Source organism: Stenotrophomonas sp. YJH_SMC_57, from assembly GCF_059369755.1.
Genome location: NZ_JCAFSZ010000004.1, coordinates 173,015 through 226,920, shown reverse-complemented (window position 1 = coordinate 226,920; position 53,906 = coordinate 173,015). Strand labels below are relative to the sequence as shown.

Here is a 53,906-nt window from a genome sequence, read left to right as displayed (position 1 = left end):
ATCCAGGGCCGGTAGAACTCGCGGATGGCGGCCATGTCGGCGGCGTCATCACCGCTGGGCGTGAACAGCGGCCCGATGCCGATGGTCTTTTCCGGGTAGTGGAAGTACGCGGCCAGGATCGGCACGTCGGCCATCCGCGCGATCTTCAGGAAGCCAGCCTTCCAGTCCTTCACCGCCTTGCGGGTGCCTTCGGGGGTGATCGCGAACCACATCTTCTCGTTGTTGCGCAGCAGGTCCACCGCCTGGCCAACGGTACCCTGCGGCGAGCTGCGGTCGAGCGGGATCACCCCCAGCTTGTGCAGCAGCGGGCCCAGCGGCCACCAGAACAGCGAGGCCTTGCCCAGCACCTTCACCTTCATGCCCAGCGCGATCTTGGCCGCCATGCCCCACAGCCCGTCCCAGTTGGACGAATGCGGCGCGATGATGAACACCAGCCGGGGAATGTCAGGCAGGGTGCCGGTCACCTTCCAGCCGCCCATGCGCAGGGTGCAGCGCGCCAGCCAGCGCAGGAAGGCATTGGGTTTGACCTGCGGCATCTGCGGCGGCACGGCCGGCAGCAACGGAGTCGGGTTGTTCAAGCAATCACTCCCAGTCACGTGATGAGCGCCCGCGCTTGATCTGCGCGCGCCCGCGTTTGGCGTCCAGACGACGCAGTTTCGACCCGAGGGTCGGCTTGGTGGCCTTGCGCGGCTTGGGCACGCTCAGCCCGGCCTGGATGAAGGCCGCCAGCCGATCGCGCGCATCCTCGCGATTGCGATCCTGGGTCCGGAACCGTTGCGCATCGATGACCAGCACGCCTTCGCCGGTCATGCGCCGGTCACGCCGCGCCAGCAGGCGCGTGCGCAACGGCTCGGGCAACGAGGGCGAGTTGGCCACGTCGAAACGCAGTTCCACCGCGGTGGAGACCTTGTTGACGTTCTGCCCGCCGGCGCCACTGGCGCGCACGAACCGCTCGACGATCTCGCCGTCGGGGATTTCAAGTTGCGCGCTGATGGTGACCGGTCCACTGCCCATCCGCGCATTGTAGCGGCAGCCACGCCCTGCAGTGCGGCATCGCGCACCCTATGCCGCCGATCAGGTACCGAACACGCCGCCTTCGCCTTGGCTGCGGGTATGCTGGCCGTCCCATGTACCGCAGGAAGCCCGCATGACCCGCACCGCACCCGCCCTGCCGTCCCTGCTGCGCCGCGCCGCCCTGCTGCTGGCGCTGGCCGCGGCCAGTGTGCCGGCCCTGGCCGCGCCGCCGACCGATGGCGACATCAACCGCCTGCTCTCGGCCTCGCGCGCGCAGAGCATGATCGACACCATGCTGCCGCAGATCGAGGCGATGCAGCAGCAGCAGTTCCAGCAGGTGGCCGCGCAGCGCCAGCTCAACGCCCAGCAGCAGGAGCAGCTGAAGCGGATCCAGGCGCGGACCAGCCAGACCCTGCGCCAGGCCCTGTCATGGCAGCAGCTGCGGCCGATGTACGTGGACCTGTACAAGAAGACCTTCAGCAAGGAAGACGTGCTGGCGATGGCCGAGTTCTACGAGAGCGCGGCCGGCCAGAGCCTGCTGGACAAGACCCCGGCGCTGATGCAGAACGTGATGGTGGCCATCCAGGCGCGCATGCAGCCGCTGTTCGCGGACCTGCAGAAGGACCTGGAAGCAATCGTCAACGAACCGGAAAAGAAGTGAGGTAGGGCCGGCCGCTGGCCGGCTCCCCGGTACATCTGGAATCGCGTAGCTGCCGGCCAGTGGCCGGCACGACCGTCAAGCGCTATCCACCTGCCAGCCGAACAGGTCCAGCGCCTTCTGGAACCCAGCGTCCAGCGGCGCGCGTACATCCACCGTGCCACCGTCGGGATGCGGGAACCGCAGGCGCTCGGCGTGCAGCAGCATGCGATGCACGCCCTGCATACGGAAGATGCGGTTGTGGCGGCCATCGCCATGGCTGGTGTCGCCGATCATGTGGTGCGACAGGTGCTTGAGGTGGCGACGGATCTGCCGGAAGCGCCCGGTCTGCGGCCGGCAGCGCAGCAACGCATAACGCGAACTGCTGAACTCGCCGATCGGCACCGACAGCTCGCCGGTGGCCAGGCGCTGGAAATCAGTGATCGCCGGCTTCTTCACCGCCTTGCCCGGGCCGCCGTCCAGTTCATGGTCGACCTGCCAGGCGAGCTCGGCCGGCCAGCCCCGGCACACGGTCAGGTAGTCCTTCAGCACTTCGCCGCCCATCAGCGCCTTGCCCAGCGCGCTGGCGGTATCGCGGTCGAAGGCCAGCAGCAGGCAGCCGCTGGTCGCCCGGTCCAGGCGATGGACCAGGAAGATCGGGCGGCCCAGCTGCTCGCGCAGGCGGTCGGCCAGGAAATCGTCTTCGCCGCGGGCCAGCTTGCTGTCGTGGACCATCAGCCCGGCCGGCTTGTTGACCACGGCCAGGCGCTCATCCAGGTGCAGCAGCTGCAGGGGTGCGGTGTCGGTCTCGACCGCAGCGAGGGTGTCGGGTTCGGTGCTCACCGCGGGATTATAAGGGCCTGCTTCCTGCAGAGCCGAGCCCATGCTCGGCTGCTCTGCGCGACCGGCAACAGCGTGCCAACCAAGGTTGGCACCTACCTGTAGGGCAGTCAGGCGTTGCGCACCGCCAGCAACTCGCCGTTGCCCACCGGCACCAGGCTGCTGCTGAAGCCGGCGTCGGCTGCAAGCAGCGCGCGCAGCGGCTCCATCTGCGCGGCATGCGAGATCGCGTTGTCCACCACCAGCAGGCCACCGGGCCGCAGCACCCGGCGCAGCTGCGGCCACCAGCCGGCGTACTGTTCGCGGTCCGAATCGAGGAACAACAGATCGAGACTGGCATCGGCGGCCTGCGCAAGCCACTGGCCGGCATCGGCATGGACCAGCGTGATGCGCTCAGCCAGGCCACTGCGCACGAACGTCGCTCGCGCCATCGCCACCTTGTCTTCGGCGTACTCCAGCGTGGTCACGTGGCCGCCGATGGCGGCGGCGGCTTCGGCCAGCCAGAGCGTGGAGTAGCCGTTGGAGGTGCCGATCTCCAGTACGCGCCGTGCTGCACCGAAACGCACCAGTACCGACAGGAACTCACCGGTCTGCGGCGTGATGTTGAGCATGCGCCGGGCACGTTCGGTCTCGCGTGCGTCGTTATCGGCACCGAAACGCGCCAGTTCGTCCCTCAATACCGAAAGCTGCATCGCTGTCGCCTCTTTCATTTGCCGCGTCAGGGCGGCCATTGTGGCCGATCAAGTCACATTTTCAGATTGATCCTAATCTTTCGCGTTGCTCGAGTTGCGATAGTTCCGCCTCTTTCGCGCGGGACGTTCCACCTGCCCGCCGCTCCCTCGGTTTTCGCAAGGACACGGCCATGGCCTTCGACATTCTGGCAATCGGCGCCCACCCCGACGACATCGAACTCGGCTGCGGTGGCAGCCTGGCCAAGCTGGCACGCACGGGTGCGCGCATCCATGCGCTGGTGCTCAGCCGCGGCGGCCGCGGCTGCCACACCGGTATCGACCGCAGCGATGAATCCCACCGCGCCCTGCACCGACTCGGAGTCGGCCACGTGATCCAGCAGGATTTTCCGGACACGCGTTTCCCGGGCTGCCGCAACGACATCATCGCGGCCATCGAGCAGGCCTGCGCCACGCTCGTGCCGCATCGCGTCTACACGATGTGCGGCGAGGACCATCACCAGGATCACCGCACCGTCCACGAGGCATCGATCATCGCCTGCCGCAGTGTCCCGCAGATCCTCTGCTACGAGAGTCCCAGCACCCTGCCGCAGTTTGCACCCCAGGTATTCGAAGACATCAGCGCGCAGCTGGACCTGAAGATCCACGCCCTGCGCGAGCATGCCAGCCAGAGCGATCGCCAGTACATGCAGGAGGACCATCTGCGCTGCCACGCACAGTTCCGCGGGCAACAGATCGGTATCGGCCCCAGCGAGGGCTTTCTGCCCCATCGGCTGGTGCTCTGATGAAGACGCTGCTGTTCCTGGCCATGTGCGTCTTCATCCTGGTGCGTATCTGCATGCTGCTGTCGCGCCGGCCGAGTACGCACCTGTACAGCATCGACGCGATCGTTCCGGCCTACAACGAAGCCCCGTGCCTGGAGCGCTCGTTGACCAGCCTGCTGCAGAACCCTTACCTGGCCCGGGTGATCTGCGTGAATGATGGCTCCACCGATGACACCGCTGCGGTGCTCGATGCGCTGCAGGCACGCTGGCCGGGGCGTCTGGTGGCGGTACACCAGGCCAACACCGGCAAAGGCGGGGCATTGATGCACGGCCTGCAGCACGCCACCGCCGAACAGGTGTTCCTGACCGACGCCGACACCCATATCGATCCGCGCGGGCATGGCCTGGGATACCTGCTGGACGAAATCGAGCGTGGGGCCGATGCGGTCGGCGGCGTGCCCTCGTCCAGCCTGGAAGGCGCCGGTTTCCTGCCGCATGTGCGTGCCAGCCTGAAACTGCCGATGATCGTGATCAAGCGCAGCTTCCAGCAGTGGCTGGGCGGCGCGCCGTTCATCGTCTCCGGCTCGTGCGGCCTGTTCCGCACCTCGGTGCTGCGCAAGGTCGGCTTCTCCGACCGCACCCGCGTGGAAGACCTGGACATGTCCTGGTCGCTGGTCGCGCAGGGTTACCGCGTGCGCCAGAGCGTTCGCTGCGTGGTCTACCCGCAGGAGTGCAACACGCTGGTGGAGGAATGGCGGCGCTGGCGGCGCTGGATTGTCGGCTATGCGGTCTGCATGCGCCTGCATCGCGGCCTGCTTCTGACCCGCTTCGGCCTGTTCAGCATCCTGCCGATGATGCTGCTGGCGCTGGCCGGCATCGTGCTGACCCTGCAGGTCTGGTTCGGCGCGGCGATGCTGCATGGACCCGCCGGCCTGGCATTGGCGGTGATGCCGCTGTTCTGGATAGGCGTGGTCATGCTGCTGGCGCTGATCAGCGCCATCCATCATCGCCGCGCCTGGCTGGTGCCTGCCGCCGCCTTCTCGATGCTGTATGTACTGCTTGCCTATGCGATCTGGGTGATGCACGGCCTTGCCGGGCTGTTCACCGGCCGCGAGCCGGTACGCGACAAGCCGACGAGGTATCCGCATGTGGTGGAATGATCTCACCGCCCTGGCCGATGCGCTCCCGGCACTGGCATCCCACATCGATTCCAGCGCCCAGGTGTCGCCACGTGCAACCGTGCAGGGGACCGTGTGCATCGGTGCCGGCAGCCGCATCTGCGACGGAGCCCATCTGCAGGGCCCGATATCGATCGGCCGTGATTGCCTGATCGGCAACAACGCGCTCCTGCGTGGCCCGCTGCGCATCGGCGATGGCGCCCGCATCGGCTTTGCCAGCGAACTGAAGAACGCGTTGATCGGCGAGAGCGTCAGCATCGGTCCGCAGTGCTTCATCGGCGACAGCCGTATCGATGCCCGCGCCTATCTTGGCGCGCTGGTGCGCACCAGCAACCATCGCCTGGATGGCGCGACGGTCGCCGTGCACATCGAAGGCGCCGTCATCGACAGCCAGCGCGACAAGCTTGGCGCGTGGATCGGTGAAGGCGCCTCGCTGGGCGTCGGCGTGATCATCCTGCCCGGTCGCATCATCGCACCGGGCAGCCAGTTCGGACCGCGCATCACCGTGGAACGAAACCTGCCGCCGGGCCGTTACCGGCTGCTGCAGTCGCTGCATTCCCAACCCCTGGAGTAACCCCATGCGATTGATCTTCCGTGGCGCGCTGCCATGCGCCCTGTTGCTGGCTGTGTCCAGCGCCCATGCCGGCGTCGACCGTGTTTCGATGCAGCTGGACCATGCCGACTACACCGACAGCTTCGGCAAGCGCGACGTGCAGACCCTGGATGTGGCCGGCCGCAACGGCCACACTCGTTGGCACCTCGGCCTGGCCCATGGTGAACGCGACTTTGGCAGCAGGCGCTTCAGCGGCAACCGCGTGCAGGCCTCGCTGCACCAGCGCTGGAGCCCGCGGTTGTCCACCCGCACCGCCGTCACTGCGTCCAACGATGATCCGGTGTTCGTGAACCGCCAGGTCAACCAGGACCTGCAGTGGAAGGTGGCGCCGCAGACCGTGCTCAGCGTGGGCGGCAAGTACGCGCAGTACCACGCCGGCGCGTACGTGAGCGGCTGGTCGGTGGGCGCCTCGCATTACTTCCCGCGCGTGACCGCCTCGCTGCGCCACGAGCGGCACCGTCAGTCCAATGGGCCCGACGGCCATGGCACCACGCTGTCGCTGCGCCTGAAGGACGCCCAGGGCCGCGGTTCAACCCAGCTGTGGCTGGGCACCGGCACGTCCGGCTACGCGGCAGAGTCCGATCCGCTGCTGCTGCGCGAACACGATGCGCGGCGCGCCTTCCTGCGCCGCAGCCAGCCGCTGGGCGAACATCTGGTGCTGGACATGGGCATCGGCAAGACCTGGCACAAGACCCGCCTGGACACCTTCCAGAGCGTGCAGTCGCACGTGGGCCTGGGCTACCACTGGTAAAAACCCGGGGTGGGTCGGCGGCATGCATCGCCGCCGGCCCTCAGCCTGACCGGCTCAGCGCCACCACGCGCGCAGCAGCGCCACTGCGCCAACCGCGCCGGACAGCCAGCTCCACATCGGCAGGTCACCCCAGTACCAGCCCGGCGGTTGCAGCACGTACATCAGGGCCGCGATGGCCAGCAGGCCAACGCCGGTGATCGCCCCTACCGCGCGCTTCTGCAGGCGCTGCAGGCTGGCATCGAGCGCGACCAGATCGCGCGAGCGCATCGCCAGTTCGTGGCGGCCTTCCACCTGCTGGGTCAGCCAGGCGTGTACCAGCCGCGGCATGTCCGGCGCATGGGTCATGATCTCCGGCAGGCGCTTGCCGATCTCGCGCACCACCCGGCGCGGGCTGTAGCGCTCGCGCAGGATCTTCGCCAGTACCGGCTTGGCCACTGCCCAGATGTCGATCTGCGGATCGAGCTGGCGGCCGACACCTTCGATGTTCAGCAGGGTCTTCTGCAGCAGGATCAGCTGCGGCTGCAGGGTCAGCTGGTAGCGCTGCGCCACGCGGAACAGCTTCATCAGCACTTCGGCCAGCGAGATCTGCGACAGCGGGCGGGTGAAGTACGGCTCACACACCGAACGCACCGCCGCTTCCAGATCATCGATGCGCACGTGGTCCGGCATCCAGCGTGCCTGCACGTGCAGTTCGGCGATGCGGCGGTAATCGCGGTTGAAGATGGCCATGAAGTTCTCGGCCAGGTAGTACTGATCTTCCTGCGAGAGCTGGCCCATGATGCCGAAGTCCAGCGCGATGAAACGCGGGTTGGCACGGCGCGCCGGATCGGTGTCGACCCAGATGTTGCCGGCGTGCGCGTCGGCATGGAAGAAGTTGTCGCGGAACACCTGGGTGTAGAACACCCGCACGCCCTTGGCGGCCAGCGCCTTGCGGTCGATGCCGGCCTTGTCCAGCGCGGCGATGTCATCGGACGGGATGCCCCATACGCGTTCCAGGGTCAGCGCACGCTCGGCGGTGTGGCTCCAGATCACTTCCGGCACGTACAGGTCGTCGCTGTTTTCCCAGAAGCGGCGCAGCACGCTGGCATTGGCGCCTTCGCGCTGCAGGTCCAGTTCGGCAGCCAGGGTGTTCTCGACTTCGGCCACTACCTCACGCGGCCGGATCTTGTCGGCACGCGGGTGGGTGCGCTCGACCAGCGCGGCCAGCGAGTTGAGCAGGGCGATGTCGGCGTCGATCTGCTTCTCGATGCCTGGGCGCAGCACCTTGACCACCACCTGGCGGCCGTCGGCAAGCGTCGCTGCGTGCACCTGCGCGATCGAGGCCGAAGCCAGCGGTTCGGTGTCGAAGCTGGCAAACGCCTCGCTCACCGGCAGGCCAAGCGCTTCTTCGACGATGCGACGCGCGGTATCACCATCGAACGGCTTGACCCGGTCCTGCAGCAGGGTCAGCTCGTTGGCCACGTCCGGCGGTACCAGGTCGCGGCGGGTCGACAGGATCTGGCCGAACTTGACGAAGATCGGGCCCAGGTCCTGCAACGCCAGGCGCAGGCGAGCGCCGCGCGATTGTGCGGCAATATCGGCCGAAGCGCGCGGCACGAACGGCTTGGCCAGGCGCAGCCAGCGCTCGGCCGGCGTGCCCTGCAGCAGATCGTCGAGGCGGTAACGCAGGATCACCCGGCCGATGCGGCTGGCCCGCAGCACCGCCTTCATGCGGCACCCCGCAGGCGCTGCACGCGCGCGCCCAGGCGCTCGACGTCATCGCGCAGCACGTCCACGTCGTCATGGAAGGCATCCAGCTCGGCGCGCGGCACCACATCACGCGATTCCTCGGTGATGAATTCGGCTGCGCTGTGGGCCAGGTCGATCGCGCCCTGGCGTGCGTGCTGCAGCGCGCTGCGCAGGGTGTTGGCCACCTGCACGCCCAGCACCTCGCCGAATACGCTGACGAACGGCTGCTGCCAGTCCGGATCGAAGCCCTTGGCCAGCTGCTGCAGGCGGCGCGCCAGTTCGGCGTCGCCGGCCACGCGCACGCGGCCCTTGCCGGTGCTGTCGGCGCGGCGCGCGTTGGCCAGCAGTGGCAACTGCGCCAGCACGCCGGCCAGGCTGCTGCGCACGGCCAGATCGGCTTCCTGCGTGTCGACCGGGCCAACCCGCAGCTGATCGCCCTCGACGCTGATGCGCATCGCCAGCGAAGGCGCTTCCAGGGTCAGGTCGATATGCCGGCCGTCGAGGCTGGCCAGCGCATGGCGGGTATCCGGATCCAGCGCGAGGGCACGGTTCAGGGCGATCTGCAGGGCGCGGCCGGCGACCGGCTTGAGGGACTTGAGCAGGGAGAGAGCCATGTGCGCATTCTACCTGCGTGGGTGGGGGGCTTGGGCCGGGCTGCCGCCCGGCACCCGCAGATGCAACTGCCAGAGCAACATCAAAGGCTGGCTTCCTGTGGGAGGCGGGGTGGGTCCGGTTGCGGGGGACGCTGCAAGTACGTCCCTGTAAGCTCGGTCGCCGCATCCATGCGGCTCACGCCCCCGCAACCGGACCCACCCCGCCTTCGACAGGTTCCTGCTGCTGTGGGTGGGTGTCGACCTTGGTCGACACGGTAGATCCACGCCATGCGTGGATGGATATCCGGTTCATCTGTGCCTCACCTGGGTGGCAGCGGAAGGTTCATGCTGTACGGCCACGCAACGCACAGGACATCGCAACACCATGGCAAGGACCCGGGTCGGCATCATCTTCGGGGGCAAGTCCTCCGAGCACGAAGTTTCGCTGCAGTCGGCGAAGAACATCCTCGATGCCCTCGACCGCGAGCGCTTCGAGCCGGTGCTGGTCGGCATCGACAAGCAGGGCCAGTGGCATCTGAGCCAGCCGGACACCTTCCTGCTCAATGCCGATGATCCGTCGCGCATCGCGCTGCATCGCTCCGGGCAGTCGCTGGCGGTCCTTCCCGGCACGGAGCAGGCGCAGCTGCAGCCCTCCGATGCGGCCAGCGTGCTGGGCCAGATCGATGTGGTGCTGCCGATCGTGCACGGGCCGCTGGGCGAGGACGGTGCGCTGCAGGGCCTGCTGCGCATGGCCAACCTGCCCTTCGTGGGTTCGCCGGTGCTGGGCTCGGCGGTGGCGATGGACAAGGATGTGACCAAGCGCCTGCTGCGTGATGCCGGGCTGCAGGTAGCGCCGTGGCTGTGCATCCGTCGCCATCAGGCGGCGGCCGTCGATGTCGAGGCGGTGATCGCGCAGCTCGGCCTGCCACTGTTCGTCAAGCCGGCCAACCAGGGTTCATCGGTGGGTGTAAGCAAGGTCAAGGACGCGGCCGGCTTTGCCGAGGCACTGGCGCTGGCGTTGCGCTACGACCACAAGGTGCTGGTGGAGTCGGCGGTGGTCGGCCGCGAGATCGAGTGCGCGGTGCTGGGCAACGGACAGCCACAGGCCAGCGTGTGCGGCGAGGTGGTGGTGCACGACGAGTTCTATGCGTACGACACCAAGTACATCAACGAAGGCGGTGCCGACGTGGTGGTACCGGCGGACATCGACGCTGCCACCCAGGCGCGCATCCAGAAGATCGCGCTGCAGGCCTATCAGGCGCTGGAGTGTGCCGGCATGGCGCGCGTGGATGTGTTCCTCACCGCAGACGGCGAGATCGTCATCAACGAGGTCAACACGCTGCCGGGCTTCACCCGCATCAGCATGTACCCGAAGTTGTGGGGTGCGAGCGGCGTGGACTACACCAGCCTGATCACGCGGCTGATTGAACTGGCGCTGGAGCGCCATGAGGGAGACAGGCGGCTTCTGTAGCGTCGAGCCATGCTCGACTCATGAAAAGCGGTCGAGCATGGCTCGACCCTACAAGAGGGCGTGCCGGCCAGCGGCCGGCACTACCCTGCGGTCTTCTACCCGCGCTTGCGGAACATCGAGATCACCGCCAGTACCAGGAACACAACAAACAGGATCCAGGCGATGTTGCTGGCAGCACCGGCAATGCCGGAGAAACCGAGCACGGCGGCGATGATGGCGATGACAAAGAAAATGACGGCGTAATGCAGCATGGCGCTCCTCGCAGATGTCCGGGCCGTTGGATGGCGTGGGTCCATCCTCCCGATCTGGCGGTGTGCAACCGGTGATGGCGATCTATGCGGCAGATGAAGCCTTCAGCCTGCGCAGGCCTTCCTCGATGCTGACCTGCGGCACGTAGCCGAAATCGCGCCGTGCCGGCTCCATGCTGTACCAGTGCGGCGTACACAGCTGCTCGGCCAGGAAACGGGTCAACGGCGGTTCGCCACGCAGGCGCAGCAACGGCCACAGCCGCTCGCAGACCGCGCCGATGCGATAGGCGGTCCTGAAGCTGATCGCCTTGTCCACCGTCGGCGCACCCACGGCGGCCAGCAGCTTGTTGACCAGCTCGCGCATCGGCAGTGGTTCGCCGTTGGAGATGAAGTACGCCCTGCCGGCGCAGGCCGCGCCCGGTGCCAGGGCTTCGAAGGCGAGGAAGTGTGCCAGCGCGGCGTTGTCGATGTAGGTGGTATCGACCTTGTTGTTGCCGTCGCCGACCAGGCGCAGGCGACCCTGCCGCGCGCGCTCGGCCAGGCGCGGCACCAGCTGCTGGTCGCCGGGCCCCCAGATCAGGCGCGGGCGCAGCGCTACCGTCGCCAGCGTCGCATCATTGGCCGCCAGCACGCGTTGTTCGGCAATCGCCTTGGTCGCCGCATACGGGGCCTGGAAATCTTCGCCGTACGGCACCTCGTCGGCGCCCAGGCCTTCCACCGGGTGGGTCGCGCGATGAGTCACGCTGGGCGTGGAGGTGTAGACCAGCCGGCTGATGCCATGGGCGCGGCACGCGGCAATGACGTTGTCGGTGCCGACCACGTTGGCCTGGTGGTAGCTGTCATAGCTGCCCCAGGCGCCGGCCTTGGCGCCGTTGTGGAACACCGCATCGACGCCGGCCACCGCATGCAGCACCGCCTGCGCATCAGCCAGGTCGCCACGGATCTGGCCCACGCCCATCGCCTGCAGTTCCGGGTAGTGGCTGCGGTTGAACGCCAGCACCTGGTGGCCACGTTCGACCAGCCCACGGCACAGCGCCTGGCCAAGGAAACCACCCCCACCGGTGACCAGGATCTTCATGCGCGCTTCTCCAGTTCGGCGCTGGCCCAGACGGCGAGCTTCTCGCGGCCGATCTTGGCGTTGTGACGGATATCGACGGGGAACGCCGGATGCACCAGGAAATGCTGCAGGCCGGCCTCAGGCACGCGGGCTGCTGCGTGAGCGCGCAACGCTTCCTGCAGTGCCGGGCTGTCGGACTGGCCACGCTGCAGTTCCACGCACAGCACCGGTACCTGCACACCGGCCGCGCCAACGCCGACCAGCGCACTGCGCGCCACGCCGGCGACGGTGTTGAACACCGGCTCGACCTGCTCGGTGTACAGCGGCCCGCGTGCGGTTTCCACGCGCTGCGTCTTGCGCCCGCAGAACCACAGGCGGCCCTGCGCATCGAAGTACCCCACGTCGCCCATGCGGTGCACGATGCGGATGCTGCCGTCGGCCAGGGTTTCGCTGATCTTCGCCGACGCGGTGGCCTGCGGGCGGTTGAAATAGCTGTCGGTGGTGGTCGGCCCGGCCACGGTGATCTCGCCCACCTCGCCGGTGGCCAGCACGCGTGCCTGACCCCAGTCCGGCAGCGGGGCATCATCGATGGCGATGATGCGCACCTCGTTCGGCTCCACCACGCTGCCCACGCAGGTGCCGGCGCCCGCTTCGGTGGCGGCACGGGTGCGCTCCAGCTCGCGGCCTTCAACCACGGCCACCGGCAGGCACTCGGTGGCGCCATACGGCGTCCAGAACTGCGCATCGGCCGGCAGCAGGCGGCGGATGGTGGCCACTACGTCCGGCGGCACCGGCGCACCGGCCGAGGTCACCCGGGTCACGGTCGGCAGCGGGCGGCCATGCCTGGCCAGCACGCGCATGAGGGCCGGCGAGCCGAACAGCTGGGTCACGCCGAAGCGCTGGATGGCGTCGTGCAATCGTGCCGGATCGGCCTGTGCCGGCCGCGTCGGGTCCATGTCCGGGATCACCGAGGTCAGGCCCAGCGCCGGATCGAACAGCGCAAAGGGCGGGAAGGTCGGCAGGTCCACCCCACCGGCTTCCATGCCGAACGCGCTGCCCAGCAGCTGGATCTGGCCGACGAAGTGGCGGTGACGATAGACCACGCCCTTGGGCACGCCGGTGGAACCGCTGGTGAACAGGATCGCCGCCATCTCCTCGCCATCGGTGCCGGCCAGCATCGGCCCACCATTGGCGCCTGCGCGCTCGAGTGCGGCCAGGGTGGTTCCACCCCAGCCGAGGCGGCGGCCGACAGTGACCAGGCGGGTGGCCGACGGCGCCCAGCGCAGCGCCAGCCGCGCCACATGCGCCAGCGGGATGCCGATGAAGGCCTCCGGCTGCGCCTCGTCCAGGCATTGCTTCAGCGCACGCCTGTCGATGCCGGGGTCGACCAGCACCGGCACCGCGCCCAGCTTGAACAGGGCGAACATCAACAGGAAGAACTCCGGCGACGGCCGCACCATCACCACCGTGCGCACGCCGCGGCCAATGCCGTAGCCGGCCAGGCCGGCCGCCATGGCATCGCTGCGCGCGTCCAGCTGGCGGTAGTCCAGGGTCACGTCATAGGCCGCCATGCCATTGCCGGCACCGCGGCGGCCGGGGCAGCGGATGGCGATCTGGTCAGGGCGTTCGCGAGCCAGTTCAGGCAGGCGGGCCGCAATGTTGCAGGGTCCGTTCATCCGTTCATTGTCGCCGCTTACGGAATTTCTTGCGCGGCGGCCCACTTCGTGGAAAATCCGCACCCTCGTTCCTGATTCCGACTGCCGCCCGAGGCGGCTTGCCCATGCAACATCCCTGCATGACCTGCGGCGCCTGCTGCACCCAGTACCGCGTGGCCTTCCACTGGATGGAATCGGACGAGGTCACTCCCGGCGGCGTGCCGCACCAGCTCACCGAGGTGCTCGACCCGCACCGCCTGTGCATGCGCGGCACCCACTCCAAGCCGGTGCGCTGCGTGGCGCTGGACGCGCAGATCGGCGTGTATTCACGCTGCACCATCCACCCCAACCGGCCCAGCGTGTGCCGCGAGGTGGATGCGTCGTGGGAGTACGGCAAGGCCAGCCCGCAGTGCGACAAGGCGCGCATCGCCTATGGCCTGGATCCGCTGACGCTGGCCGACTGGCGCTGGCGCGATGAGGCCGGCAACGATGACGGCCATCCGGACGACAACGGCAACAGCCCGTCCTCGCCACCGCAGGCACCGGTCGCGGCGTAGGGGTAGTGGCAGTGCCGGCCACTGGCCGGCAACCTCATGAACCCGGCACGCATTGCGCGCTTGCCGGCCAGCGGCCGGTACTACCGGGATCCGACCCGGGAACCGATCAGATCGGGTTTTTGTCGAGGAACGCGCGAATCTCCGGCACCAGCACCTCGTGCTTGTCTTCCAGCACGTAATGGCCGGCGTCCTCGAAGGCATGCACCTGGGCCTGCGGCAGCGCCGCCTGGAAGCCCTTCAGGAAATGATGGTCGAACACGAAGTCGCGCAGGCCCCAGCCGAGGAAGGCCGGGCGGTCGGCGAAGGACGGCAGCGCCTTGCCAGCGCGCTCCAGCAGCGACCAGGCCTTGTCGGCCGGTGACAGCGGGATGTCCTGCATGAAGCGGATGGTGCTGATGCGGTTGGCGTAGCTGTTGTACGGCGACACATAGGCACGGCGCACGTCGGCCGGCATCTTCCGTTCCACGCCCAGCCACGAGGCGCCGGACGAGAAGGCATTGAAGGTGCGGATGATCCACTCACCGATCTTCCAGTGGCGGCCCAGCGCGATCTGCCACGGCATCTTCTTCGCCGCCGGCATCGGAAACGCGGCGGTGTTGAGCACGACCAGGCGCTTCACCTGGTCGTGGTGCGACAGCGCCCAGCCGAAACCGATCATGCCGCCCCAGTCGTGCACGGCGAGGGTCACCGGGCCGGTGATGCCCAGGTGCTTCAGCAGCGCATCGAGGTCGTCCACGCGCGACTGCAGGGTGTATTCGTAGCGGCTGTCGTCCGGCTTGTCCGACAGGCCCATGCCGATGTGGTCCGGCACGATGCAGCGGTATTTGTCCGACAGGCCGGCCACCAGCGTGCGCCAGTAATAGCTCCACGACGGATTGCCGTGCACCATCACCACCACCTCGCCGTCGCGCGGGCCTTCGTCGAGATAGTTCATCGACAGGCCGGGGCGCACGTCGAAACGCTGCGGGTGGGCGGGGTAACCGGGAAGATCGCGCATGCGGAGCACCTAGGGAGAATCGCGGCGCGGTATAGAGCCGAGCCGATGTTCGGCTGCTCTCCGGTCCGCTGCGGAAGAGCCGCGCTGCGCGCGTGAGCCGAGCATGGCTCGGCTCTACAGGAGGTCGGGCAGCGGGCTGCTTACCAGACCACTTCAGCCATCGAGCAGTTCAGCCCCGAGCCGATGCCCAGAAGCGCGATGCGATCGCCCTTCTTCAGCTTGCCCAGCTGCTTGAGCTTGCTCAGCACGATCGGCACCGAGGCCGGACCGATGTTGCCGTGCTCGCCGAAGATGGTCATGACCTTCTTCGGGTCGATGCCGAAGTTCTTGATGAACGCCGCGGTGTGCGGCTGGCTGACCTGGTGGATCACGAACTGGTCCAGCTCTTCCACGGCCCAGCCCAAGGCGATCTTGGCGGCGGTGAAGGTCTTCTGTGCCAGCTTGATGCCTTCGATCAGCAGCAGGCGGGTATCGGTGACCATGCGGTCCAGGTTGCCCAGGCACAGCTGGTTCCACTCGGTGGCCGAGCGGGTCACGCCGCCCTTGTAGCGCGGGGCGTCCGGCACCAGCTCCGAGCGCGCCATCACCATCGCGGCGGCGCCGGAACCGGTGGTCAGCGCGGCCAGTTCGTTGCGGAAGTCGTCGGCGGTGACGTCCGGGGCGGTCATGCGCTCCAGGGTCTTCTCGTACACCAGGTTGGCGGTCTCGCCGTCCACCACCAGCGCGTAGTCGATGTCACCGCGCTCGATCATGCGCGCGGCGATATCCATGCCGTTGATGAAGGCCAGGCAGGCATTGGCGACGTCGAAGGTCATGCACTCGTCGCTGACGCCCAGGTTGCCCGAGACGATCGACGCCGTGGACGGCTCCAGGTAATCGCGGCTGACCGAGGTGTTGACCAGCAGGCCGACCTGGGTCGCGGTGATGCCCGCGTCTTCCAGCGCCTTGCGGCCGGCCATGGTGGCCGCATCGGAGGCCAGCACGCCGTTGTCCCACAGGCGGCGCGCGTGGATGCCGGCGATGTCGCCGAGCACATCGGTGCGGATACCCAGGCGATCCAGCGTCGGCTGCAGCCGCTCGTTGATTTCCTTGGTCGTCAGCGTATGCGGCGCGTCGACGTGTGCCAGGCCGGCGATCGAGACATTCTTGAAGAGCATCGAGGTTAGCGCCAAGGCTCAGGCAAAAGGGGGCGCTATTCTATAACTCCCGGGCTTTCACCGCATCTTTACGAATTCAGCCTTGCCCGTATGGTGAAGCGTTCAGCGCGGCGGGCACTGGAATGCGGCGAAGCGCTGGCTGCCATCAGCCGGAGCGGCGGCGGCCTGCACGGCGTTGGCGCCGGCACTCGGGGCCTCGTTGCGGGCCAGGGTTTCCAGCTCTTCCTGCACGCGCAGCGGGTTACGGTTGTAGAAGCCGACCTTGCTCTTCACAGTGACCACCACCTCGCCCTTGGCGATGCAGCCGGCCGGAACCGGGCCTGCCGGCAGCACGCGGGTCGCCTTGCCGGCCGGTTCGATCGGCACCCAGGTGCAGGCGGTGACGGTGAGCAGCAGGGAGGAAAGCAGCAGAACGCGCATGGGCAGATCCTGGAAGGGTATGGGGGGATTCTGCCTGAACAGCCTGAATCGGGGGTAGCCCGGCGAGCGGGGCCCTCGGGTCATGGGCCACGGGGGTGCCGGCCAGCGGCCGGCACTACCGGGGCAGGCCTGCCCGCCGTGGCGGGCAGGCGCATCCCTTACTTCTTGACCGGGTTGCCTTCGGCGTCGATCACCGTCACCTCGCCCAGGTTCAGCGCGCGCACGGCCGCTTCGGTCTGCTTGAGGTCACCCACCACCACCCAGGTCAGCGCCTGCGGCTTGATCTCGGCGGCGGCCTGCTGCACCTGCGCCGGGGTCATCGCCTCGATTTCGGCCTTGCGACGCAGCACATAGTCGTCCGGGCGCTTGAACTGCACGATCGAACCGATCGTCGACGCCACCGCGCTGGCGGTCTCGTAGGCACCGGGCAGGCTCAGGGTCTGGATGTTGCGGATGCGGTTGACCTCGGCGGCGGTGGCCGGCTTGCTGCCATCGGCGAACGCGGCGATTTCCTTGCGCATCTCCGCCATCGCCGGGCCGGTCTTGTCGATCTGCACCGGCGCACTGGCCATCCACGGACGCTGGCCCACCGAATTGACCGCGCTGCTGCGCGCACCGTATGACCAGTGCTTGTCCTCGCGCAGGTTCATGTTCAGGCGCGAGGTGAAGTCACCACCGATCACGCCGTTGGCGATGTCGAAGCGGGTCGAGCTGGTGGCGCTGGACGGCGCCACCACCTGGCCGGCGAACAGGTTGGCCTGCACCGCACCCGGCTGGTCGATCAGGAACACGCGCGGGCCCTTCGGCAGCGCGACGTCGGTGGCGGCCTTCACCTGCGGGGCATCGCCACTGGCCTTCCAGTCGCCCAGCTGCTTGTCCAGCAGCGGCACGATCTCGGCCAGCGTGGTGTCACCGACCACGATCAGGGTGCCGTTCTGCGGGCGCAGCCAGTCGTGGTGGAAGTCGACCAGGTCTTCGCGGGTCAGGCCGTTGATGGCCGCTTCATCACCGCTGCCGGTGAACGGAATGGCGTACGGGTGGCCCTTGCCGTACAGCAACGGCGGCAGCACGCGCATCGCCACCGCACCCGGGTTGACCTTCTCCTGCTGGATGCCGGCGATCCAGGTGGCGCGCACCCGGTCGATCTCGCCCTGCTCGAAGCGCGGCTCGCGCAGCAGGTCGCGGTACAGCGCCAGCGACGGTGCCAGGTTCTCCTTCAGCGCGGACAGGTCCACGCTCATCGAATCCAGGCCGGCCGAGGCATCCAGGCTGGCGCCCAGTGCGTCGGCAGCATCGGCGAAGGCCAGCGACCCCAGCTTGCCGGCGCCTTCGGTCATCAGGCTCATGGTGAAGTTGGCGGTGCCCGGCTTGCGGCCCTGGTCGGCGCTGAAGCCGCCCGGGAACTGGTAGCTGAACTGCACCACCGGAATCTCGTGGCGTTCGGCCAGGATCACCTGGGTGCCGTTCTTCAGCGTGGCGCGCTGCAGCGCCGGGAACTTCAGCTGCGGGAACTCTCGGGTCTGCGGCACGCCGGCCTTGCGGTCCACCTGCTCGGGCAGGGTGCTGTACTTCGGGTCCACCGCCGGCACGGTGAACGGCTTCGGCGTCTGGCTCGGTTCTTCCTTCAACGCCACGCGCTCACCCGGCTCGATCACCAGGGTGTGGCTGCCCTTGTCCAGCCACTGCGCGCCCAGACGGCTCAGATCGGCGGCCGTGGCCTTGTCGATGTTGGCCAGCGAAGTGCGGAAGCAGCCCGGGTCGCCGGTGAACACGGCGCACTCGGCCAGCGCGTCGGCCTTGCCGCCAAAACCACCGATGCGCTCGATGCCGCGGATGAAGCCGGCGCGGGCGCCGGTCTTGGCGCGTTCAAGTTCGGCCGCGGTCGGACCCTGCTTGATCAGCCGGTCCAGTTCCTCATCGATGATCCTCTCGACCTTGGCCGGGTCCTGGCCCTGCTTCACGGTTGCCACGATCACGAAGTTGGAGCCCAGCTGCGAGGTCGACAGGCCCGAACCGATGCTGTCCACCAGCTTGTCCTGGTGCTGCAGGCGCTGGCTCAGGCGCGAGGACTTGGCACCCCCCAACACCTGCGCGAACAGCTGCAGCTGATCGATATCGGTGGTGCCGACCTGCGGCACGTTCCAGGCGCGGTAGATGCGTGCCTGCGGCACCTTGTCGGTCATCGTCTCGCGGCTGTCGGCACTGCGCTTGGCCACGTTCACCGCCGGCTGCGCCATGCTCGGGCCGGCCGGGATGCTGCCGAAGTACTTGGCGACCTTCTCCTTGGCGGTGGCCAGGTCGATGTCACCGGCCAGCACCAGCACCGCGTTGTTCGGGCCGTACCAGGTGCGGAACCAGGTCTTCACGTCGTCCAGCGAAGCCGCGTTGAGATCGTTCATCGAACCGATCACGCCGTGGTGGTACGGGTGGCCGACCGGGTACAGCGCCTTGTTGATCTGGTCCCAGGCCTGGCCGTACGGCTGGTTCTCACCCTGTCGCTTCTCGTTCTGCACCACGCCACGCTGCTCGTCCAGCGCCGCCTGGTCGATCGCACCGACCAGGTGGCCCATGCGGTCCGATTCCATCCACAGCGCCATGTCCAGCGCGGTGGTCGGCACGTTCTCGAAGTAGTTGGTGCGGTCGGTGTTGGTGGTGCCGTTCTGGTTGGTGGCACCGACCTGCTTGAACGGCTCGAAGAATTCGCCGTCATGGTTCTCGCTGCCCTGGAACATCAGATGCTCGAACAGGTGCGCGAAGCCGGTGCGGCCGGCTGGCTCGTCCTTGCTGCCCACGTGGTACCAGACGTTGACCGCGACGATCGGCGCCTTGCGATCGGTATGCACGATCACGCGCAGGCCGTTGGGCAGGGTGAACTGCTCATACGGGATATCGACCTTGGCCGGGGCAGCCGGCTTGGCGGCCAGCACAGGGGTGGGCGCAAGCGTGCCCAGGGCGGTGCTGAGGGCGACAGCCAGCAGTGCAGCGCGCGGGCGAAGGGCGAGAGACATATCCGGATCCTTGGTCACGTAGGTGAACCCCGATCCTAGCGTGCGCACGCAGCGGCAGGAATCGGTCGCCAGTCACTGGGGGTGTTTGCCCTGATGCGCCATTTCGGCCCCTCACTGCGGCCTTCTGACAGGTCACATGCGGCGGCAGCCCGCGTCCGGACAGTGTCCGTCGCCCATCGAATGGACAGGTGTCCGCCCAGCGGACACATTTCAGATTGGAAAAAGCCTTTCAAATCAATAACTAAAAGTTGGCACGCGGATTGCTTGGTACTTCCTGCGCCAGGAAGGGCTTCAGACGCAAGATGACTGAAGACTGAACAAATGCAGGAAATCGAAAATTTTCCTTGCAAGCCCAGAATTGGTGTACTACCTTACTACCACACCACTGATCACCAACACTAAACAGGCCCCGTCATGAACGCCAAGACCATTGCCATCGCCATCGCCCTGATTGCCGGCACCGCGGTTGTTTCGTCGGTGCAGGCCTCCGAATCCATCAAGACCCTGTCCACCGTGCAGGTCCGCCCGGCCGCCGACCAGCTGGCCCAGCAGGCTTGGGAACAGGCCAGCGGCATCCCGACCCTGGCCACCGTGGAGGTGCGCCCGAGCGCCGACCAGCTGGCCGAGCGCAACGGCTACGCCGCCACTCCGGTCGCCGCCACGATGCCGATCACCACGCTGGCCTCGGTGGAAGTGCGCCCCAGCCTGGAGCAGCGCGTCGCCCTGGCAGCCGAACTGGAAGCCCAGCGCTACGCCGCCACGCTGGCCGCCGCCGCTACCAGCGTCGCCCACTCGGTCATCGTCAACCTGCCGGCCCTGCAGGTGCGCCCGAGCGCGGCCGACCTGCAGGCCCTGGCCACCGAAACCGCCCAGGTCCTGCTGCGCCCGTAACCGGTGCCGCCCTGCCCCGTGCAGGGCGTGCGCCGTAAAGGCGGCGGCCGTCGCAGGTACACTGCGCCGATGAATGCCGCGCCCCAGTTCCACGTGATCCTGTTCCAACCGGAAATCCCGCCCAACACGGGCAATGTGATCCGGCTCTGCGCCAACACCGGCGCGCAGCTGCACCTGGTCGAGCCGCTCGGCTTCGCACTGGAAGACAAGCAGCTCAAGCGCGCCGGGCTGGACTACCACGAGTACTCGCGCCTGCAGGTGCACCCGGACCTGGACACCGCGCTGGCGCGGATCGCGCCCAAGCGGCTGTTCGCCCTGAGTACCCGGGCCAGCGTGCGTTATGACAGCGTGGCCTTTGAAGATGGCGATGCGTTCCTGTTCGGGCCGGAAAGCCGCGGCCTGCCGCAGGACGTGCTCGATGCCCTGCCCGATGGCGCCCGCCTGCGCCTGCCGATGCGGCCGGACAACCGCAGCCTCAATCTTTCCAACACCGTCGCCGTGGTGATGTACGAAGCGTGGCGGCAGCACGGGTTTGCTGGCGGGGCGTAAGCGCCTTGGGTGGGTTTGAACTGCTCCTGGTGGGTGCAGACCGCTCCTGGTGGGTGTGAACCGCACTTGGTGGGTGCGGACCTTGGTCCGCACAAATGCCTGGCCGGGCGCTGAAGGAATGTGCCAACCAGGGTTGGCACCCACCACAACCCGATTTCAGAACGCGTTGATGCCGGTCAGTTCGCGGCCGATCACCAGCTGGTGCACGGTCTCGGTGCCTTCATAGGTGATCACCGATTCCAGGTTCAGCGCGTGGCGGATCGCCACGTGCTCGGTGGTGATACCCGCGCCGCCGAGCAGATCGCGACACTCGCGGGCGATATCAATCGCCATGCGGCAGTTGTTCCACTTGGCCAGGCTGACCTGCTGCGGCTGCAGCTGGCCCGCTTCCTTCAACCGCCCCAGCTGCAATGCCAGCAGCTGCGCGGTGGTGATGCGGCGGGCCATCTCGGCCAGCTTGATCTGTGCGCTCTGCGTGGCCGCCAACGGGCGCCCGAACAGCACGCGTTCCTTGGCATAGCCCAGCGCTTCATCCAGGCAGGCGATGGCCGCGCCGATCGGGCCCCAGCTGATGCCGAAGCGGGCCTGGGTCAGGCAGCCCAGCGGCCCCTTCAAGCCCTTCACGTTCGGCAGGCGATGGCTGTCGGGCACGCGCACGTCGTCGAAGAACAGCGCACCGGTCAGCGACGCGCGCAGGCTCATCTTGTGCTTGATTTCCTGGGTGGTGAAGCCGGCCATGCCCTTCTCCAGCACGAAGCCCTGGATGCCGTCCTCGGTCTGCGCCCAGACGATGGCCAGGTCGGCCACCGGGCCGCTGGTGATCCACATCTTGCTGCCGCTGATCCGCCAGTCACTGCCGTCGCGCACTGCGCGGGTCTTCATGCTGCCCGGATCGGAACCGCCGTGCGCCTCGGTCAGGCCGAAGCAGCCGATCAGCTCGCCGCGCGCCATCGCCGGCAGCCACTGCTGGCGCTGTTCCTCGCTGCCATAGGCGTAGATCGGGTACATGCACAGCGAGCTCTGCACCGAAACGAAGCTGCGCAGGCCGGAGTCGCCGCGCTCCAGCTCCTGGCAGATCAGGCCGTAGCTGACCGCACCGAGGTCGCCACCGCCGTACTCGGCCGGCAGGGTGGCGCCGAGCAGGCCCAGCGCGGCGATCTCCGGCACCAGTTCGGCGGGGAAGCGTGCCTGGTCGAAGGCATCGCCGATGATCGGCAGCACCCGCTCGTTGGTGAAGCGGGCGACGCTTTCCTGCACCGCGCGCTCTTCCTCGTTGAGCAGGGAACGGACATCGAACAGATCGTACGGATGCAAAGCCATGGCACTCACGCGCAGTCAGGACCGGGCCATTGTCGATCATCCGGGCAAAGCGTGCCGGCCAAGGTTGGCACCCACCAGAGCGGCGGCCCTACGCTGCAATGCAGCAATCGGGATGTGAACATCGGCGATCTAGCTCGATCACGCGCGTCCCGGTACCCTGACACATTCAAACAACCGTTTCGCTCGTGGCTGCACGCGCGATTTCCAGGCACCGCCGGTGGCCCCGATGCCGGCCCTACCCACGAGTCATGCAATCGATGAGCGCTGAAGCCAACGCCCTGCCCCCGCGTGAAGTAATGGAGTTCGACGTGGTGATCGTCGGCGCCGGCCCCGCCGGCCTGGCCACCGCGATCCGCCTGCGCCAGCGCGCGATCGAAGCCGGTCGCGACCTGTCGGTCTGCGTGCTGGAGAAGGGCTCCGAGCCGGGCGCGCATGTGCTGTCCGGCGCGGTGATGGACCCGCGTGCACTGACCGAGCTGTTCCCGGACTGGGCCGAGCGCGGCGCGCCGCTGAAGCAGAAGGTCACCCGCGACGAATTCCTGTTCCTCAGCGAAACCGGCGCGCGCAGCACGCCCAACGCGCTGCTGCCGGAGTGCTTCCACAACGAAGGCAACTACATCATCAGCCTCGGCGAAGTGACCCGTTGGCTGGCGCAGCAGGCCGAGGCGCTGGAAGTGGCGATCTTCCCGGGCTTCGCCGCCGCTGAGGTGCTGTATGGCGACAACGGTGAAGTGATCGGCGTGGCCACCGGCGACATGGGCATCGAAAAGGACGGCAGCATCGGCCCGGCTTTCGAGCGCGGCATGGCCCTGCAGGCGAAGTACACGATCTTCGCCGAAGGTGCGCGTGGCCACCTCGGCCGCCAGCTGATCGCCCGTTACAAGCTGGACGAAGGCAAGGACCCGCAGGCCTACGGCATCGGCATCAAGGAGCTGTGGCAGATCGACCCGGCCAGGCATGAGCCGGGCCTGGTGGTGCACGCCGCCGGCTGGCCGCTGGACAACGACACCTATGGCGGCGCATTCCTGTACCACGCCGACGGCGGCAAGGTCGCCATCGGCTACGTGGTCGGCCTGGACTACAAGAACCCGTGGCTGAGCCCGTTCGAGGAATTCCAGCGCTTCAAGACCCACCCGTCCATCCGCAAGCACCTGGAAGGTGGCACCCGCATCGGTTACGGCGCGCGCGCCATCACCGCCGGTGGCCTGATGTCGCTGCCGAAGACGGTGTTCCCCGGTGGCGCACTGGTCGGCTGCGAGGCCGGCTACCTCAACGTCAGCCGCATCAAGGGCAGCCACGCCGCGATCAAGACCGGCATGTTGTGCGCCGATGCGGCCTTCGACGCGCTGGCTGCCGACCGCCAGCACGATGAACTGGACGCCTACCCGAAGGCGTTCGAAGCCAGCTGGCTGTTCACCGAACTGCAGCAGGCCAAGAACTTCAAGCAGTGGTTCAAGAAGGGCCAGACCGTGGCCACGCTGATGACCGGCATCGAGCAGTGGCTGCTGCCCAAGCTCGGCGTGCGCAACCCGCCGTGGACCCTGCGCCACAGCACCCCGGACCACGCCTGCCTGGAGCCGGCGGCCAAGCACACCCGCATCGCCTACCCGAAGCCGGATGGCGTGCTGACCTTCGACCGCCTCAGCTCGGTGTTCCTGAGCAGCACCAACCACGACGAGAACCAGCCCAGCCACCTGACGCTGAAGGACGCCAGCATTCCGGTGAAGGTGAACCTGGCCGAGTACGCCGGCCCGGAAGCACGCTACTGCCCGGCCGGCGTGTACGAATTCGTCGGCGAGGCCGACAACGCGCGGCTGCAGATCAACGCGCAGAACTGCGTGCACTGCAAGACCTGCGACATCAAGGACCCGACCCAGAACATCGTCTGGGTGACCCCGCAGGGCGGCGGCGGCCCGAACTACTCGGGCATGTGACCGCCACGGGCTGCGACTGCATGTCGCAGCCCGGTCGTTTCCGCGCACCGCTATCCTGCCCGCCCATGCGCGCCTTCAACCTGCTCACCATCGTTGCCATGGCACTGGCGGCCACGGCCTGCCAGCGCCCGCCCGCCGCACCGGCCACGCCCGAACAGGCCCACCAGCAGGCCATGCAGCGCGCGTTCGAACTGTGCGCCGGTTGCCATACCGTGCAGCCTGGCGGCATCCATCGCTTCGGGCCGAACCTGCATGGCGTGATCGGTCGCCGTGCCGGCAGCCTGCCCGATTACGGCTATTCCGACGGCATGCGCCGCGCCGACATCACCTGGACCGCGCAGACCCTGGATGCCTTCCTGCAGTCACCTACCCAGCTGGTGCCCGGCACGCGCATGTACAACGCCTTCCCCAGCGCCGAACGCCGCGCGTTGGTGATCGCCTACCTGCAGCAGCAGCCGGCTCAGTGAGCCAGCCGCTGCAGCTGTTGCTGCAGCCGGGCCATGAACGCCGCGACCGCAGCGAACAGCGGCGCCGGATCGGTTTCGGTTGCATCCTGCAGGCGCTCGACCAGCGCATTGGCCTGGCCTGCCAGCGCGCCCGCCCCCACCACCCCGAGGCCGCCGGCCTGGCGATGCAGGTGCAGCGCCGCCGCCGCGCGGTCACCGGCCTGCAGCGCGCGCTGCACGGCCGCCAGATCCTCCTCGCTGGCCTGCAGCAGGCTGTCGCGCAGCTGCTCGGCCACCGCCCGTGAGCCGAATCGCTGCTGCAGGGCGGCCAGATCGGGCAGTGCCATGCCGTCGTCGGCCACCGCTTCCGCCACCGGTTCGGCGAACGTCTGGCCCTGTGCCTGCGGCAACCAGCGCAGCAGCGCCGCACGCAGCGTGGCCAGTGACAGCGGCTTGGCCAGCACCTCATCCATGCCGGCCTCGCGGCAGCGCCGTGCATCGTCGTCCAGCACGCTGGCGGTCAATGCCAGCACGGTCAGCCGTGGCTGGCCGGTGCGGCCTTCGCGTTCGCGCAGCAGGCGAGTGAAGCCGAACCCGTCCAGTACCGGCATTCGGCAATCGGTGATCACCAGGTCGAAACTCTCCGCCGCCAGCCGATCCAGCCCCTGCTGGCCATCGCCGACCATCACGTGCGGCACGCCCAGCTGCTGCAATCGCCAGGCCATCATTGCCTGGTTGGTCGGGTGATCCTCGATCACCAGCACGCGCGCGCCGCGCAGCGCGGCCGGCAGCAATGCGGTCTGGTCCTGCTCGGCCACCAGGGCCTCGACATCACCACTGCCCGCTTCCACCAGCGACAACCGCACTTCGGCACGGGTGCCCTCACCCAGCGTGCTGTGCAGGGTCAACTCGCCCTCCATCATCTGCGCCAGGCGCTGGCTGATGCTCAGGCCCAGGCCGGTACCACCGTGGTCGCGCTGGATGTAGGCCCCGGCCTGGGTGAACGGTGCGAACAGATGCTGCAGCTGATCCGGTGCGATGCCCATGCCGGTGTCGGTGACGCTCAGGCACAGCGGCTGGGCGCCGTCCTCGTGGGTCGGCCCCAGCACCTCCAGCTGCAGGCGGACCTCGCCCTGGGCGGTGAACTTGATGGCGTTGCTGAGCAGGTTGAACACGATCTGCCGCAGGCGTACGCCATCCACTTCGTGCGCCGGCGCCAGCTGTGGATCAATCTGCACGTGCAGCGCCAGCCCGCGTGCACTGGCCTGGGCCGAGAGCAGGCGGCAAACGCTTTCCAGCAGCGGCCGCAGAGGCTGCGGCACCGGCTCCAGGCGCAGTGCACCGGCTTCAATCCGCGAGTAGTCGAGGATGTCATCGAGAATCTGCCGCAGCATCTGCGCCGAATCCTCGATCACGCCCAGAATGCGTTGCTGCTCGGCGTCCAGTGGTGAATGCGCCAGCACTTCCAGCATGCCGAGCACGCCGCTCATCGGCGTGCGGATCTCATGGCTCATGGTGGCCAGGAAGCGGGACTTGGCCTCCGCCGCCTGTTCGGCCTCGGCCTTCGCAGCCACCAGCGCATCGGCCTGTGCACGCGCCTCGCTCACATCCACCCAGTAGCCACTCCACGTCACGGCACCGGCTTCAGCGGAATAGGGATGGGCCTGGCTGCGCACCCAACGCCCGCCGCTATCCTCGGCACGCAGGCGGAACTCCAGGATCAACGGCGCGAACTGGCGCGCAGCCTGCTCGACCGCCTGCAGGATGCGCGCGCGATCGTCCTCCTCGATGCGCTCCAGCAGGGCCTTCGCATCCTGCTCGGCCTGTTGTCGGCTGATTCCGAACAGCGCCTGCAGATCGCCGGCGATGAACGGGAAACTGAGCGTGCCATCGGCGTCGCGGCGTGCCTGGTAGACCACCGCCGGGAGGTTGTCGGTGACTTCGGCCAGGCGCTGTTCCAGGTGACGCCGCCCGGCCACTTCGCGGCGCAGGCGCCAGTAGCCGATGCCGTGCACCAGCACGGCGGTCAGCAGCACCAGCAGCAGCGGGAATCCCCAGCGCATCACCTGCTTCCAGTCGATGCCGTTGCGGTGCTCGGCTGACAGCCAGTTACCGCGCAGTGCCTCGTGCTCGCCGGGTGTCATCTGCAGCAGCAGTCGGTCGAAGGTCGTGGCCAGCGCGGCATGGCGGCGCTCCACCGCCATCACCAGCTGATCGTTGAAACCGGCCGGCGCAGCAACCTGCAGGCGCCCCTGGAAACGACCTCGCAGCAGTTGATTGACCAGCGCCAGGTTGCCTACATAGGCCTCGGCTTCGCCATCAAGAACACGCTGCATCGCCTGTTCGGCACTGCGTGCCGCCATGATCCTGGCCTGCGGTGCCTGCTGCAGCACGTAGCCACGCACGCGCTCCGGATCGGACAGCAGCACGCGCTTTCCCTGCAGGTCCGACAGGCCCAGCAAGGCAGGGCTGTCGGCACGGCTGACGATCACGTTCGGCACACTGATGAAGGGTTGGCTGAACACCCACTCCGGGCCCAGGTAGCGTGAATCGGCAGGGATGCCCATCACCGCCTGCAGCTCGCCTCGGCGGGCCTTCTCGCGCACCTCGTACCAGTCGTGGCTGCTCTCCGGCTGCAGGTGTGCACCGGCCTGCACCAGCCGATGCAGGTACTCGCTGGCCAGGCCGCTGGGCGCGCCCCCCTCGCCGGTGAACGACAACGGCGCCGCATTCGGGGCGAAGCCGATCTTCAGCGGCTGCTCCAGCACCCGCTTTTCGGCCTGGCTCAGCGCCATCTGCGCCGACGCCGACCATTGCGGTGGCGGCAACCAGCGCCTTGCCAGTGCATCGCGCTGGGCCTGGCTGGTGGCGGCCAGGGCCAGGTCCAGCGCTTCGGCCAGCGGCTGCTTGCTGGTGGGAACGCCGAAGTGCAGCCGCTCGGGGGGCAGGTCGCTGGGTCGCAGCAGCACCACACCCTGCAGATGGTGGACGGCGATCAGTTCAGTGGCGACATAAGTATTGCCGATATAGACATCAGCTTTGTCGTCTCTGACCATCTCGAGCGCCGCCAGCGAGCTGTGTGCGACAAGCTGCCGGGCACGCGGAAACCGTGCCCGCACCTGTGGACCGGTCAGGAAGTCCTGCTCGATCACCACCCGCAAGCCATCCAGATCGGGATTGTCGGAGGCACGCAGGTCGCCCGGTCGGCCCACCAGGGCCAGGGGTGCTTCGCCATAGGCCGCCGTGTAGACCATGCAACGGGTGCGGTCGGCGCTGAGACCGACGTTCATCACCACGTCGACCTCGCCACGGCATGCCGCATCCAACACGGATGTCCAGTCCGGATAGCGACGGGCCTCGACCTCCACGCCCAGCTGGCGGGCGAGAAGCGACAGATAGTCCGGACCCAAGCCGACCTGCTGGCCATCGTGGAGGGACTCGAACGGCGGCCAGCCACTGTCATACTGGCCCACGACGATGCTCGGATGGGCGGCGAGGTACTCACGCTGCAGGGAGCTGAGCGGCAGCGGCCCTGGAACGCCCTGCGCCAGGGCCGCTGGCAGCACCAGTACGGCCAGCAGCAGGACCAGCCCGCGAACAGCCCAGCTACGCATCGGCGTCGATCTCCTAGAATGCTGCCAGGGATCGCGATGGTCGCGGCCCGGCCTGCCCGGTGGTCATACTAGAGCATGAGCTTGCGCATCATCATCGCAGACGACCACCCTGTGGTCCGTATCGGCACCCGCGCCGTCATCGAATCGAGCGGCGTGGGCCGCGTGGTCGGCGAAGCCGACAGTGCACAGGCATTGATGGCCCTGCTGGGCAGCCAGCCCTGCGACCTGCTGGTCACCGACTACTCCATGCCCGGCAGCCCCCAGGCCGATGGCTTTGCCATGATCGGCATGATCCGCCGTCGTCATCCCGAGCTGCCGGTGCTGATGCTGAGCGTCTCCAACAATCTGGCGATCCTGCGCATGGTGCTCGACAGCGGTGTGCTCGGCCTGGTCGACAAGAGCTCGTCGATGGACGAACTACCGCAGGCCATCCAGGCGGTCTACCGCGGCCAGGCCTACATCAGCCGCAGCCTGCGCGAGCGGGTCGAGGCCGCGGGCGGCTGGCGCATGCGCGAGGGCGACGGCAAGCCGCTGTCGCCCCGTGAGGTGGAGGTGCTGCGGCTGCTCGGCACCGGCATGACCGTAAAGGAAATCTCGCTGCAGCTGCACAAGAGCGTCAGCACCATCAGCCGCCAGAAGGGCGATGCCATGCTCAAGCTGGGCCTGAAGGGCGACGCGGAACTGTTCGATTACCTGCGCGACGGCAATATCTGAGTTCCGGCGCGCATGACCCGCGCGCCAATGCTGCTGCACCAGCAGCAGGAATACCGCCAGGGACGGACCCGCCCGGCGCCTCGGACGATGCCGGGCCGGGCCGCGGACGCCTTGCCGCACAAGGGCAGGGCCGATCACACGCCGCCGCTTTCCCAACTGCCGGCTGAGCGGCCGGGTCCACTTTCAGCCTTGCTTCATGCCTTCTACCGCTAGATGAATGCGCAAGCCGCACGGTGCGCCAGGCAATGTTCCGGCAATGTTGGAACGCCAGCGTGGACATCACGGCAGCCGGGGCGCCCCGCGCCCTCCCTGCCCAGCGTGGCATGCACCTCACAGGAGAACGAACATGCTCAGTACTTCCACACTCAGCTTCCGTGGTCTGGCGATGGCCTTGGCACTGGTGGCCGGTGTCGCCGTGGTCAGCGATGCCAGCGCGATGTCGAGGAAGGACAAGCGCACCCTGGTCGGCGCCGTGGTCGGTGGCGTGGCCGGCAACCTGCTCTCCAATGGCGATCCCGCCGCCACCGTCGGTGGCGCCGTGGCCGGCGGTGCGATCGGCAACCTGACCACCTCCGACCGCCGCGACCGTCGCTATTACGACAACCGCTACTACGACAACCGCTACGACCGCCGATACGACCGTGGCTACTACCGCAGCGGCTACTACGACCGCGGTGACGACCGCCGCTGGCAGCGCGAGCGCTACTACGACAACCGCTACTACAACAATCGCGGCCGTCATCGCGGCTGGTAAGCGGCGGCACGGCACACCGCGAGCGGGTCCAGGGACGGGCGGGTCGATGACCCGCCCGTTTGCGTTGGCCGCGGGCATGGCGTTGAATGCGCAGCCTTGGATGTGACTTTCCCCTTTCGGGCTGCGGCATGACTTCCTTCTCCCACCGCGTGCAGGGCCTCAACAACGACGAGGTCGCTGCCGACTGGCCACCGATCAGCGCACGGGACATCGGCTGGCTGCGCGCGCACTACCCGCAGCTTGACGGGCAAAGCCAGCCGCGCTGGCACAGCCCGCGGCCACTGTCGGCCGCCGCCATTGTCGACGGCGCGCAGGGTGCGGTGTTCATCAAGCGCCATCACCACAGCGTGCGCAGCGCGGCCTGCCTGGAAGAAGAGCACCGCTTCATCGCGCATCTCGCGGCGGCAGGCGTGCCCGTGGTGCAGGTGCTGGCGGCCGCCGATGGCCATACCGCCGTCGAGCACGGCGAGTGGACCTTTGAACTGCACGCCGTTGGCGTAGGCGACGATCTGTACCGCGATGCAGTGTCGTGGTCGCTGCTGACCGATGTCGTGCAGGCCCGCGAAGCCGGTCGCGCGCTGGCGCGACTGCACCACGCTGCGGCCAGCTACCACGCGCCCCAGCGCAGTACCCATCTGCTGGTCGCGCGCGACGATCTCATCCGTGCCGACGATCCGATTGCAGCGATCAAGGCGGACCTGCCCACACGCCCCGGCCTGGCCCGCTACCTCGCACGCATCCCGTGGGAAACGCAGCTGCGCCGCGATGTATTGCCGTGGCACAGCGGCCTGGCCGAGCGCCTGCGCGACGAACCGCGGCTATGGGCGCACAACGACTGGCACGTATCCAACCTGCTGTGGCGCGACGGCCAGGTCAGCACCGTGCTGGATTTCGGCCTGGCCTCGCCCACCAGCGCACTGTTCGACCTCGCCACCGCGATCGAGCGCAACGCGGTGGCGTGGCTGGAACTGAAGCGCGGCATGGAGGCGGTACGCATCGACATCGCACGGGCGTTGCTCGATGGCTATCGGCAGGTGCTGCCGCTGTCGGCCGCGCGCGTGCACCTGCTGGCCGACCTGCTGCCGATGGTCCATTTCGACTTCGCACTGTCCGAAGTGGAGTACTTCGAAGGTGTCACCGGCTCGACCGCGAACGCCGACGTGGCCTGGCAGCCCTTCATGCTGGGGCATCCGGCATGGTTCCACAGCCCACCCGGTCAGGCACTGCTGCAGGCCCTGCACACCGCGGCATGAACGCCACCGGCTCGCAAATCCGTACCATTTGTAGTGAAATGGTCACCTGAAGCGGGGGTGCCTGGATCTGCCAGGCTGAGAGAGTCCCTTGGAACCTGATCCGGTTTGCACCGGCGTAGGGAGCTTTGAGCCGCAGCCACACCCCCGTCATGGGCCGTGCACCTGCGCGCCTTCGCTTCGTCTCCCTTGTTGTCCGAAGACGAACCGAATGAACCGCTGCCTGCGCCCCACCCTGCTCTCCCTCGCCCTCTGCGCCGCGCTGCCGCTGCCGCTGCATGCCAGCGAGGCCGACGCTGCTGCCGATGCGGCTGCCACCGGCGCCGAACGTTCGCCCACCGAACTGGCGGCGGTGCGCGTGCAGGCCGGCAAACCGAAGGCGGATACCTCACGCGTGAATGCCTTCGGTGGCGGTTCGTGGAAGGACACGCCAGCTTCGGTGAACGTGCTCGAGCGCGACTACCTCGACCGCCGCCAGGTGCGTTCGCTGTCCGAGCTGGCCAGCAACGATGCCTCGCTGGGTGATGCGTATGCACCCGTGGGCTATTACCAGAACATCGCCATCCGCGGATTCGCGCTCGATGCCGCCACCGGCTATCGCTTCAACGGCCTGTCCATCGCTGGCGAACAGCGCCTGGCGCTGGAGAACGTGCAGGCGGTGGAGATCCTCAAGGGTGAAGCCGGCCTGGCCGCCGGCGTGATGGCACCAGGTGGCATCATCAACTACATCGGCAAGCGTCCGGCCGAAGTGCGCACCGCCACGCTCGGCACCGATTCGGAAGGCTCGCGCTACGTCGCCGTCGATGTCGGCCACTGGATCACCCCGCGCTTCGGCCTGCGCCTGAACGCCGCCTGGGATTCCAGCAATTCCTACGTCGAGCACGCCGATGGCCGCCGCAACTTCTACTCGCTGGCCGCCGACTGGCTGATCGGCGAGCGCGGCAAGCTGGAAGTGGATGCCAACTACCAGACCAGCTCGCAGCGCTCGGTGTCCGGCTACCAGCTGCTGGGCGCGCGTGACCTGCCGCGCGGTGTCGACCGCGAGCATCTGCTCGGCTACCAGCCGTGGCAGCGCCCGGTGGATATCGCCAGCACCAACATCACCGCTCTGCACACCTACGACTTCAACGACGCGTGGCAGTCGCGCGTCTCTGTCGGCCACAGCCGCTCGGTGATCGATGACAACGTCGCCTTCGCCTACGGCTGCTATTACGCCGCGCAGTGCGCCGATGGAAGTGTGCCGGGCAACTACTTCGCCCCCAATGGCGACTACGACATCTACGACTACCGCAGCCCCGACGACACCCGGCGCAACCAGCAGGCGCGTGCCGAGCTGCGCGGCCGCTTCGAGACCGGCACGGTCGGCCACCAGCTGACTGTCGGCGCCGACTATTTCCGCCGCACCGTGGACAAGCGCCCCAGCGTCAACGAGTACGTCGGCACCAGCAACATCCACGACACGCAGGTGCCGGTGTTCGAGCCGTCGCCGAAGATGCCGGGTCCGTCCGCGCGACGCCTGGACAGCCGCCAGACCGCATTCTTCGCACTGGACCGGATGAGCTTCGGTGACGACTGGCAGTGGCTGGCCGGTGGCCGCTTCGTGCGCCTGGATGAACGCGCGTACGACAAGCGCGGCACCCCACAGCGGCACAGCCGCCTGTCGCGCTTCCTGCCGCAGACCGCGCTGGTGTGGAAGGCGACCGACCAGCTCAACGCCTACGCCAGTTACGTGCGCGGTATTTCGCTGGGCCAGGAAGCGCCGTTCTGGACCAGCAACGCCGATACCTTCCTGCGGTCGGTACAGTCGCGGCAGCTGGAAGTGGGCGTGAAGTACGTGCCGGTCGAGGCGTTGACACTGGGCGCGGCGGTGTTCCGCATTTCGCAGCCGTACCAGTACGCCCAGCCCGACAACAGCGACGCTGGCTATACCTTCGTCGAACAGGGCACGCAGACCCACACCGGCCTGGAACTGACCGCCAACGGCCAGCTGACCGATGCACTGCAGATCGTGGCCAGTGCCAGCGTGCTGCAGGCGCGCGCGCGCGGCACCGGCACGCCGGCCTATGAAGGCCATCAGCTGGTGAACGTGCCGAAGGTGCGCGCCAGCGTGCACCTGGCCTACGCGCTGCCGTTCGTGCAGGGCCTGGAGGCGACCGGTGGCTGGCGCTACGCCGGTGCCAATGTCGCCCGCGCCGACGGCGGCGTGCGTGCACCGGACTACTCGGTGTTCGATGCCGGCCTGCGTTTCCAGCATCGCCTGCACCAGCGCGCGGTGACCTGGAACCTGTCGGTGGACAACGTGTTCAACCGCTTCTACTGGCGTGATACCGGCAGCAGCGGCGGTGACTACTACCTGTTCCCCGGCGCACCGCGACAGGCGCGCCTGTCGGTGACGTTCGCGCTGTGAACGGGGTCGTGCTCGAGTGGACCGCCGCGCTGTGCAGCGTGCTCGGCGTCTGGCTGATGGCCCGGCGCCGGCTGTCGGCATGGCCGGTGGGCCTGCTGTCGGTGACCCTGTACGGGCTGGTGTTCGCCGAAGCCAAGCTGTACTCGGACACCCTGCTGCAGGTCGCCTTCGGCGGTTTCCTGGTCTACGGCTGGCTCAACTGGCGCCAGCATGCCGCCGACGAGGGCAGCATCCGCATCGTGCCGCTGGCGCGCGGCAAGCTGCTGCGCGACCTGGCCATCGGCCTGTGTGGCGGCGTGGCGCTGGGCGCGGCCATGCACACCTTCACCGATGCCGCGCTGCCGTGGCTGGACGCGATGCTGACCGCGCTGAGCCTGGTCGGCCAGTGGTGGCAGGCGCGCCGGCACGTGGCGTGCTGGTGGGTGTGGATCGCAGTGGACGTGGTCTATGTGGGCGCCTACCTGTTCAAGTCGCTGCACGTGACCGCGGCGCTGTACGTGTTCTTCCTCGGCCTGGCCGTGTTTGGCCTGCGCGCGTGGAGCGCAGCCGCGCGTGAGCCGCAGGTGGCCGTCCGGTAGAGCGAATCCATCGGTAGTCGCCAACCTTGGTTGGCGCGCGCCTGTCGGCCAGGGTCAGTGACCAGGCGCATCCACGCATGGCGTGGCTCTACTTCGGCTCCAGCGCCAGGCCCAGCCGCAGCGGCTGGCGCATGTCCGGCGGTGGCGCCTGCAGGGGTGCGGCCAGCAGCGCCGCGCGCAGATCGGCGTCCACCTGCCGGTCGCCCAGGCTGTCGAACTCCAGTTTCGAGATGCGGCCATCGGCGGCGATCCACACGCTGACCGGCAACGGGGCCGGCGTGTCAGGATGCGCCTGCAGCCATTCCAGCACACGCTGGGCCTGCGGGTCCTGCTCCTGTTGCAGGCGCTGCTGCAGCTGGCCGCCCACGGCGGCGGCATAGGCCATCCAGTGCGCAGGAGCGTCCTGCGCGGACACGCTGGCACTCCCCAGTGCCAACACGCCGAACACCGCAGCCAGCGGACGCCACCAGCGCCGTATGCCGCTCTTGTTCCCTGTCCTGGCCATCGCCTGCCTCCTGCGCTCCCATCCAGCGCGCCATGGTCGGTGTCGTAGATGACAGGCGGATGGCGGAGGGCAACCCGTAGAGCCACGCCATGCGTGGCTACGGCAGGTCGCGCGCGATCAGTCGCCCAGATCGGCCAGCACCTTGCGCGCGGGCGCGAAGAAGGTCACACCGGTGACGGCGGTGGAGAAGTCCAGGATACGGTCGTGCAGCGGCGCGGGATTGCCGATGAACATGCGCTCCAGCATCGTCTCGATCACCCACAGGCGGCGCGTGTAGCCGATGAAGTAGGTGCCGTACTCGCCACGGCCCGGCGTGGCGAACGGCATGTTGTCACGCAGGATCTCGTGCTCGCCGTCGGCGTCCTCGATCGTGCACAGCGTCTTGTGCGACTTCTGCGCATCGGCCGGCGCGTCGTCCAGCTCGATGTTGTCGTGCTTGGTGCGGCCGATGATCGCCTCCTGGGCTTCGGTCTTCTGCGCGCGCCAGGCATCGAGGTTGTGCAGGTACTTCTGCACCACCACGTAACTGCCACCCGCGTGGTCCGGGTCCTCGTCACCCACGATGGTGGCTTCCGGCAGTGACAGCCCTTCCGGGTTGGCGGTGCCGTCGACGAAGTCGAGCAGGTCACGGCCATCGAAATAGCGGAAACCGGCCACGTCATCAACGGTTTCCACCGCATCGCCGAAGGCCATCAGCAGGTTGCGCTCGAACGCCACGATCAGGTCCATCGTGCGTGCACGGATGTGGTACAGCAGGTCGCCCGGCGTGGAGACCGCAGTGTGGGTGGCGCCCTTGATCTCGCGGAACGGCTTCAGTTCGCGCGGCGGCGTGCTGCCCACCAGCGACTGCCACACGCGATGGCCGATGGCCACGTTGCAGGTGAAGGTGCGTTCGATCTCGCGGATGGCGGTGTTCTTGATCAGGTCGTCGGTACTGGCCAGCACCTCGCGCACCTTGGCGATGGAATCGGCATCGTCCTTCACCTTCAACACCAGGAACGCGGCCGAGTGGGTCAGCGGCGCGGTGATCTGCTGCGGCTCGTTGTCGAGCGTGTGGTTGAGGGCGGTGATCGGTGCGGGCTGGGAGTTCACGGCGGTTCCTGCTGCTGGCTTGAGGCGGGCGCATCGCGCGCGGCGATGTGCGGGCGATCATAGCCCAAGCCCCCGGCCGGCGACGGAGCGGTTCTCAGTACGCGATATGCAACATTGTGGCGCCACGGTGCCCATAAAAGTGAAGCCCGGCGCGAGGCCGGGCTTCGGTTGGCGTGTGGGAGAGAGAGAGAGTCACACGCCAGCACAACACGCACTAACGACAGGCGTTTGTTACCAGGTGAAGCGCGGGCCCACGAACCACTCGCGGTCGCCGGCCTTGGCCAGCTTCACTTCGCCACTCAGGCCCCAGTTCTGGTTGAACTTGGCGGTGGCGCCGACGCGGCCGTAGAACTCGCCGTCCGGGTTGTAGCCGTGCTTCTTGCTGAAATCTTCGTAGCCGGCCATCACGTAGCCTTCCACGTACGGGTTGAACGCGGTGCGCACGCCCACTTCGGTGGAGTAGCCGTTGAAGTCCAGGCCGCGCTTCTCGTCATACTTCTGGTACGCAACGCGCGCCACCAGGTCGGTGTTCGGTGCGATGCCGTAGTTGTAGCCGACACCCAGGCGCCACTGGTCGACGTCGTTCTTGAACTTGTCGGTCTCCTGCGCGCTGTAGTCGCCGAAGATGTGGAAGTTCGGGTGCACCGCAACGGAACCCTTCACCTTCCAGCCATCGGCGTCGCCGCCCTTGGCATCGGTGTTCACGTAGCCGCCTTCAACGTAGTTGTACGACAGGCCGTCGGTTGCCGATGCAGCGAACGGCAGAGCAGCCAGAAGACCCAGGGCAAGCAGCGAATTCTTGTTCATCGGGACACACCTTTAATTATTTTGGTTTCGTCGACCGCCTCCCGGGAGGGGGAGAGAGAGGAGGCGATCGACAGGTGTGAATTATCCGTTAGGGGGTCTAATCGACCCTGAATATTGAACTGACTGGTATATAAATATGGTTCCCGTTCAGGGAACTCGCCGTGCGCCATTGGGAGCGGCCGCACTCGCGGGCTCAACGATTCCTTCGCCATCGCATTTCCCGCGAGTGCGTTGCCCATGCGACGAACAGGCACGCCGCCATTGCCGAGCTGCTGGATGTGCGCTTCGGGAACGCTGCAGCTCTGCCTGACGCAAGCGGAGCTGCGTGTGTCTGCCGAGCGAGGGCTCCCGCGTCATGCTGATGAATTGGCGGATATGAAGAGGCGCAAGGCGCTTCGATGACGAAGATCAGCTCGCCTGATCCCGCTTGTTAATGTTGGGTCAGCAGCAGGCTTCACAGCCCATCCACGTACTCAAATTGCAGCTGAAAGCGCTTGTCAGCGACGGGAACAAACGCCGCTATATTCCAGCTTCCCCAGACGAAGGAGGGAGTGCAATGAACCTGAACCCGCAACACATGAAGTCGGCCCGCGCACTTGCTGTCGCGCTCATCGCCACCGTGAGCCTTGGCGCCTGCGCCTCTTACAAGAACGAGTTTGCAACGATCAACTCGCGTCTCGATCAGCTCGACGTAAAGGTGCAGGGCGCCGCGCAGAGTGCGGAGTCCGCCAACCAGTCCGCACAGCAGGCCAACCAACGCCTCGACCAGATCGAAGGCCGCGTCCAGCAGCTTGAAAGGGCACCCGCCGGCCGCAAGCCCCGCGGCTGATCGCTCCCTCACCGTTTGAATTGATCCGCTTCTGTATCGGGAACCAGTGGCCTTCGCCGGCCACTGGCATCCTTCCACCCAAGATTGCATTGCAAGGAAAGGAGCCGTCCCATTCGTACCTTCCCCTCCCCTGCACGCCGCGTCCTGCATGCCGCACTGGTCATGGCGCTGGCCGTTGCGTGCAGCGGCGTCGCCAACGCCAGGGACAAGGACGCACCTGCACCACCGGTGGCCGCCGTTGATGAACTTCCGCCTGACCAGAGCGTGTCCGAAACGGTGATCGAGCTGGCCGGGTGGGTGGTCGCCAGCAAGGACAACCAGGGCTATCCGTTCGCTGTCATGGACAAGGCCGCAGCGCAGGTTCTGGTCTTCAGCGGCGACGGCAAGCTGCGCGGCGCGGCACCGGCGCTGTTCGGATCGGCCATCGGTGATCACTCCGCACCCGGCGTCGCCAAGCTCGCATTGAGCGCGATTCCCGGCCACGACCGCACCACGCCTGCCGGCCGCTTCATTGGTGGCTACGGCCCCTCCGACGATGCCGGGCGCGTGTTGTGGGTGGACTACGATTCTGCCGTGTCGATGCATCCGCTGCCGCCGGGCAGCCCGAAGGAAAAGCGCGCCGAACGGTTGGCCTCGCCCACGCCGGACGACAACCGCGTCACCCATGGCTGCATCAATGTCTCGCCCGCGTTCTACGAGCAGATCGTGCAGGCCACGTTCGAGAAGGGTGGCGTGTTCTATATCCTGCCGGACAAGGATTCGATCGCGAAGACGTTCCCGGAATTCGCGCAGAGCAGGGGGGATGCAAAGGGCCAGGACGAAAAGGGTGCGCGGCGCGCAAGCAAGTAACGCGCGCTAACGAGCGCTGTCCCTGTTCTCCATGACCTGCCCGATGCTGAGTTCATTGCCACTTGGGTCCGCTAGGCGGAAATCGCGCATGCCGTAGGGCCTGTCCCCGATGGGGACGACGATGGTGACACCCGAACCTTCAAGGGTCCGGTAATAGTCGTCGATACCGGATACGACCAGATAGGCATGTGCCGCACCTGCCGGCTTGCTCCCGGACCGTTGCGTGAGGGTGATCTCCACGCCGTCGCGGCAGACGGCAGCAATGTCGGAGGGATCACCCCACGACCACGCCAGTTCGAATCCGAGCGTGCCGCAGTAGAACGCGATCGACTCGGCAAGATGGTCTACGGACAGGATGGGAGAGATGGACTCGATCTTCATGGGCGCGGGAACCCTTCCATGTCGGGGTGTCGGCCGATCATAGCGTCCGGCCGGCCTCACGACCTGGCCCCTTGAACGGTGGACGAGCGCAGCCCTCCAGCGTTGGCGTTGTCGATGGGTCGCCCTGGCCGCACTCCTCCGCCGGTCCCGGGTACGACTCCGCCGATCCGGACGCTTTTCCCGCACTTCGCACCCACGCTGGAACCTCCGCCAACACCGAGGTTCCGAGATGCCACACCGCTTTCCCAAGGTTGCCCGCTGGACGGCGGGGCCGCCACAGGGCCAGGGCAAGCAGCGCGGCCTGCGCGGCGCCAATGGCGAAGACGACGGTCCAGAAAGCCATGGAGGGAGGCCGGTCGGCAACAGGTTGGGGTGGAAGCTTAGCAGCCGGTTTCCGGGCAGAAGAACAGGACGAACGGCCTACACCCGGCCCAGCATGTCCAGACTTTCCCCGCCGGCATCACCTCATTCGCAGAGCGCGCTGTCTTCCTTCAATGCGGCGTCATCCAGCGGGCGGAGCTGTTCGATCTGCTCGCGTTGCTCGGCCGTGGGCTCGCCCAGCCACCACACCCGGCAGCGCGCGGTAAGGCGGCCGACCATCTTCGACTGATCGGGTGAGTACAGCATCGCCAGCGCGGTGCCGGGGCAGTCGTGGGCCTGGCAGGCGGTGTAGAACCACCAGGGTTCGCCCTGAAGCACCAGCAGCTCGCCAGGCCCGCTGGGGCCGCTCAACAGGCGTTCGCGTAGCGACGGGATGTCCTTGTCGGCGGATTCGGCGGCCTGCGTTCCCTTCATCAATGCATCGAACGCGGCCAGCACCGTCGGGTCCTTGCGGCCACAATCGTCCACCGTGTTGCCGCCCACCAGGGTGAAGAAGTGGGTCGCCAACGGGTTGTCCTTGCAGGTGAGCTCACGGCCGACACTGGAGTCTTCCGGCTCGCCTTCACTGTCCCACACCGACGGATCCACTCCGTCCTCGATGGACGGTTCACTCTCGACCACGGTGGTCGTCGCTGCCGGTGTTCCAGCAGGTGCGGTGGGTGCCACCGCAGGTATCGTTTGGACGGCCTTCTCCGGCGCCTGCCCGCAGGCCGCCAGCAGCGCGACCGTCAGTGCCATCCCTGCAACTTGAATCTTCATTCCCTGTCCTTGTCTGATCTGCGACGCATGTGCCACACCAGCGCAGGGTGATTCTAACCAGCGGCGCGCTAGGATGCGTTCGCCGCTCCCGTCATCGCCAGGACCTGGACGCATGCGCCGTACACGACTCGCCGTGATCTTCTGCAGTGCGCTGCTGCTGGCAACGCCGGCCATTGCCCACGATGCTGAAGGCGCGAAGCCTGCACCACCGCTTCCCGATGCAACCCTGCCGGCGCCGCTGGATCGCGTGCTGCGCGACTACGAACAGGCGTGGTGCAAGGGGGATACCAAGGCGCTCGCCCGGCTGTTCGCCGAGGATGGCTTCATCCTGCAGAGCAACCAGGCGCCAGTGCGCGGACGCAGCGCGATCGAGGCGGCGTATTCCGGCCAGAGCGGCAGCCCGTTGCGGTTGCGCGCGTTGGCCTATGCCGTGGAAGGGAACATCGGCTACATCATCGGTGCCTACACCTTCGGCAACAACGTGGGGGACACCGGCAAGTTCACGCTGACGTTGAAACGCGTGGGCGATGGGCCGTGGATGATTTTCTCGGACATGGACAACAGCAACGCGCCGCCACGGGCGCGGTGATCGGGCGTTGCAGTAGATCCACGCCATGCGTGGATATGCAGCGCGCGTGATGCCAAGCGAGCTTGGCACTCACCAGGGCCTGTCTCCACCCGGCACCCGGTTGGTACTCCCTGATGAAAAAACCCCGGCGCATGGCCGGGGTTTTTCGATTCACTTGAACAGCGTGTCCGGATATTCCGGTTTCTGTTCCCGCGCCAGCAGCGCACGCAGGCCTTCTTCCGGCGTCTGTTCGCCATGCAGCACAGCACGCACGCGGTCGGAGATCGGCAGGTCGATGCCATGGCGGCGCGCCTGTCGCATCACTTCGTCGGCGGTCTGCACCGACTCGACCACCTGGCCGATCTCGCGCACGGCATCCTGCAGCGTCTGGCCACGGCCCAGGGCCAGGCCCAGTCGGCGGTTGCGCGACAGGTCGCCGGTGCAGGTCAGCACCAGATCGCCGAGGCCTGCCAGGCCCATCAGCGTTTCCGGCTTGGCGCCGATCGCAGCGGCCAGGCGCAGCATTTCGTTGAGGCCGCGGGTGATCAGGCCGGCACGGGCGTTGAGGCCCAGCTGCATGCCATCGGCCACGCCGGTAGCCACGGCCAGCACGTTCTTCATCGCGCCGCCCAGCTCGGCACCGACCATGTCGTCGCCGGTGTAGGCGCGGAACGCCGGGCCGTGCATCGCCTCGGCCACCGCCTGCGCGAACTCGGGCACGTCGCCGTGCACGGTGATCGCGGTCGGCAGTCCCTGGGTCACTTCCTTGGCGAACGACGGCCCGGTGACAACGGCCAGCGGCACGTCCTCACCCAGCACTTCGCGCGCCACTTCATGCAGGAAGCGGCCCGAACCGGGCTCGAAGCCCTTGGTGGCCCAGGCCACGCCAGCACCGGCCGGACGCAGCGGCGCCAGCGCGCGCACGGTTTCGCCGAACGCGTGCGACGGGGTCACCACCAGGATCCAGGCCGCGCCTTCCACCGCCGACGCCAGGTCGGTGGTGGCACGCAGGCTGTCCGGCAATGGAATGCCCGGCAGGTAACGCGGGTTCTCGTGGCGCTGGTCGATGGCTTCGACCACGGCCGCGTCGCGCCCCCACAGCACGGTCGGGTGACCGTGCCGTGCGAGCAGGCTGGCCAGCGCGGTTCCCCAGGAACCGGCGCCGAGCACGGCGATCTTGTCAGCGGTAGTGCTCATCCGTGACGTCGCAGCAGGGATCAGGCGTTGCCGGCCGGCTCGGAGTCAGCCAGCGACGGTGCGTCGCCCTGCTCCTGGCGCTGGCGCAGGGTTTCTGCGTACAGGCCTTCGAAGTTGATCGGCTGCAGGAAGAACGGCGGGAAGCCGCCGGCCTGGATCAGGTCGCTGACCAGCTGGCGCACGTACGGGAACAGGATGTTCGGGCACTGGGTGCCGAGCAGCACGTCGATCGACTGCGGGTCCAGGCCAACCAGGCCGAACACGCCGGCCTGCTTCACTTCGGCCACGTAGGCGGTGCGCTCGCCGGCCTGGCAGGTCAGGGTCACGGCCAGCACGACCTCGAAGGCGTTCTCGCCCAGGCGCTGCACCTGCTGGTTCAGGTTCAGCTGCAGCTCCGGCTGCACCTGGTCATTGAAGATGGTCGGAGCGTTCGGCGACTCGAAGGAGACGTCCTTGACGTAGATCTTCTCGACGGTGAAAGCGGGGCCGGTGGCGGCATCGACCGGCGCAGCGGCGCCGTTGGTGATCTCTTCGGACATTTCCAGTAACTCCAGATAAATGCAATGAAAACGAGGGTCGAATTACTGCGATGGGGGCGGCATCAGGCCCATACAAGGCCGGATGCGCCACCTGCGGCAATCAGTTGCGGCCCTTGACCAGCGGCAGCTCGGCCTGCTGCCAGGCGGGAATGCCACCATCGAGCACGTAGACCTTTTCGAAACCGGCCTTCTTCAGCGCCTTGGCGGCGGTTTCCGAGGCGTTGCCGCTGCGGCATACCAGCACCACCGGCGACTGCTTGGCGTTGGCCACCAGCTTGTTGTCCGGGCCGAAGGCACTGGCCTGGGCATTGCGGCTGCCGGCGATGTGGCCCTTCTCGAAGTCACCGCTGGCCGACAGGTCGACCACCACCGTGCCGCCCGCGTTCATCAGCTGGGTCAGTTCGGCGGGTTTGATGCCCTTGAAGCCCCGGAACAGGCGGCGGATCTCGGTGACGATGATGGCCACGGTCAGGCCGACCAGGGCCGCGGACAGCATCGGGTTTCGGCCTGCAAAGGCCAGCAACTCTTCGTAATTCACTCAGGTCACGGGTCGATTAAGCGGGCGCCGATTGTCGCACAAGCCGGACGCGGCCCGTCACTGCCCCTTCCACAGGTCCGGCAGGCCGGCGGACTGCCACCAGCGCTTGGCCTCCGGGTCCCAGCGCCAGCGCTCGACCACGACCACGGTGCGCTCGGCCTGGGTGTTCTGGTTGATCACCCCGATTTCGACGCGGCGCTCGACCTCGCCCCCTTCCAGCGAGGCGCTGCTGCGCTCGCGATAGGATGACACGCGCAGCTGCGCGTAGCGGTTGAGCTCGAACTCGGTCGGCGGCTTTTCCTTGCGCAGCTTCGGGTCCAGGTAACCGATGGCATCGTCCATGCTGCCCCAGCGGATGGTCGCCCCGTAGGCGATCTGGGTCTCTTCCAGCAGCTTGCGCTGCTTGCGGCTGAGGTCGTCGGCCGAGGCCACGGCGCTGGCCAGCAGCAGGGAACAGATCAGGAACTGGATGAGGCGGCGCATCGGTGGTTTCCCCAGAACGTCAGCCTGCCATCCTACCCTTTGGCGAAGGCTACGAAGCGACCGCTGAACTCGGCAGCCGGGCGGCCGTCGGCACCGGGCTGGGTGGCGATGATGCTGATGCGGGCCTTGCGGCGCTGGCGGAAGGTATTCAGGAAGGCGTCCCAGCCGCTCGCTTCGGCGGCTTCGGCATGGGCATGCAGGTCTTCGTAGACCGGTGCCAGGTAGCGCAGGTTGCTGTCGGCCACGTAGACCTCGGCATCGTGGCCGGCCAGGCGCAGGCGCAGGCTGACCAGCGCCCAGCCGGACAGGGTCAGTACCGAGGCCAGGCTTCCACCGAAGGCGTTGCCCTTGTCGTTGACGTTGGCAGCCAGCGGCGCGGTGATGCGCAGCACGCCATCGGCATAGCCGTCGAGCTGGATCTGCATGGCGCGGACCGCTGGCATGCAGTCCAGTACGTCCTGCAGGGCGGCCAACGAGGAAGTCAGGGCATCAACGGACATCGGAGCAGCGACCACGACAACGAAGGGCCCGCATAATGCAGGCAATGGCCGACCATACGATACCCACTGGCGCCGCTGGCTCCGACGCGGCCTGGACCCTGATTTCACTGCGCCCGCAAGGCCAGCATGTGGCGCTGCGCCGCGCCGTTGCTGGGCTGGGCGGGCATGTGCTGGCGCTTTCACCGTGGCGGTTGCAGCGCCTGCACGGCACGCCCGTGGTGCGCCAGCTGCAACGCGCGCTGAACTGCGATCGCGTGGTGTTCACCAGCCCGGCTGCGGTTGCTGCGGCCGCTTCCCTGCTGACGCTGGCCGAGGCGCAACGCAGCCCGTGGCTGACGGTAGGCGAAGGCACCGCGCGCGCGCTGCAGGCACACGGCATTTCCGAGGTGCATGCACCACAGCGTATGGACAGCGAAGGCCTGCTGGCGCTGCCGGTACTGGCCGACGTGCAGGGCCTGCGCATCGGCCTGGTGACCGCGCCCGGTGGCCGCGGCCTGATTGCCGCGCAGCTGCAGGCGGCCGGTGCCCGCATCGAACGCGCCGACGTCTACCAGCGGCGCCTGCTGCGCCTGGCGCCGCGCACGCTGGCACGACTGGCGCATTCAGCCTTTCCGTGGGTGCTGGCGGTCAGCAGCGGCGAAGCGCTGCAGCATTTCTGGCAGCAACTTCCAACCGCATTGCAGCAGCGCCTGCAGGCGCACGCGACCGCCGTGGTGGCCAGTGATCGCCTGGGTGAACAGGCGCGGGCGTTGGGCCTGCAGCACGTCGTGCGCGCGGCCGGCCCCACCACCGCACAGCTGGTGGCGGCTGCACACGCCACGCTCACCGTCCCGGCAGCGACCTGAACAGGGACGTGGGTCACGCTTGCCGCTGTGGTCGGCAACAGTGATGCTGTGCTCAACGCGGCCTGCCGGTCCCCCACCGGCGACGGTGCCGACAAGGAAGCCTGATGAACGACACTCCGCCCGTTTCCCCACCCCGTCGCTCCGCACGCTGGCTGCTGCCGCTGGCCGGTGTGGCCGTGCTCGGCGCGGGCGGCTACGCGGGCTGGTACTTCTGGCAGCAACAGCAGCGCGAACAGGCGGCGCAGGCGCAGACCACCGCCGTGCAGCTGCAGGGCCTGGAGGCCACGCTGGATGCGCTGCGCCGTGACCAGCGCGCGACCAGCCAGCGCCTGCAGGACGCGGCCACCACCAACCGCGTGCTGCGCGACGAGATGCTCGGCCTGTCCCAGCGCAGTGCACTGCTGGAAGAAAACCTGGCCAAGCTGGCCGACAGCGCCAACCAGGGCCGGCAGGCGGTGCAGCGCGACGAGGCCGAGTTGCTGCTGACCCAGGCCGCGCAACGCCTGAACTACGCCGACGATGTGGATGGCGCACGCCGCCTTTATGCCCAGGCCGCCACTGCGCTGGCCGATCTGCCCGACAGCGATGGCCTGAACCTGCGCCAGGCGCTGGTGCAGGAACGTGATGCACTGGATGCGCTCGGCGCCGGCCCGCGCGTGCAGTCGTTGCAGCGCCTGGATGCATTGGCCAAGGCCTTGCAGGGCCTGCCCTCGCAGGTGACCGGCAACGCTGCGCCGCCGACCGCCAGAGCCTGGTGGCAGGCCACGCTGGCACCGTTCGTGGACATCACCCCGAGCCGTCAGAACGGCCCGCTGACGGCTGCCGAACGCCGCAATGCCGACGATGCGCTGCAGCTGGAACTGACCCTGGCGCGCGCCGCGATCGAGCGCGGCGACCGTGCTGGCCGTGATACCGCGTTGGTACGCGTGGAGCATTGGGCGCAGCGGCGCTGGCCGGATTCACCGGCCCTGCGCGCACAACGTGCTGAACTGAAGGCCTTGCGCGAGCTTCCGCTGCAGGCCAGCAACACCGTTCTTGGCAGCACCCTGCAGCAACTTCGCACCCAGACCGACCGGAGGTAATCCCGCATGAAACCCCTGCAATCCCTGGTCGTGCTGTTGCTGGCCGTGGCCATCGGCGTAGTCGCCGCGCAATGGCTCGGCGCCGATGACCTCAACCGTTTCGGCGAAGTGATCCTGCGATACGGCGGCTACGACTACCACAGCAACCTGCCGAAGGTCGCGTTGCTGGCGGTGATCGCGGTGCTGGTGCTGTGGCTGCTGTGGAGCCTGATTGCCGCACCGTTCCGGGCGTGGGGCCGCTACCGCCGCAAGCAGGGCCGGGTGCGCCTGATCGACGGCCTGCAGGCTTACGAGCACGGCCAGTGGCAGCGTGCGGAGAAACTGCTGGACGGCGCCGCCAAGGACCCCGAAGTGAGCGCGGTGGCGCTGGCCAACGCCGTGCGCAGTGCGCAGGCACGGGCCGATGGCCCCGCCGGCGAAGCACTGCTGCAGCGCCTGGGCGAAAGCGATGCCACGCTGCAGGCGCTGCTGCGTGCCGAACAACTGCTGGCTCGCGAGCTGCCGGTGGATGCGATCAACGCGCTGGACGTGGCCGCGATCCAGCCGCTGCCGCCGCGTGGCCTGTGGCTGCGCACCGAGGCACTGGCGCAGGCCGGGCGCGCGCACGAGGCCTATGGGCAGCTGGGCGCGCTGCGGCAGAGCAAGGTGCTGCCGACCGATGCCAGCAGCGAACTGGAAGCACGCCTGGCAGCGCAGGCGCTGCTGGAAGCGGCCGACGTCAACGCGCTGGCCGCGCAGTGGGAAGCCACGCCGAAGGCACTGCGGCCGACGCCGGACGTGGTGGGTGCCTATGCCAGCCGTGCGGTAGCCCTGAACTGGGATGAGCCGGCGCTGCTGGCGCTGGAACAGGCGCTGGACCAGCGCTGGGATGATGAACTGGTGGCGCTGTATGGCCGCCTCCCGGCCGAGCGCCTGGCCACCCGTCAGGCCAACCTGCAGCGCTGGCGCAACGTGCATGACGGCTCGGCCGCGCTGCGCCTGGCGCAGGGCCGCGTGGCACTGGCGCAGCAGCAGTGGGATGCCGCCGACGCGTTCCTGCATGAGGCGATCGCCAGTGGCGCCGGGGCACCGGCATGGGAAGCGCTGGGTGAACTGTTCGCCCAGCGTGGCGAGCACGCACTGGCCGCGCAGTGCCTGGCCAATGCGCTGCGCCTGCAGCGCGGCGAGGACAGCGTGGCGCTGGTACGCAGCGAAGCGCCGCTGCGTGCCACGGTGGAAGAGCAGCCGATTGCGGTGCAGCCGCCGGTGTATGACGCCAATGAAGAGCGCGACGAGTTCGGTAACCCGCGGTTGCCCTGATCGGTAGTGCCGGCCGCTGGCCGGCATCCACCGGCGAATCTGGCACCGTGCCAAGCAAGCTTGGCACCCACCAGAGCAACCATCCGGGCAACAACAAAAACGCCGCCCATCGGGCGGCGTTTTTGTTGGTAGATCCACGCCATGCGTGGATGCGATCAGCGTTCGACGATCGCCACCACGCCCATGCCGCCGGCGGTGCAGATCGAGACCAGTGCGCGGCCACCGCCGCGTTCGGCCAGCTGCTTGGCGGCGGTGGCAATCACGCGTGCGCCGGTGGCGGCGAACGGGTGGCCGGTGGCCAGCGATGAACCCAGCAGGTTGATCTTGTCCGGGTCGATGCGGCCCAGCGGTGCATCCAGGCCCAGGCGGTTGCGGCAGTAGTCCTCGCTCTCCCACGCACGCAGCGTGCACAGCACCTGCGCGGCGAAGGCTTCGTGGATCTCGTAGATGTCGAAGTCCTGCAGGGTCAGGCCGTTGCGCTTGAGCATCTCCGGCACGGCAATGGTCGGCGCCATCAGCAGGCCTTCGCCATGCACGAAGTCCACCGCCGCCACGTGCGCATCGCGCAGGTAGGCCTGCGGCTCGTGGCCGTGCGCGCGTGCCCACTCTTCGCTGGCCAGCAGCACCGCGGCGGCACCGTCGGTCAGTGGCGTCGAGTTGGCGGCGGTCAGCGTGCCGCGGCCGGACACCTTGTCGAACGCCGGCTTCAGCGTGGCCAGCTTTTCCAGCGAGGTATCCGGGCGCAGGATGTTGTCACGCTCGACACCACGGAACGGGGCGATCAGGTCGTTGAAGAAGCCGCGCTCATAGGCCGCGGCCAGCTTCTTGTGCGAGGACACCGCCCACTCGTCCTGCGAGTCGCGCGAGATGTTCCATTCCTTGGCCATGTCCTCGCAGTGGTCACCCATGCTCTTGCCGGTGCGCGGCTCGGCCACGCCCGGGAATTCGGGCTTCAGTTCGGAGAACTTGAAGCCGGAGGTGAGCGCGCGGATCTTGTCGCCGGTGCTCTTGGCACGGTTGGCGGCCAGCAGGCGCGCGCGCAGCTTCTTGGCGTACACGATCGGCACATCGGAGGTGGTGTCCGAACCACCGCCGATGCCCGATTCGATCTGGCCCAGCGAGATCTTGTTGGCCACGGTGATGATGCTGTCCAGCGAGGTGCCGCAGGCGCGCTGCAGGGTGATGCCCGGGGTCAGCGGCGACAGGCCGGAGGACAGCGTGGCTTCGCGGCCCAGGTTCCAATCACTGGAGTGCTTGATCACCGCACCCATCGCCACTTCACCGAGCTGCTGGCCGTGCAGGCCGAAACGTTCGACCAGCGCGCCCAGCGTACGGACCGACATGCCGAGGTTGCCGACATCCGAATACGCGGTGTTCTGGCGGCAGAACGGAATGCGGACGCCACCGAGGATGGCGACGGGACGAGCGTTGGGCATGGAGATACCTGGCATGGATGAGGGTGTCTGCAACATGGCCTGCACGACGGAGCAGGCATAATGGAGCCAAGTGTAGCTGCCGCCCTGTGATGGGCCAACCGTGGAACCATGAGCAAACCCGACCCCGCGATGAATGCCCTTGGCGTGCTGGCCCTGGAACTGGCCGGCGGCGAAATCCCCCGCCAGGCGGTACTCAGCGCCGAACAGGCCGGTGAACTGGCCGAACGCGTCGGCCGCGACCTGTCCAAGCTGGTGCCGCAGGTGGCCGAGCTGGACCTGGTGTTCGCCGCCGCGCATTTCGACCCGGCCGAAGTACTGCGCCCGGGCTGGCCGATCCACCGCCGCCTGGAAGAACTGCAGATGCGTGCGCCGGGCCGCAACCAGGGCCCGCGCCTGCTGGCGTTCGGCACCGATGCCAACGGCGACGTGCCGCTGCCGTTCCAGGCCGATGCCAGCCTGGTGGGCGGTGGCCTGCGCGTGGTGCCGTTCCTGCTGACCGGCAGCGATGTGGCCACCACCAACGCGGTCGCCAATGCGCTGGAAGAAACCCTGCTGGCCAACGGCATGGCGCACGCCGATACCGCATTGATGGCGCAGAACACCTTCGGCGCCCGCATCGAGCATGCGCGCTATTTCACCGTGAACGACCTGGCCGCGATGATGTCGATGCAGTACGACAACCAGGGCCTGGCCGCGCTGTGGCCGCTGATCGAGACCGCGATCATGGCGCCGGGCGAGGACGAATGGCTCAACGCAGCGCCCGAGCCGCTGCTGCGCTACACCCATGGCGAGGCGCGCATGGCGCTGTTCGATCCGGCCGGCTGGTGCGCGCACTACAACCACAGCAACAACGACTGTGACCGCCTGAAGGGCATCTACGAGCAGTTCCTGATGCGCCAGCGACAGATGGCCGCAGTGCTGGAAGCACACGGCGTGCCGGTGCTGTTCGTGCACTGCGAGGCCGGGCAGGACGCGCGCGAGCTGCTGGCGCGCTGATGGTGGTCCCGGCCGCTGGCCGGCAACCCTCGGATCTGCGATTGCCGGCCAGCGGCCGGCACTACCGCTCAGGAAAAACGCCGGCTTGCGCCGGCGTTTTCCATTTCCAGCAGGTCTGCGCTTTACGGCGCCTTCTGGATCACCGCACACGCCAGGCGCGCACCGGCATTGCCGGTCGGCTGGGTCTTGTAGTCGTCCGCGTCGGCGTGGACGATCAGGCCGCGGCCGATGATGTCGAAGTCATCACCCTTGCCGATGTTGACGTTGCTCGACACCGGGCCATCGATGGTGGCCACGCCCTTGTCGTCGGCCTTGATGTTGGGCATGTCGCCGCCATGGTGCGGATCGGTGGCGACGTTGCCGTGATCCTGGTGGCCCGGGTTGAAGTGGCCGCCGGCGCTCATGCCGTCCGGCGCGCTGCAGTCGCCCTTCTCGTGGATGTGGAAGCCGTGCTCGCTGCCCGGCTTCAGGCCGGTGACCTGGCCGGTCACGTGGACCTTGCCGTCGACCAGCTTGAAGGTGACGCTGCCCTTGGCCTCGCTGCCCTGGGTCGGCGCCAGTTCAGCGGTGGCCGACGCATCTGCCGCGGGTGCAGCTGCCGGTGCGGGGGTTGCGGCCGGTTCGGTGGTGGCGCCCTCGGCCGCAGCGGCCGGCGGGGTTTCGGCCTGCGGCGCGGCAGGCTGCTGGCCGCAGGCCGCCAGGCCCAGCGCGGCGACGGCGACAAACAGCGAAGTGTGGATCAGACGCATGCAATCTCTCCCTGGATGAAGCCTGCAGTGATCAGCGGACAACCCGGATCACGCCACAGGCGATGCGGACGCCGGCATTGCCGGCGGGCTGGCTGCGATAGTCGTCGGCGTTGGCATGCACGACCAGTGCACGTCCGGCGATATCGGTGGCGGCGCCTCCGCCAAGGGTAACCCCCTTGAGGTGGATATCGACGTTGGCGCGGCCCTGGGCATCGGCACGCAGGTTGTCCATGTCGCCCAGGTGGTGCTTGCCGGTGCCGGCGCGGCCATGCGCGGCGCCACCGGGGTTGAAGTGGTTGCCGGCGCTGCTGGCATCCACCGCGCTGCAGTCGCCGCGCTCGTGGATGTGGAAGCCGGCCTGCTGCATCGGCTGCAGGCCACCGACCAGGCCGGTCAGGTGCACGCCACCGCTTTCGGTTTTCAGCACCAGGCGGCCACTGACGATGCTGGCCGAGGCCGGCGCCAGGTTCGCTTCGGCCAGCTGGGCCACAGGCGTGGTGACCACCGGCGGCGGGGTGGGCTGTGACTTCTGCGGCGCGCTGCCACAGGCAGAAAGCAGCACGGCGGCGGACAGCGGCAGGATGGCAGGTGAAAGGCGCATCAGGAACTCCTTGCAGGGAACACTACGGACGGCATCGTCCATGGCGGATCAACAGTTCGGCAAGCGGGCGCGAGGACCGTGTGCACGGGCCGTTCAATGGCTCCCGCGGCGGCGGCCCGCGCCCAGCTTGCGGGTGAGCGTATTGCGGCCCAGGCCGAGCCGCGCGGCGGCTTCGGCGCGGCGGCCATGGGTGATCTGCAGCGCTGCCTCCAGCAGGGCGTGGTCCACCCGCTTGCGCACCTGCGCGTGCAGGCCTTCGGTGCCCTCGGCCAGCTGCCGCCGCGCCCATTCGGACAGCAGCGCTTCCCACTGCCCGGGGTCGGCGCCCGCGCTGTTGCCGCGGCGGCTGCGCGTGCGGTTCAGCGCGGTATCGACGTCGGCAACGCCGATGGTGTCGGCGGCGGCGAGTGCGGCCATGCGCCAGCAGACGTTTTCCAGTTCGCGCACGTTGCCGGGCCAGTCGTGCTCGCGCAGCGCCTGCAGTGCGGCGGCGGTCAGCCGCTTCGGCGGCGTGTCCAGCTTGTGCGCGGCAGCGGCCAGGAAGGTGGTGGCCAGCTGCGCGATGTCCTCGCGGCGGTCGCGCAGCGGCGGCAGCTGCAGGCGCACCACGTCCAGGCGGTGCAGCAGATCGGCACGGAACTTTCCTTGTGCGACCAGGCCTTCCAGGTCCTGGTGGGTGGCGGCGACCACGCGTACATCCACGCGGATCAGCTCGCGGCCACCGACACGGAAGAACTCGCCCTGGGCCAGCACGCGCAGCAGGCGGGTCTGCAGCGGCAACGGCATGTCACCGATCTCGTCGAGGAACAGCGTGCCGCCGTTGGCCTGCTCGAAGCGACCGATGTGGCGGCGCTGCGCACCGGTGAACGCGCCGGCCTCGTGGCCGAACAGTTCGCTTTCCAGCAGTTCGGCCGGAATGGCGGCGGTGTTAAGCGCAACGAACGGCCCCTGTGCGCGCGGCGATTCGCGGTGCAGGGCGTTGGCCACCAGTTCCTTGCCGGTGCCGGTTTCGCCGGTGATGAGCACGGCCAGCGGCGCCTGCGCCAAACGACCGATGGCACGGAACAGCGCGCGCATCGGCGGCGTATCGCCCACCAGCTGCGGCTGCTGGTCGCTGGGCGCGTCGGCCACCGGCGTGGGCGCGGCCAGTGCCGGTGCCACGGCAGGCAGCACGCGCTGGGCCAGGGCCACCGCATCATCCAGATCGAAGGGCTTGGACAGGAATTCGTGGGCGCCGCCGCGGAACGCGCCGGCCGTGCTGGCCACATCGGTGTAGGCCGACATCACCACCACCGGCAACTGCGGCAGCGCGGCTTTCAGCTTGTCCAGCAGCACCAGGCCATCGTCGCCGGGCATGCGCACGTCGGTGAACAGCAGCGCCGGCGCCGGGCCTTCGTTGAGGGCCTTCAGCGCAGGAGCGGCACTGTCGAAATCAACTACCTGGTAGCCCGCCTCGCGCAGCGCGGTGCACAGCACGAAGCGCACGGCGCGGTCATCGTCGACCACCCAGATGCGCTGCGCGGTGGTGGGGGAATCAGACATCGCGCGGGGCCTCCTCGGCCGGGGCGGCGCCGTTGCCGATCGGCAGCAGCAGGGTGAACACGGTATGGCCCGGGCGCGAACGGTAAGTGAGCGTGCCGCGGTGTTCGCGCGCGACCTGCTGGGCCAGCGCCAGGCCCAGGCCGGTGCCTTCGGCGCGGCCACTGACCAGCGGCAGGAACAGGTGCTCGGCCAGCTCCTCGGGCACGCCACGGCCGTCATCGGCGATTTCCAGGCGCAGGGCCAGCGTGTGCAGCTGTTCGGCGATGCGCACGCCGTGCTCGACGCGCGTGCGCAGGGTGATGACCCCGGCGCCGGCCTGGATGGCGTTGCGCACCAGGTTCCACACCGCCTGGGTGAGGCGATCGGCATCGCCATCGAACTCGGGAATGCTGGGGTCGTAGTCGCGCTGCAGGCGCACCGCCCAGCCTGCCTCGCTTTCGGCCAGGCGCAGCACGCGTTCCAGCGAGGCGTGGATGTTCAGTGGTGCATGCGGCGCGGCCGGTGCCGGCGACAGCAGCTGGTCGAGCAGGCCGTTGAGGCGCTCGATCTCCGAGCCGATCAGCTCGATCAGCTCACGTTCGCTGGCATCGCGCTGGGCAGCGCGGCGGGCCAGCAGCTGGGCCGCACCCTTCAGACCGGCCAGCGGGTTGCGCAGCTCGTGCGCCAGCCCCTTCAGCGCCGCGCTGAGCGCGCTGGGCAGGGCCTGGGTCGGGTCCAACCCGGGGAACTCATCGACCGGGTGCGCCTCCAGCAGCCAGCCGCCATCGTCGCGGCGGCTCATCCAGCCCTCGGCGAAGCGCGGCGCCTCGCCAGGCACGGCCAGCGCCAGCCGGTTCAGGCGCAGGCTGTCGCGCTCGTCACGGGCCAGGAAATGGGCCAGTGCCTCGCCCTGCACTTCCAGTGCGGCCAACGGCTGGCCGATCAGGCGGCGGACGCTGACGCCCAGCCAGCGCGCGAAGGCGGGATTGCAGCCGATGATGCGGCCATCGGCCCCGGCCCAGGCCAGCGGCGTGCCCAAGGCATCGAGGGACGGCGGGGGTGCGGGGTCGGACATTGCACCAATGTAGTGCAAAACGCGGGTCCAGCATCAGATCGCATCAAATGCGTCGCCAGCCGTCGCGCTCAGGAATTACGCCGCATGCTTGCCGAGGCGATACTAACGCCTTACGATACTATCGCCACACGTTACCAACATGCCGATCCAATCATTTGCCTGCAAACGTACGCAGGCACTGTTTGATGGCCATCGCGTGCAGAGATGGCGCCACATTGAAGCTGCCGCGCTGCGAAAGCTGGCGATGCTCAACGTTGCGGCCGATCTGCGGGATCTGCGCATACCTCCGGCCAATCGCTTGGAGCCGTTGCACGGAAACCGGTGCGGCCAGTACAGCATCCGCATCAATGATCAGTTCCGGTTGTGCTTCGTCTGGACCCGAGAAGGCCCGGCTGAAGTTGAAATTGTCGATTACCACTGAAGGAGCCGCGCGCATGCGAACCGTCCCCTACCCCGCTCCCGGCGAGATCCTGCTGCATGAATTCCTGGAGCCTTTGGGTATCACCCAGTACCGCCTGGCCAAGGCAATTGGCGTGTCGCAACGTCGCATCGGCGAGATTGTTACCGGCCAGCGTGCCGTGACGGCAGACACCGGACTGCGGCTGTCCCGTTACTTCGGCGTGTCCGACAAGTTCTGGATCGGGCTGCAGGCGGATTTCGATGCGGCGATGACCAAGGAGAAGCTGGCCGAGGTGCTGGCGCGGATCGAGCCTTACAACGCGGTGGCATGAACCTGCCCGGGGTCGGATCCCTTTCCGTCAGGAAAGGGCTCTGACCCCTGCCGCAGGTCGAGCAAGCTCGACCACTACCGGATGCGTGGCCGGGTTACAGCTTCATGTTCAGGCCAACGAACACGCTGCGGCCGGGGGCGGGCGAGAACATCGGGCGGGCGCTGTCCCAGAAGAAGCTGTCGTACCAGGCGTAGGCGTATTCGCGGCCGGTGACGTTCTTCAGCTGAAGGTCCACGCTCCAGCGCGGGTTGATCTGGTACGCGGCGCTGAGGTCGAGCACGGCGAAGCCGCCGAACTTGCCGGCCTCGT

Annotated in this window: 56 protein-coding genes and 1 riboswitch (2 of these 57 running past the window's edge); of the genes, 25 read left to right on the top strand and 31 right to left on the bottom strand. The window is 67.8% G+C overall.

The features are described from left to right. Both AC5P7U_RS06845 and arfB read right to left on the bottom strand, forming a co-directional pair. Nucleotides 1-578 carry the 5' portion of a lysophospholipid acyltransferase family protein gene (locus tag AC5P7U_RS06845; RefSeq protein ID WP_008266991.1) on the bottom strand. The gene continues 25 nt to the left of window position 1, outside the view, so only the first 578 of its 603 coding nucleotides appear in the window; it begins with the start codon at nucleotides 576-578; the stop codon falls past the left edge of the window. 4 nt (nucleotides 579-582) lie between these two features. Then, on the bottom strand, nucleotides 583-1,014 hold the full coding sequence (gene arfB / locus AC5P7U_RS06840; protein ID WP_004153612.1) for an alternative ribosome rescue aminoacyl-tRNA hydrolase ArfB: 432 nt from the start codon (nucleotides 1,012-1,014) through the stop codon (nucleotides 583-585). A 133-nt stretch (nucleotides 1,015-1,147) separates the two neighbouring features. Here arfB and AC5P7U_RS06835 point away from each other — a divergent pair, with 133 nt between their 5' ends. Then, entirely contained in the window at nucleotides 1,148-1,675 is a 528-nt protein-coding gene (locus AC5P7U_RS06835) for a DUF2059 domain-containing protein (protein WP_004153611.1), read from the top strand. A 75-nt stretch (nucleotides 1,676-1,750) separates the two neighbouring features. Here the strand turns inward: AC5P7U_RS06835 and AC5P7U_RS06830 are convergent, their stop codons facing one another. Together AC5P7U_RS06830 and AC5P7U_RS06825 are read right to left on the bottom strand one after the other, a co-directional pair. Continuing rightward, nucleotides 1,751-2,605 carry a pseudouridine synthase gene (locus tag AC5P7U_RS06830; RefSeq protein ID WP_495220934.1) on the bottom strand — a complete coding sequence of 285 codons (855 nt, stop codon included), beginning with the start codon at nucleotides 2,603-2,605 and terminating at the stop codon, nucleotides 1,751-1,753. Continuing rightward, nucleotides 2,602-3,201: an O-methyltransferase gene (locus AC5P7U_RS06825; RefSeq protein WP_414554865.1), complete on the bottom strand. Its 600-nt coding sequence runs from the start codon at nucleotides 3,199-3,201 to the stop codon at nucleotides 2,602-2,604. Before AC5P7U_RS06825 ends, AC5P7U_RS06830 begins: the two co-directional genes overlap by 4 nt. A 152-nt stretch (nucleotides 3,202-3,353) precedes the next feature. Between AC5P7U_RS06825 and AC5P7U_RS06820 the strand changes: the two genes are divergently transcribed. Genes AC5P7U_RS06820 through AC5P7U_RS06805 form a run of 4 tightly spaced genes read left to right on the top strand, consistent with a single transcriptional unit; the run spans nucleotide 3,354 to nucleotide 6,486 of the window. Further along, the gene (locus AC5P7U_RS06820; protein WP_197564892.1) at nucleotides 3,354-3,965 is read left to right on the top strand and encodes a PIG-L deacetylase family protein; all 612 of its coding nucleotides are present in this window, start codon (nucleotides 3,354-3,356) and stop codon (nucleotides 3,963-3,965) included. Next, nucleotides 3,965-5,104 carry a glycosyltransferase family 2 protein gene (locus AC5P7U_RS06815; protein WP_004153603.1) on the top strand — a complete coding sequence of 380 codons (1,140 nt, stop codon included), beginning with the start codon at nucleotides 3,965-3,967 and terminating at the stop codon, nucleotides 5,102-5,104. The genes AC5P7U_RS06820 and AC5P7U_RS06815 overlap by 1 nt, the downstream gene beginning before the upstream one ends. Continuing rightward, a complete protein-coding gene (locus AC5P7U_RS06810; RefSeq protein ID WP_481458647.1) occupies nucleotides 5,091-5,696 on the top strand; it encodes an LbetaH domain-containing protein in 606 nt (201 codons plus the stop codon). The genes AC5P7U_RS06815 and AC5P7U_RS06810 overlap by 14 nt, the downstream gene beginning before the upstream one ends. 4 nt (nucleotides 5,697-5,700) lie before the next feature. After that, nucleotides 5,701-6,486, top strand: a complete 786-nt coding sequence (locus AC5P7U_RS06805; RefSeq protein WP_049457576.1) for a YaiO family outer membrane beta-barrel protein — start codon at nucleotides 5,701-5,703, stop codon at nucleotides 6,484-6,486. A 54-nt stretch (nucleotides 6,487-6,540) separates the two neighbouring features. Here the strand turns inward: AC5P7U_RS06805 and ubiB are convergent, their stop codons facing one another. Both ubiB and AC5P7U_RS06795 read right to left on the bottom strand, forming a co-directional pair. Beyond that, entirely contained in the window at nucleotides 6,541-8,196 is a 1,656-nt protein-coding gene (gene ubiB / locus AC5P7U_RS06800) for a ubiquinone biosynthesis regulatory protein kinase UbiB (RefSeq protein WP_004153600.1), read from the bottom strand. Then, the gene (locus AC5P7U_RS06795) at nucleotides 8,193-8,828 is read right to left on the bottom strand and encodes a ubiquinone biosynthesis accessory factor UbiJ (RefSeq protein ID WP_004153599.1); all 636 of its coding nucleotides are present in this window, start codon (nucleotides 8,826-8,828) and stop codon (nucleotides 8,193-8,195) included. The genes ubiB and AC5P7U_RS06795 overlap by 4 nt, the downstream gene beginning before the upstream one ends. A 364-nt stretch (nucleotides 8,829-9,192) precedes the next feature. On the opposite strand from AC5P7U_RS06795, the gene ddlA reads away from it, so the two are divergent. Continuing rightward, nucleotides 9,193-10,278, top strand: a complete 1,086-nt coding sequence (gene ddlA / locus AC5P7U_RS06790; protein WP_308309679.1) for a D-alanine--D-alanine ligase — start codon at nucleotides 9,193-9,195, stop codon at nucleotides 10,276-10,278. 95 nt (nucleotides 10,279-10,373) lie between these two features. On the opposite strand, the gene AC5P7U_RS06785 is transcribed toward ddlA, so the two are convergent. The 3 genes from AC5P7U_RS06785 to oleC form a co-directional block, all read right to left on the bottom strand. Continuing rightward, nucleotides 10,374-10,529, bottom strand: a complete 156-nt coding sequence (locus AC5P7U_RS06785; protein WP_004153593.1) for a DUF1328 domain-containing protein — start codon at nucleotides 10,527-10,529, stop codon at nucleotides 10,374-10,376. An 82-nt stretch (nucleotides 10,530-10,611) separates the two neighbouring features. Next, nucleotides 10,612-11,604: a 2-alkyl-3-oxoalkanoate reductase gene (gene oleD, locus AC5P7U_RS06780; protein WP_197565070.1), complete on the bottom strand. Its 993-nt coding sequence runs from the start codon at nucleotides 11,602-11,604 to the stop codon at nucleotides 10,612-10,614. Beyond that, on the bottom strand, nucleotides 11,601-13,259 hold the full coding sequence (gene oleC / locus AC5P7U_RS06775) for an olefin beta-lactone synthetase (RefSeq protein ID WP_308309575.1): 1,659 nt from the start codon (nucleotides 13,257-13,259) through the stop codon (nucleotides 11,601-11,603). The genes oleD and oleC overlap by 4 nt, the downstream gene beginning before the upstream one ends. A gap of 104 nt (nucleotides 13,260-13,363) precedes the next feature. On the opposite strand from oleC, the gene AC5P7U_RS06770 reads away from it, so the two are divergent. Next, nucleotides 13,364-13,795 carry a YkgJ family cysteine cluster protein gene (locus tag AC5P7U_RS06770; RefSeq protein WP_049458121.1) on the top strand — a complete coding sequence of 144 codons (432 nt, stop codon included), beginning with the start codon at nucleotides 13,364-13,366 and terminating at the stop codon, nucleotides 13,793-13,795. Nucleotides 13,796-13,901: 106 nt separating this feature from the next. On the opposite strand, the gene AC5P7U_RS06765 is transcribed toward AC5P7U_RS06770, so the two are convergent. From AC5P7U_RS06765 to AC5P7U_RS06750, 4 genes are all read right to left on the bottom strand, one after another. Continuing rightward, on the bottom strand, nucleotides 13,902-14,792 hold the full coding sequence (locus tag AC5P7U_RS06765) for an alpha/beta fold hydrolase (protein WP_004153589.1): 891 nt from the start codon (nucleotides 14,790-14,792) through the stop codon (nucleotides 13,902-13,904). A 140-nt stretch (nucleotides 14,793-14,932) separates the two neighbouring features. Further along, a complete protein-coding gene (locus tag AC5P7U_RS06760; RefSeq protein ID WP_004153587.1) occupies nucleotides 14,933-15,949 on the bottom strand; it encodes a 3-oxoacyl-ACP synthase III in 1,017 nt (338 codons plus the stop codon). Between the two features lie 102 nt (nucleotides 15,950-16,051). Further along, nucleotides 16,052-16,369 (bottom strand): DUF4156 domain-containing protein, encoded by a 318-nt coding sequence (locus AC5P7U_RS06755; RefSeq protein WP_005407628.1) that lies wholly within the window; start codon nucleotides 16,367-16,369, stop codon nucleotides 16,052-16,054. A 158-nt stretch (nucleotides 16,370-16,527) separates the two neighbouring features. Continuing rightward, the gene (locus tag AC5P7U_RS06750; RefSeq protein ID WP_004153582.1) at nucleotides 16,528-19,377 is read right to left on the bottom strand and encodes a M16 family metallopeptidase; all 2,850 of its coding nucleotides are present in this window, start codon (nucleotides 19,375-19,377) and stop codon (nucleotides 16,528-16,530) included. 414 nt (nucleotides 19,378-19,791) lie between these two features. On the opposite strand from AC5P7U_RS06750, the gene AC5P7U_RS06745 reads away from it, so the two are divergent. Continuing rightward, the gene (locus tag AC5P7U_RS06745) at nucleotides 19,792-20,268 is read left to right on the top strand and encodes an XAC0231 family protein (RefSeq protein ID WP_197564132.1); all 477 of its coding nucleotides are present in this window, start codon (nucleotides 19,792-19,794) and stop codon (nucleotides 20,266-20,268) included. Nucleotides 20,269-20,337: 69 nt separating this feature from the next. Next, on the top strand, nucleotides 20,338-20,817 hold the full coding sequence (locus AC5P7U_RS06740; RefSeq protein ID WP_004153580.1) for a tRNA (cytidine(34)-2'-O)-methyltransferase: 480 nt from the start codon (nucleotides 20,338-20,340) through the stop codon (nucleotides 20,815-20,817). 156 nt (nucleotides 20,818-20,973) lie between these two features. On the opposite strand, the gene AC5P7U_RS06735 is transcribed toward AC5P7U_RS06740, so the two are convergent. Further along, entirely contained in the window at nucleotides 20,974-22,137 is a 1,164-nt protein-coding gene (locus tag AC5P7U_RS06735; protein ID WP_004153579.1) for an acyl-CoA dehydrogenase family protein, read from the bottom strand. A 257-nt stretch (nucleotides 22,138-22,394) separates the two neighbouring features. Between AC5P7U_RS06735 and AC5P7U_RS06730 the strand changes: the two genes are divergently transcribed. Both AC5P7U_RS06730 and AC5P7U_RS06725 read left to right on the top strand, forming a co-directional pair. Then, nucleotides 22,395-24,071: an electron transfer flavoprotein-ubiquinone oxidoreductase gene (locus tag AC5P7U_RS06730; RefSeq protein WP_197564131.1), complete on the top strand. Its 1,677-nt coding sequence runs from the start codon at nucleotides 22,395-22,397 to the stop codon at nucleotides 24,069-24,071. Nucleotides 24,072-24,136: 65 nt separating this feature from the next. Continuing rightward, nucleotides 24,137-24,538 carry a c-type cytochrome gene (locus tag AC5P7U_RS06725; RefSeq protein WP_197564130.1) on the top strand — a complete coding sequence of 134 codons (402 nt, stop codon included), beginning with the start codon at nucleotides 24,137-24,139 and terminating at the stop codon, nucleotides 24,536-24,538. Here AC5P7U_RS06725 and AC5P7U_RS06720 read toward each other — a convergent pair. Beyond that, nucleotides 24,532-28,131, bottom strand: coding sequence for an ATP-binding protein (locus tag AC5P7U_RS06720; protein ID WP_495220900.1), 3,600 nt, complete (start codon nucleotides 28,129-28,131; stop codon nucleotides 24,532-24,534). The genes AC5P7U_RS06725 and AC5P7U_RS06720 overlap by 7 nt on opposite strands. Before the next feature lie 75 nt (nucleotides 28,132-28,206). On the opposite strand from AC5P7U_RS06720, the gene AC5P7U_RS06715 reads away from it, so the two are divergent. The 5 genes from AC5P7U_RS06715 (at nucleotide 28,207) to pnuC (ending at nucleotide 33,834) form a co-directional block, all read left to right on the top strand. Continuing rightward, complete coding sequence (locus tag AC5P7U_RS06715) at nucleotides 28,207-28,845, top strand: response regulator (RefSeq protein WP_008268795.1); 639 nt, start codon at nucleotides 28,207-28,209, stop codon at nucleotides 28,843-28,845. 346 nt (nucleotides 28,846-29,191) lie between these two features. Further along, nucleotides 29,192-29,599 (top strand): glycine zipper 2TM domain-containing protein, encoded by a 408-nt coding sequence (locus AC5P7U_RS06710; protein ID WP_197564128.1) that lies wholly within the window; start codon nucleotides 29,192-29,194, stop codon nucleotides 29,597-29,599. Nucleotides 29,600-29,727: 128 nt separating this feature from the next. Next, entirely contained in the window at nucleotides 29,728-30,852 is a 1,125-nt protein-coding gene (locus tag AC5P7U_RS06705; protein ID WP_197564127.1) for a phosphotransferase enzyme family protein, read from the top strand. A 43-nt stretch (nucleotides 30,853-30,895) separates the two neighbouring features. Next, nucleotides 30,896-30,991, top strand: a riboswitch (TPP riboswitch). Nucleotides 30,992-31,060: 69 nt separating this feature from the next. Then, entirely contained in the window at nucleotides 31,061-33,256 is a 2,196-nt protein-coding gene (locus AC5P7U_RS06700) for a TonB-dependent receptor (protein ID WP_197564126.1), read from the top strand. 8 nt (nucleotides 33,257-33,264) lie between these two features. Further along, a complete protein-coding gene (gene pnuC / locus AC5P7U_RS06695; RefSeq protein WP_197564125.1) occupies nucleotides 33,265-33,834 on the top strand; it encodes a nicotinamide riboside transporter PnuC in 570 nt (189 codons plus the stop codon). Nucleotides 33,835-33,922: 88 nt separating this feature from the next. Here pnuC and AC5P7U_RS06690 read toward each other — a convergent pair whose 3' ends face one another. The 3 genes from AC5P7U_RS06690 to AC5P7U_RS06680 all read right to left on the bottom strand — a co-directional run bounded on the left by AC5P7U_RS06690 (nucleotide 33,923) and on the right by AC5P7U_RS06680 (nucleotide 36,238). Beyond that, on the bottom strand, nucleotides 33,923-34,339 hold the full coding sequence (locus AC5P7U_RS06690; RefSeq protein WP_197564124.1) for a hypothetical protein: 417 nt from the start codon (nucleotides 34,337-34,339) through the stop codon (nucleotides 33,923-33,925). A 117-nt stretch (nucleotides 34,340-34,456) separates the two neighbouring features. Continuing rightward, the gene (locus tag AC5P7U_RS06685) at nucleotides 34,457-35,431 is read right to left on the bottom strand and encodes a Dyp-type peroxidase (protein ID WP_004153564.1); all 975 of its coding nucleotides are present in this window, start codon (nucleotides 35,429-35,431) and stop codon (nucleotides 34,457-34,459) included. A gap of 231 nt (nucleotides 35,432-35,662) precedes the next feature. Then, nucleotides 35,663-36,238 carry an OmpO family porin gene (locus AC5P7U_RS06680; protein ID WP_004153562.1) on the bottom strand — a complete coding sequence of 192 codons (576 nt, stop codon included), beginning with the start codon at nucleotides 36,236-36,238 and terminating at the stop codon, nucleotides 35,663-35,665. Between the two features lie 556 nt (nucleotides 36,239-36,794). Between AC5P7U_RS06680 and AC5P7U_RS06675 the strand changes: the two genes are divergently transcribed. Together AC5P7U_RS06675 and AC5P7U_RS06670 are read left to right on the top strand one after the other, a co-directional pair. Then, a complete protein-coding gene (locus AC5P7U_RS06675; RefSeq protein ID WP_004153561.1) occupies nucleotides 36,795-37,067 on the top strand; it encodes a hypothetical protein in 273 nt (90 codons plus the stop codon). 162 nt (nucleotides 37,068-37,229) lie between these two features. Continuing rightward, nucleotides 37,230-37,916, top strand: a complete 687-nt coding sequence (locus AC5P7U_RS06670) for a L,D-transpeptidase family protein (protein WP_004153560.1) — start codon at nucleotides 37,230-37,232, stop codon at nucleotides 37,914-37,916. A gap of 6 nt (nucleotides 37,917-37,922) precedes the next feature. Here AC5P7U_RS06670 and AC5P7U_RS06665 read toward each other — a convergent pair whose 3' ends face one another. Together AC5P7U_RS06665 and AC5P7U_RS06660 are read right to left on the bottom strand one after the other, a co-directional pair. Beyond that, the gene (locus AC5P7U_RS06665; RefSeq protein ID WP_004153559.1) at nucleotides 37,923-38,297 is read right to left on the bottom strand and encodes a bleomycin resistance protein; all 375 of its coding nucleotides are present in this window, start codon (nucleotides 38,295-38,297) and stop codon (nucleotides 37,923-37,925) included. Nucleotides 38,298-38,762: 465 nt separating this feature from the next. Next, entirely contained in the window at nucleotides 38,763-39,437 is a 675-nt protein-coding gene (locus tag AC5P7U_RS06660) for an Ivy family c-type lysozyme inhibitor (protein ID WP_004153557.1), read from the bottom strand. A 112-nt stretch (nucleotides 39,438-39,549) separates the two neighbouring features. On the opposite strand from AC5P7U_RS06660, the gene AC5P7U_RS06655 reads away from it, so the two are divergent. Beyond that, entirely contained in the window at nucleotides 39,550-40,026 is a 477-nt protein-coding gene (locus tag AC5P7U_RS06655; protein WP_004153556.1) for a YybH family protein, read from the top strand. A gap of 150 nt (nucleotides 40,027-40,176) precedes the next feature. Here AC5P7U_RS06655 and AC5P7U_RS06650 read toward each other — a convergent pair whose 3' ends face one another. From AC5P7U_RS06650 to AC5P7U_RS06630, 5 genes are all read right to left on the bottom strand, one after another. After that, nucleotides 40,177-41,202, bottom strand: a complete 1,026-nt coding sequence (locus AC5P7U_RS06650) for an NAD(P)H-dependent glycerol-3-phosphate dehydrogenase (protein WP_004153554.1) — start codon at nucleotides 41,200-41,202, stop codon at nucleotides 40,177-40,179. A gap of 20 nt (nucleotides 41,203-41,222) precedes the next feature. After that, entirely contained in the window at nucleotides 41,223-41,741 is a 519-nt protein-coding gene (gene secB / locus AC5P7U_RS06645; RefSeq protein WP_004153553.1) for a protein-export chaperone SecB, read from the bottom strand. 100 nt (nucleotides 41,742-41,841) lie between these two features. After that, on the bottom strand, nucleotides 41,842-42,279 hold the full coding sequence (locus tag AC5P7U_RS06640) for a rhodanese-like domain-containing protein (protein ID WP_004153552.1): 438 nt from the start codon (nucleotides 42,277-42,279) through the stop codon (nucleotides 41,842-41,844). A gap of 57 nt (nucleotides 42,280-42,336) precedes the next feature. Further along, nucleotides 42,337-42,762, bottom strand: coding sequence for a hypothetical protein (locus AC5P7U_RS06635; RefSeq protein WP_004153551.1), 426 nt, complete (start codon nucleotides 42,760-42,762; stop codon nucleotides 42,337-42,339). A 32-nt stretch (nucleotides 42,763-42,794) separates the two neighbouring features. Further along, a complete protein-coding gene (locus AC5P7U_RS06630) occupies nucleotides 42,795-43,262 on the bottom strand; it encodes a YiiD C-terminal domain-containing protein (RefSeq protein ID WP_004153550.1) in 468 nt (155 codons plus the stop codon). A 35-nt stretch (nucleotides 43,263-43,297) separates the two neighbouring features. Between AC5P7U_RS06630 and AC5P7U_RS06625 the strand changes: the two genes are divergently transcribed. The 3 genes from AC5P7U_RS06625 to AC5P7U_RS06615 all read left to right on the top strand — a co-directional run bounded on the left by AC5P7U_RS06625 (nucleotide 43,298) and on the right by AC5P7U_RS06615 (nucleotide 46,488). Then, nucleotides 43,298-44,107 (top strand): uroporphyrinogen-III synthase, encoded by an 810-nt coding sequence (locus AC5P7U_RS06625; RefSeq protein WP_197564119.1) that lies wholly within the window; start codon nucleotides 43,298-43,300, stop codon nucleotides 44,105-44,107. Nucleotides 44,108-44,211: 104 nt separating this feature from the next. Further along, nucleotides 44,212-45,189 (top strand): uroporphyrinogen-III C-methyltransferase, encoded by a 978-nt coding sequence (locus AC5P7U_RS06620; RefSeq protein WP_004153548.1) that lies wholly within the window; start codon nucleotides 44,212-44,214, stop codon nucleotides 45,187-45,189. Nucleotides 45,190-45,195: 6 nt separating this feature from the next. After that, nucleotides 45,196-46,488, top strand: a complete 1,293-nt coding sequence (locus AC5P7U_RS06615) for a heme biosynthesis HemY N-terminal domain-containing protein (protein ID WP_197564118.1) — start codon at nucleotides 45,196-45,198, stop codon at nucleotides 46,486-46,488. A gap of 155 nt (nucleotides 46,489-46,643) precedes the next feature. On the opposite strand, the gene AC5P7U_RS06610 is transcribed toward AC5P7U_RS06615, so the two are convergent. Further along, a complete protein-coding gene (locus tag AC5P7U_RS06610; RefSeq protein WP_495220899.1) occupies nucleotides 46,644-47,939 on the bottom strand; it encodes an acetyl-CoA C-acetyltransferase in 1,296 nt (431 codons plus the stop codon). A 93-nt stretch (nucleotides 47,940-48,032) separates the two neighbouring features. Between AC5P7U_RS06610 and AC5P7U_RS06605 the strand changes: the two genes are divergently transcribed. Beyond that, a complete protein-coding gene (locus tag AC5P7U_RS06605) occupies nucleotides 48,033-48,920 on the top strand; it encodes a hypothetical protein (RefSeq protein WP_040006724.1) in 888 nt (295 codons plus the stop codon). Nucleotides 48,921-49,042: 122 nt separating this feature from the next. Here AC5P7U_RS06605 and AC5P7U_RS06600 read toward each other — a convergent pair whose 3' ends face one another. The 4 genes from AC5P7U_RS06600 to AC5P7U_RS06585 form a co-directional block, all read right to left on the bottom strand. Further along, entirely contained in the window at nucleotides 49,043-49,669 is a 627-nt protein-coding gene (locus tag AC5P7U_RS06600) for a superoxide dismutase family protein (protein ID WP_004153542.1), read from the bottom strand. A gap of 31 nt (nucleotides 49,670-49,700) precedes the next feature. After that, nucleotides 49,701-50,270 carry a superoxide dismutase family protein gene (locus tag AC5P7U_RS06595; protein ID WP_308309427.1) on the bottom strand — a complete coding sequence of 190 codons (570 nt, stop codon included), beginning with the start codon at nucleotides 50,268-50,270 and terminating at the stop codon, nucleotides 49,701-49,703. Between the two features lie 93 nt (nucleotides 50,271-50,363). After that, nucleotides 50,364-51,812, bottom strand: a complete 1,449-nt coding sequence (ntrC, locus tag AC5P7U_RS06590; RefSeq protein ID WP_495220898.1) for a nitrogen regulation protein NR(I) — start codon at nucleotides 51,810-51,812, stop codon at nucleotides 50,364-50,366. Next, the gene (locus AC5P7U_RS06585) at nucleotides 51,805-52,866 is read right to left on the bottom strand and encodes a two-component system sensor histidine kinase NtrB (protein ID WP_495220897.1); all 1,062 of its coding nucleotides are present in this window, start codon (nucleotides 52,864-52,866) and stop codon (nucleotides 51,805-51,807) included. Before AC5P7U_RS06585 ends, ntrC begins: the two co-directional genes overlap by 8 nt. A 139-nt stretch (nucleotides 52,867-53,005) precedes the next feature. Here AC5P7U_RS06585 and AC5P7U_RS06580 point away from each other — a divergent pair, with 139 nt between their 5' ends. Next, complete coding sequence (locus AC5P7U_RS06580; RefSeq protein ID WP_495220896.1) at nucleotides 53,006-53,287, top strand: type II toxin-antitoxin system RelE/ParE family toxin; 282 nt, start codon at nucleotides 53,006-53,008, stop codon at nucleotides 53,285-53,287. A gap of 13 nt (nucleotides 53,288-53,300) precedes the next feature. Beyond that, nucleotides 53,301-53,597, top strand: a complete 297-nt coding sequence (locus AC5P7U_RS06575) for a HigA family addiction module antitoxin (RefSeq protein ID WP_108767277.1) — start codon at nucleotides 53,301-53,303, stop codon at nucleotides 53,595-53,597. Between the two features lie 94 nt (nucleotides 53,598-53,691). On the opposite strand, the gene AC5P7U_RS06570 is transcribed toward AC5P7U_RS06575, so the two are convergent. Continuing rightward, nucleotides 53,692-53,906: the 3' portion of a TonB-dependent receptor gene (locus AC5P7U_RS06570; RefSeq protein WP_495220895.1), read on the bottom strand. 1,831 nt of this gene lie beyond the right edge of the window; only the last 215 of its 2,046 coding nucleotides appear in the window; the start codon falls outside the window, past its right edge; it ends in the stop codon at nucleotides 53,692-53,694.

Bases quoted from the DNA above. Each gene is read 5' to 3' on its own strand.
- AC5P7U_RS06585 (WP_495220897.1), bottom strand. From the start codon at position 52,866: ATGTCCGACCCCGCACCCCCGCCGTCCCTCGATGCCTTGGGCACGCCG.
- oleC (WP_308309575.1), bottom strand. From the start codon at position 13,259: ATGAACGGACCCTGCAACATTGCGGCCCGCCTGCCTGAACTGGCTCGC.
- AC5P7U_RS06595 (WP_308309427.1), bottom strand. From the start codon at position 50,270: ATGCGCCTTTCACCTGCCATCCTGCCGCTGTCCGCCGCCGTGCTGCTT.
- AC5P7U_RS06680 (WP_004153562.1), bottom strand. From the start codon at position 36,238: ATGAACAAGAATTCGCTGCTTGCCCTGGGTCTTCTGGCTGCTCTGCCG.
- AC5P7U_RS06625 (WP_197564119.1), top strand. From the start codon at position 43,298: ATGCAGGCAATGGCCGACCATACGATACCCACTGGCGCCGCTGGCTCC.
- AC5P7U_RS06670 (WP_004153560.1), top strand. From the start codon at position 37,230: ATGGCGCTGGCCGTTGCGTGCAGCGGCGTCGCCAACGCCAGGGACAAG.
- AC5P7U_RS06675 (WP_004153561.1), top strand. From the start codon at position 36,795: ATGAACCTGAACCCGCAACACATGAAGTCGGCCCGCGCACTTGCTGTC.
- AC5P7U_RS06835 (WP_004153611.1), top strand. From the start codon at position 1,148: ATGACCCGCACCGCACCCGCCCTGCCGTCCCTGCTGCGCCGCGCCGCC.
- AC5P7U_RS06735 (WP_004153579.1), bottom strand. From the start codon at position 22,137: ATGGCTTTGCATCCGTACGATCTGTTCGATGTCCGTTCCCTGCTCAAC.
- AC5P7U_RS06580 (WP_495220896.1), top strand. From the start codon at position 53,006: ATGCCGATCCAATCATTTGCCTGCAAACGTACGCAGGCACTGTTTGAT.
- AC5P7U_RS06630 (WP_004153550.1), bottom strand. From the start codon at position 43,262: ATGTCCGTTGATGCCCTGACTTCCTCGTTGGCCGCCCTGCAGGACGTA.
- AC5P7U_RS06605 (WP_040006724.1), top strand. From the start codon at position 48,033: ATGAGCAAACCCGACCCCGCGATGAATGCCCTTGGCGTGCTGGCCCTG.
- AC5P7U_RS06700 (WP_197564126.1), top strand. From the start codon at position 31,061: ATGAACCGCTGCCTGCGCCCCACCCTGCTCTCCCTCGCCCTCTGCGCC.
- AC5P7U_RS06615 (WP_197564118.1), top strand. From the start codon at position 45,196: ATGAAACCCCTGCAATCCCTGGTCGTGCTGTTGCTGGCCGTGGCCATC.
- AC5P7U_RS06825 (WP_414554865.1), bottom strand. From the start codon at position 3,201: ATGAAAGAGGCGACAGCGATGCAGCTTTCGGTATTGAGGGACGAACTG.
- AC5P7U_RS06815 (WP_004153603.1), top strand. From the start codon at position 3,965: ATGAAGACGCTGCTGTTCCTGGCCATGTGCGTCTTCATCCTGGTGCGT.
- AC5P7U_RS06755 (WP_005407628.1), bottom strand. From the start codon at position 16,369: ATGCGCGTTCTGCTGCTTTCCTCCCTGCTGCTCACCGTCACCGCCTGC.
- AC5P7U_RS06650 (WP_004153554.1), bottom strand. From the start codon at position 41,202: ATGAGCACTACCGCTGACAAGATCGCCGTGCTCGGCGCCGGTTCCTGG.
- AC5P7U_RS06810 (WP_481458647.1), top strand. From the start codon at position 5,091: ATGTGGTGGAATGATCTCACCGCCCTGGCCGATGCGCTCCCGGCACTG.
- AC5P7U_RS06720 (WP_495220900.1), bottom strand. From the start codon at position 28,131: ATGCGTAGCTGGGCTGTTCGCGGGCTGGTCCTGCTGCTGGCCGTACTG.
- AC5P7U_RS06620 (WP_004153548.1), top strand. From the start codon at position 44,212: ATGAACGACACTCCGCCCGTTTCCCCACCCCGTCGCTCCGCACGCTGG.
- AC5P7U_RS06760 (WP_004153587.1), bottom strand. From the start codon at position 15,949: ATGCTCTTCAAGAATGTCTCGATCGCCGGCCTGGCACACGTCGACGCG.
- AC5P7U_RS06770 (WP_049458121.1), top strand. From the start codon at position 13,364: ATGCAACATCCCTGCATGACCTGCGGCGCCTGCTGCACCCAGTACCGC.
- AC5P7U_RS06765 (WP_004153589.1), bottom strand. From the start codon at position 14,792: ATGCGCGATCTTCCCGGTTACCCCGCCCACCCGCAGCGTTTCGACGTG.
- AC5P7U_RS06785 (WP_004153593.1), bottom strand. From the start codon at position 10,529: ATGCTGCATTACGCCGTCATTTTCTTTGTCATCGCCATCATCGCCGCC.
- AC5P7U_RS06660 (WP_004153557.1), bottom strand. From the start codon at position 39,437: ATGAAGATTCAAGTTGCAGGGATGGCACTGACGGTCGCGCTGCTGGCG.
- ntrC (WP_495220898.1), bottom strand. From the start codon at position 51,812: ATGTCTGATTCCCCCACCACCGCGCAGCGCATCTGGGTGGTCGACGAT.
- AC5P7U_RS06805 (WP_049457576.1), top strand. From the start codon at position 5,701: ATGCGATTGATCTTCCGTGGCGCGCTGCCATGCGCCCTGTTGCTGGCT.
- AC5P7U_RS06715 (WP_008268795.1), top strand. From the start codon at position 28,207: ATGAGCTTGCGCATCATCATCGCAGACGACCACCCTGTGGTCCGTATC.
- AC5P7U_RS06665 (WP_004153559.1), bottom strand. From the start codon at position 38,297: ATGAAGATCGAGTCCATCTCTCCCATCCTGTCCGTAGACCATCTTGCC.
- AC5P7U_RS06750 (WP_004153582.1), bottom strand. From the start codon at position 19,377: ATGTCTCTCGCCCTTCGCCCGCGCGCTGCACTGCTGGCTGTCGCCCTC.
- AC5P7U_RS06610 (WP_495220899.1), bottom strand. From the start codon at position 47,939: ATGCCAGGTATCTCCATGCCCAACGCTCGTCCCGTCGCCATCCTCGGT.
- AC5P7U_RS06745 (WP_197564132.1), top strand. From the start codon at position 19,792: ATGAACGCCAAGACCATTGCCATCGCCATCGCCCTGATTGCCGGCACC.
- AC5P7U_RS06575 (WP_108767277.1), top strand. From the start codon at position 53,301: ATGCGAACCGTCCCCTACCCCGCTCCCGGCGAGATCCTGCTGCATGAA.
- AC5P7U_RS06730 (WP_197564131.1), top strand. From the start codon at position 22,395: ATGAGCGCTGAAGCCAACGCCCTGCCCCCGCGTGAAGTAATGGAGTTC.
- AC5P7U_RS06710 (WP_197564128.1), top strand. From the start codon at position 29,192: ATGCTCAGTACTTCCACACTCAGCTTCCGTGGTCTGGCGATGGCCTTG.
- AC5P7U_RS06655 (WP_004153556.1), top strand. From the start codon at position 39,550: ATGCGCCGTACACGACTCGCCGTGATCTTCTGCAGTGCGCTGCTGCTG.
- ddlA (WP_308309679.1), top strand. From the start codon at position 9,193: ATGGCAAGGACCCGGGTCGGCATCATCTTCGGGGGCAAGTCCTCCGAG.
- AC5P7U_RS06635 (WP_004153551.1), bottom strand. From the start codon at position 42,762: ATGCGCCGCCTCATCCAGTTCCTGATCTGTTCCCTGCTGCTGGCCAGC.
- secB (WP_004153553.1), bottom strand. From the start codon at position 41,741: ATGTCCGAAGAGATCACCAACGGCGCCGCTGCGCCGGTCGATGCCGCC.
- AC5P7U_RS06820 (WP_197564892.1), top strand. From the start codon at position 3,354: ATGGCCTTCGACATTCTGGCAATCGGCGCCCACCCCGACGACATCGAA.
- arfB (WP_004153612.1), bottom strand. From the start codon at position 1,014: ATGGGCAGTGGACCGGTCACCATCAGCGCGCAACTTGAAATCCCCGAC.
- AC5P7U_RS06705 (WP_197564127.1), top strand. From the start codon at position 29,728: ATGACTTCCTTCTCCCACCGCGTGCAGGGCCTCAACAACGACGAGGTC.
- AC5P7U_RS06600 (WP_004153542.1), bottom strand. From the start codon at position 49,669: ATGCGTCTGATCCACACTTCGCTGTTTGTCGCCGTCGCCGCGCTGGGC.
- AC5P7U_RS06795 (WP_004153599.1), bottom strand. From the start codon at position 8,828: ATGGCTCTCTCCCTGCTCAAGTCCCTCAAGCCGGTCGCCGGCCGCGCC.
- AC5P7U_RS06690 (WP_197564124.1), bottom strand. From the start codon at position 34,339: ATGGCCAGGACAGGGAACAAGAGCGGCATACGGCGCTGGTGGCGTCCG.
- ubiB (WP_004153600.1), bottom strand. From the start codon at position 8,196: ATGAAGGCGGTGCTGCGGGCCAGCCGCATCGGCCGGGTGATCCTGCGT.
- AC5P7U_RS06740 (WP_004153580.1), top strand. From the start codon at position 20,338: ATGAATGCCGCGCCCCAGTTCCACGTGATCCTGTTCCAACCGGAAATC.
- AC5P7U_RS06725 (WP_197564130.1), top strand. From the start codon at position 24,137: ATGCGCGCCTTCAACCTGCTCACCATCGTTGCCATGGCACTGGCGGCC.
- oleD (WP_197565070.1), bottom strand. From the start codon at position 11,604: ATGAAGATCCTGGTCACCGGTGGGGGTGGTTTCCTTGGCCAGGCGCTG.